At 34.6% G+C, this 57,671-nt stretch carries 50 protein-coding genes and 1 tRNA gene (2 of these 51 cut by a window edge); 33 read left to right on the forward strand and 18 right to left on the reverse strand.

Annotation, left to right across the window (positions count from 1 at the left end; genetic code table 11):
* Together odhB and QO182_RS11220 are read right to left on the reverse strand one after the other, a co-directional pair.
* A protein-coding gene (odhB, locus tag QO182_RS11215) for a 2-oxoglutarate dehydrogenase complex dihydrolipoyllysine-residue succinyltransferase (protein ID WP_371540884.1) crosses the window boundary here: on the reverse strand, positions 1-47 show its beginning. Its footprint begins 1,165 nt before the window's first position; 47 of the gene's 1,212 nt are visible here — the first part of the coding sequence; it begins with the start codon at positions 45-47; its stop codon lies off the left edge, out of view.
* Between the two features lie 183 nt (positions 48-230).
* The gene (locus tag QO182_RS11220) at positions 231-3,008 is read right to left on the reverse strand and encodes a 2-oxoglutarate dehydrogenase E1 component (RefSeq protein WP_371540883.1); all 2,778 of its coding nucleotides are present in this window, start codon (positions 3,006-3,008) and stop codon (positions 231-233) included.
* A 106-nt stretch (positions 3,009-3,114) separates the two neighbouring features.
* Between QO182_RS11220 and QO182_RS11225 the strand changes: the two genes are divergently transcribed.
* A complete protein-coding gene (locus QO182_RS11225; RefSeq protein WP_371540882.1) occupies positions 3,115-3,657 on the forward strand; it encodes a hypothetical protein in 543 nt (180 codons plus the stop codon).
* Positions 3,658-3,729: 72 nt separating this feature from the next.
* Here the strand turns inward: QO182_RS11225 and QO182_RS11230 are convergent, their stop codons facing one another.
* Together QO182_RS11230 and QO182_RS11235 are read right to left on the reverse strand one after the other, a co-directional pair.
* Positions 3,730-4,083: a hypothetical protein gene (locus QO182_RS11230; protein ID WP_371561670.1), complete on the reverse strand. Its 354-nt coding sequence runs from the start codon at positions 4,081-4,083 to the stop codon at positions 3,730-3,732.
* Between the two features lie 62 nt (positions 4,084-4,145).
* A complete protein-coding gene (locus tag QO182_RS11235) occupies positions 4,146-5,120 on the reverse strand; it encodes a polyprenyl synthetase family protein (protein ID WP_371561672.1) in 975 nt (324 codons plus the stop codon).
* 163 nt (positions 5,121-5,283) lie between these two features.
* On the opposite strand from QO182_RS11235, the gene QO182_RS11240 reads away from it, so the two are divergent.
* The 5 genes from QO182_RS11240 to QO182_RS11260 all read left to right on the forward strand — a co-directional run bounded on the left by QO182_RS11240 (position 5,284) and on the right by QO182_RS11260 (position 12,221).
* A complete protein-coding gene (locus tag QO182_RS11240) occupies positions 5,284-5,826 on the forward strand; it encodes a YceI family protein (protein ID WP_371561674.1) in 543 nt (180 codons plus the stop codon).
* Positions 5,827-5,972: 146 nt separating this feature from the next.
* Positions 5,973-6,572 (forward strand): TetR/AcrR family transcriptional regulator, encoded by a 600-nt coding sequence (locus QO182_RS11245; RefSeq protein ID WP_371540878.1) that lies wholly within the window; start codon positions 5,973-5,975, stop codon positions 6,570-6,572.
* Positions 6,572-7,912 carry a TolC family protein gene (locus QO182_RS11250; protein WP_371561676.1) on the forward strand — a complete coding sequence of 447 codons (1,341 nt, stop codon included), beginning with the start codon at positions 6,572-6,574 and terminating at the stop codon, positions 7,910-7,912. Before QO182_RS11245 ends, QO182_RS11250 begins: the two co-directional genes overlap by 1 nt.
* Before the next feature lies 1 nt (position 7,913).
* Positions 7,914-8,978, forward strand: a complete 1,065-nt coding sequence (locus tag QO182_RS11255; RefSeq protein ID WP_371561678.1) for an efflux RND transporter periplasmic adaptor subunit — start codon at positions 7,914-7,916, stop codon at positions 8,976-8,978.
* A gap of 66 nt (positions 8,979-9,044) precedes the next feature.
* Positions 9,045-12,221 carry an efflux RND transporter permease subunit gene (locus QO182_RS11260; RefSeq protein WP_371540875.1) on the forward strand — a complete coding sequence of 1,059 codons (3,177 nt, stop codon included), beginning with the start codon at positions 9,045-9,047 and terminating at the stop codon, positions 12,219-12,221.
* A 158-nt stretch (positions 12,222-12,379) separates the two neighbouring features.
* On the opposite strand, the gene QO182_RS11265 is transcribed toward QO182_RS11260, so the two are convergent.
* Together QO182_RS11265 and QO182_RS11270 are read right to left on the reverse strand one after the other, a co-directional pair.
* The gene (locus QO182_RS11265; RefSeq protein ID WP_371561680.1) at positions 12,380-12,727 is read right to left on the reverse strand and encodes a toxin-antitoxin system YwqK family antitoxin; all 348 of its coding nucleotides are present in this window, start codon (positions 12,725-12,727) and stop codon (positions 12,380-12,382) included.
* Positions 12,728-13,080: 353 nt separating this feature from the next.
* Complete coding sequence (locus QO182_RS11270) at positions 13,081-14,085, reverse strand: TlpA family protein disulfide reductase (RefSeq protein WP_371561681.1); 1,005 nt, start codon at positions 14,083-14,085, stop codon at positions 13,081-13,083.
* A gap of 250 nt (positions 14,086-14,335) precedes the next feature.
* Here QO182_RS11270 and aspS point away from each other — a divergent pair, with 250 nt between their 5' ends.
* From aspS to QO182_RS11350, 16 genes are all read left to right on the forward strand, one after another.
* Entirely contained in the window at positions 14,336-16,087 is a 1,752-nt protein-coding gene (aspS, locus tag QO182_RS11275; protein ID WP_371561683.1) for an aspartate--tRNA ligase, read from the forward strand.
* Positions 16,088-16,213: 126 nt separating this feature from the next.
* Positions 16,214-16,408 (forward strand): cold-shock protein, encoded by a 195-nt coding sequence (locus QO182_RS11280; RefSeq protein ID WP_007137066.1) that lies wholly within the window; start codon positions 16,214-16,216, stop codon positions 16,406-16,408.
* A 242-nt stretch (positions 16,409-16,650) separates the two neighbouring features.
* Positions 16,651-17,016 (forward strand): NADH-quinone oxidoreductase subunit A, encoded by a 366-nt coding sequence (locus QO182_RS11285; protein ID WP_091085077.1) that lies wholly within the window; start codon positions 16,651-16,653, stop codon positions 17,014-17,016.
* Between the two features lie 72 nt (positions 17,017-17,088).
* Entirely contained in the window at positions 17,089-17,637 is a 549-nt protein-coding gene (locus QO182_RS11290; protein ID WP_371540871.1) for an NADH-quinone oxidoreductase subunit B, read from the forward strand.
* A gap of 4 nt (positions 17,638-17,641) precedes the next feature.
* The gene (locus QO182_RS11295; RefSeq protein ID WP_371561685.1) at positions 17,642-18,163 is read left to right on the forward strand and encodes an NADH-quinone oxidoreductase subunit C; all 522 of its coding nucleotides are present in this window, start codon (positions 17,642-17,644) and stop codon (positions 18,161-18,163) included.
* Positions 18,164-18,195: 32 nt separating this feature from the next.
* On the forward strand, positions 18,196-19,434 hold the full coding sequence (locus QO182_RS11300) for an NADH-quinone oxidoreductase subunit D (RefSeq protein WP_371540869.1): 1,239 nt from the start codon (positions 18,196-18,198) through the stop codon (positions 19,432-19,434).
* 4 nt (positions 19,435-19,438) lie between these two features.
* Positions 19,439-19,969, forward strand: coding sequence for an NADH-quinone oxidoreductase subunit NuoE (nuoE, locus tag QO182_RS11305; RefSeq protein WP_371540868.1), 531 nt, complete (start codon positions 19,439-19,441; stop codon positions 19,967-19,969).
* A 1-nt stretch (position 19,970) separates the two neighbouring features.
* Positions 19,971-21,338, forward strand: a complete 1,368-nt coding sequence (gene nuoF / locus QO182_RS11310; protein ID WP_371540867.1) for an NADH-quinone oxidoreductase subunit NuoF — start codon at positions 19,971-19,973, stop codon at positions 21,336-21,338.
* 82 nt (positions 21,339-21,420) lie between these two features.
* On the forward strand, positions 21,421-22,470 hold the full coding sequence (locus QO182_RS11315) for a 2Fe-2S iron-sulfur cluster-binding protein (protein ID WP_371540866.1): 1,050 nt from the start codon (positions 21,421-21,423) through the stop codon (positions 22,468-22,470).
* A gap of 3 nt (positions 22,471-22,473) precedes the next feature.
* Positions 22,474-23,526 (forward strand): NADH-quinone oxidoreductase subunit NuoH, encoded by a 1,053-nt coding sequence (nuoH, locus tag QO182_RS11320; protein WP_371540865.1) that lies wholly within the window; start codon positions 22,474-22,476, stop codon positions 23,524-23,526.
* Positions 23,527-23,624: 98 nt separating this feature from the next.
* Positions 23,625-24,170: an NADH-quinone oxidoreductase subunit I gene (locus QO182_RS11325; protein ID WP_074723987.1), complete on the forward strand. Its 546-nt coding sequence runs from the start codon at positions 23,625-23,627 to the stop codon at positions 24,168-24,170.
* Positions 24,170-24,682 carry an NADH-quinone oxidoreductase subunit J gene (locus QO182_RS11330; RefSeq protein WP_091085098.1) on the forward strand — a complete coding sequence of 171 codons (513 nt, stop codon included), beginning with the start codon at positions 24,170-24,172 and terminating at the stop codon, positions 24,680-24,682. The genes QO182_RS11325 and QO182_RS11330 overlap by 1 nt, the downstream gene beginning before the upstream one ends.
* 1 nt (position 24,683) lies before the next feature.
* Positions 24,684-25,004: an NADH-quinone oxidoreductase subunit NuoK gene (gene nuoK, locus QO182_RS11335; protein ID WP_074723985.1), complete on the forward strand. Its 321-nt coding sequence runs from the start codon at positions 24,684-24,686 to the stop codon at positions 25,002-25,004.
* A 6-nt stretch (positions 25,005-25,010) separates the two neighbouring features.
* The gene (nuoL, locus tag QO182_RS11340) at positions 25,011-26,894 is read left to right on the forward strand and encodes an NADH-quinone oxidoreductase subunit L (RefSeq protein ID WP_371561687.1); all 1,884 of its coding nucleotides are present in this window, start codon (positions 25,011-25,013) and stop codon (positions 26,892-26,894) included.
* Between the two features lie 9 nt (positions 26,895-26,903).
* Positions 26,904-28,346, forward strand: coding sequence for a NuoM family protein (locus QO182_RS11345; RefSeq protein WP_371540861.1), 1,443 nt, complete (start codon positions 26,904-26,906; stop codon positions 28,344-28,346).
* Positions 28,347-28,359: 13 nt separating this feature from the next.
* Positions 28,360-29,730 carry an NADH-quinone oxidoreductase subunit N gene (locus QO182_RS11350; RefSeq protein ID WP_371540859.1) on the forward strand — a complete coding sequence of 457 codons (1,371 nt, stop codon included), beginning with the start codon at positions 28,360-28,362 and terminating at the stop codon, positions 29,728-29,730.
* A 185-nt stretch (positions 29,731-29,915) separates the two neighbouring features.
* Here the strand turns inward: QO182_RS11350 and QO182_RS11355 are convergent, their stop codons facing one another.
* Complete coding sequence (locus QO182_RS11355) at positions 29,916-30,563, reverse strand: hypothetical protein (protein WP_371540857.1); 648 nt, start codon at positions 30,561-30,563, stop codon at positions 29,916-29,918.
* Positions 30,564-31,113: 550 nt separating this feature from the next.
* On the reverse strand, positions 31,114-31,875 hold the full coding sequence (locus QO182_RS11360; protein ID WP_371540855.1) for an NUDIX hydrolase: 762 nt from the start codon (positions 31,873-31,875) through the stop codon (positions 31,114-31,116).
* A gap of 326 nt (positions 31,876-32,201) precedes the next feature.
* Here QO182_RS11360 and QO182_RS11365 point away from each other — a divergent pair, with 326 nt between their 5' ends.
* On the forward strand, positions 32,202-33,686 hold the full coding sequence (locus QO182_RS11365; protein WP_371540853.1) for a mannitol dehydrogenase family protein: 1,485 nt from the start codon (positions 32,202-32,204) through the stop codon (positions 33,684-33,686).
* A gap of 114 nt (positions 33,687-33,800) precedes the next feature.
* Here QO182_RS11365 and QO182_RS11370 read toward each other — a convergent pair whose 3' ends face one another.
* Genes QO182_RS11370 through QO182_RS11395 form a run of 6 tightly spaced genes read right to left on the reverse strand, consistent with a single transcriptional unit; the run spans position 33,801 to position 40,715 of the window.
* Positions 33,801-34,691, reverse strand: coding sequence for a carbohydrate kinase (locus QO182_RS11370; RefSeq protein WP_371540851.1), 891 nt, complete (start codon positions 34,689-34,691; stop codon positions 33,801-33,803).
* A complete protein-coding gene (locus QO182_RS11375; protein ID WP_371540849.1) occupies positions 34,691-36,187 on the reverse strand; it encodes a mannitol dehydrogenase family protein in 1,497 nt (498 codons plus the stop codon). The genes QO182_RS11370 and QO182_RS11375 overlap by 1 nt, the downstream gene beginning before the upstream one ends.
* 3 nt (positions 36,188-36,190) lie before the next feature.
* Positions 36,191-37,165 carry an ABC transporter permease gene (locus QO182_RS11380; RefSeq protein WP_371540848.1) on the reverse strand — a complete coding sequence of 325 codons (975 nt, stop codon included), beginning with the start codon at positions 37,163-37,165 and terminating at the stop codon, positions 36,191-36,193.
* 17 nt (positions 37,166-37,182) lie between these two features.
* The gene (locus QO182_RS11385; RefSeq protein ID WP_371561689.1) at positions 37,183-38,700 is read right to left on the reverse strand and encodes a sugar ABC transporter ATP-binding protein; all 1,518 of its coding nucleotides are present in this window, start codon (positions 38,698-38,700) and stop codon (positions 37,183-37,185) included.
* A gap of 19 nt (positions 38,701-38,719) precedes the next feature.
* Entirely contained in the window at positions 38,720-39,769 is a 1,050-nt protein-coding gene (locus QO182_RS11390; protein WP_371540844.1) for a substrate-binding domain-containing protein, read from the reverse strand.
* Between the two features lie 49 nt (positions 39,770-39,818).
* The gene (locus QO182_RS11395) at positions 39,819-40,715 is read right to left on the reverse strand and encodes a hypothetical protein (RefSeq protein ID WP_371540843.1); all 897 of its coding nucleotides are present in this window, start codon (positions 40,713-40,715) and stop codon (positions 39,819-39,821) included.
* A gap of 504 nt (positions 40,716-41,219) precedes the next feature.
* Here QO182_RS11395 and QO182_RS11400 point away from each other — a divergent pair.
* Both QO182_RS11400 and QO182_RS11405 read left to right on the forward strand, forming a co-directional pair.
* Positions 41,220-41,936: a DsbA family protein gene (locus QO182_RS11400; RefSeq protein WP_371561691.1), complete on the forward strand. Its 717-nt coding sequence runs from the start codon at positions 41,220-41,222 to the stop codon at positions 41,934-41,936.
* Between the two features lie 393 nt (positions 41,937-42,329).
* Positions 42,330-43,322: a Gfo/Idh/MocA family protein gene (locus QO182_RS11405; protein WP_371561693.1), complete on the forward strand. Its 993-nt coding sequence runs from the start codon at positions 42,330-42,332 to the stop codon at positions 43,320-43,322.
* Positions 43,323-43,377: 55 nt separating this feature from the next.
* On the opposite strand, the gene QO182_RS11410 is transcribed toward QO182_RS11405, so the two are convergent.
* Positions 43,378-43,881: a hypothetical protein gene (locus tag QO182_RS11410; protein WP_371561695.1), complete on the reverse strand. Its 504-nt coding sequence runs from the start codon at positions 43,879-43,881 to the stop codon at positions 43,378-43,380.
* A gap of 724 nt (positions 43,882-44,605) precedes the next feature.
* Between QO182_RS11410 and QO182_RS11415 the strand changes: the two genes are divergently transcribed.
* Positions 44,606-45,478, forward strand: a complete 873-nt coding sequence (locus tag QO182_RS11415) for an AraC family transcriptional regulator (RefSeq protein WP_371561697.1) — start codon at positions 44,606-44,608, stop codon at positions 45,476-45,478.
* Positions 45,479-45,604: 126 nt separating this feature from the next.
* Here the strand turns inward: QO182_RS11415 and QO182_RS11420 are convergent.
* Positions 45,605-45,684 (reverse strand) — tRNA-Leu (locus tag QO182_RS11420).
* Between the two features lie 216 nt (positions 45,685-45,900).
* Here QO182_RS11420 and QO182_RS11425 point away from each other — a divergent pair.
* From QO182_RS11425 to pth, 3 genes are all read left to right on the forward strand, one after another.
* A complete protein-coding gene (locus QO182_RS11425) occupies positions 45,901-46,842 on the forward strand; it encodes a ribose-phosphate pyrophosphokinase (protein WP_371540021.1) in 942 nt (313 codons plus the stop codon).
* 42 nt (positions 46,843-46,884) lie between these two features.
* Entirely contained in the window at positions 46,885-47,499 is a 615-nt protein-coding gene (locus QO182_RS11430) for a 50S ribosomal protein L25/general stress protein Ctc (RefSeq protein WP_371540014.1), read from the forward strand.
* Between the two features lie 354 nt (positions 47,500-47,853).
* Complete coding sequence (gene pth, locus QO182_RS11435; RefSeq protein ID WP_371561699.1) at positions 47,854-48,528, forward strand: aminoacyl-tRNA hydrolase; 675 nt, start codon at positions 47,854-47,856, stop codon at positions 48,526-48,528.
* A 45-nt stretch (positions 48,529-48,573) separates the two neighbouring features.
* On the opposite strand, the gene QO182_RS11440 is transcribed toward pth, so the two are convergent.
* Positions 48,574-51,261 (reverse strand): reprolysin-like metallopeptidase, encoded by a 2,688-nt coding sequence (locus tag QO182_RS11440; RefSeq protein WP_371561701.1) that lies wholly within the window; start codon positions 51,259-51,261, stop codon positions 48,574-48,576.
* A 151-nt stretch (positions 51,262-51,412) separates the two neighbouring features.
* Here QO182_RS11440 and QO182_RS11445 point away from each other — a divergent pair, with 151 nt between their 5' ends.
* The 4 genes from QO182_RS11445 (at position 51,413) to bioB (ending at position 54,751) form a co-directional block, all read left to right on the forward strand.
* Positions 51,413-52,345, forward strand: a complete 933-nt coding sequence (locus tag QO182_RS11445) for a bifunctional riboflavin kinase/FAD synthetase (RefSeq protein ID WP_371561704.1) — start codon at positions 51,413-51,415, stop codon at positions 52,343-52,345.
* Between the two features lie 115 nt (positions 52,346-52,460).
* Positions 52,461-52,898 (forward strand): hypothetical protein, encoded by a 438-nt coding sequence (locus tag QO182_RS11450; RefSeq protein ID WP_371539993.1) that lies wholly within the window; start codon positions 52,461-52,463, stop codon positions 52,896-52,898.
* 231 nt (positions 52,899-53,129) lie between these two features.
* The gene (locus QO182_RS11455) at positions 53,130-53,567 is read left to right on the forward strand and encodes a hypothetical protein (RefSeq protein WP_371539988.1); all 438 of its coding nucleotides are present in this window, start codon (positions 53,130-53,132) and stop codon (positions 53,565-53,567) included.
* Positions 53,568-53,665: 98 nt separating this feature from the next.
* Positions 53,666-54,751 carry a biotin synthase BioB gene (bioB, locus tag QO182_RS11460; RefSeq protein ID WP_371561706.1) on the forward strand — a complete coding sequence of 362 codons (1,086 nt, stop codon included), beginning with the start codon at positions 53,666-53,668 and terminating at the stop codon, positions 54,749-54,751.
* 70 nt (positions 54,752-54,821) lie between these two features.
* Here the strand turns inward: bioB and QO182_RS11465 are convergent, their stop codons facing one another.
* On the reverse strand, positions 54,822-57,671 hold the 3' portion of the coding sequence (locus tag QO182_RS11465) for a T9SS sorting signal type C domain-containing protein (RefSeq protein ID WP_371561708.1). 1,011 nt of this gene lie beyond the right edge of the window; the window shows 2,850 of its 3,861 coding nt (coding positions 1,012-3,861); the start codon falls outside the window, past its right edge; the stop codon is at positions 54,822-54,824.

A 57,671-nucleotide genomic window follows, 5' to 3' on the forward strand; every position in this document is an offset into this window, starting at 1 on the left:
TCTTTTATAGACTCCCCTGGTGATGGGACTTTCATTTCTAAAATCATCTTGTATAATTTTTAAATTATGAATTTTATTGTTTGAATTGTTATAACAACAATTACTGTTTATTTTATGTTTGTATTTTTTAGCCCTGATGATAGCGGCATCCTTTCTTGTCCTGAATTTAGTTCAGGATCCAGAAACAAGTTCTGGACAAGAAAGATACAGCGAACAGCAGGAAATAGCTTCTAAGAATTAAATAAATCTTTATCAAAAACCATTCTTATTGCATCTGCCTGACGACGTTTTGCTCTTGTAGAACTTCCAGCAGCTGATGCAGAATAGGCTTTTAATGACGCTAATCTCCATTTAACTAAATTGAAGTTCATCAACATAAAGCTGTATGCCCCCATGTTTTTTGGCTCTTCTTGTGCCCAAACGTAATCATCTACATTTGGATATTTTGCTATGATTGCTTTTAATTGTTCTACCGGTAATGGGAATAATTGTTCTATTCTTACTACTGCGACATCTTTACGACCGTTTTTCTCTCTTTCGGCTGTAATGTCGTAATAGAATTTACCTGTACAGAACACTAGTGATTTCACTTCTTCTTTGTTTACTGAATCGTCATCAATCGTTTCTTGGAAAAATCCATTTTCGAATTCTTCGATAGTAGACACACATCTTGGATCACGCAACAAACTCTTAGGTGTAAACACAATTAATGGCTTACGGAAATTTGTTTTCATTTGTCTTCTCAACAAGTGGAAAAAGTTAGCTGGCGTTGTACAATCTGCTACATACATATTTTGTCTTGCACAAAGTTGTAAGTAACGTTCCATTCTTCCTGATGAATGCTCTGCTCCTTGTCCTTCATATCCGTGAGGTAACAATAGTACAATTCCGTTTTGGTTGTTCCATTTATCCTCACCACATGAAATATATTGGTCAATCATGATTTGGGCTCCATTACTGAAATCTCCAAATTGTGCTTCCCATATTGTCAAAGTATTTGGGTTTGCTAAGGCATATCCATAATCAAATCCAAGAACACCGTATTCAGACAATAACGAATTAAAGATATTAAAATTACCTTTTTTCCCCTCTAGTCTATTAATTAATGTCACTTCTTCTTCGGAGTCTTCTACTTTTACTACCGCATGACGGTGAGAAAAAGTTCCACGCTCAACATCTTGCCCAGAAATACGTACATCAAAACCTTCTTGTAACAATGACCCATAAGCTAAATGCTCAGCCATTCCCCAATCAAGCTTGTTTGTTTCGAAAAACATTGTTTTTCTGTCGTTGATCAACTTTTGGATTTTGTTGATAAACTTTTTATCTGTTGGTAAATTACAAACAACATCCGCAACCTGAGTCAGTCCTGCTTTTGGGTAAGAAGTGTCTACTTTTTTAAGCATTTGTACATCTGTAACCTGCTCAAATCCTAACCATTCATTTTTCATAAAAGGAGTAATGACTGTCAAGGCTTTCTTACGAGAGGCTTCCAAATTCATTTCCATATCAGATTTGTATTCTTTTTCAAGTCCTTTTACATAAGTGGCGTCAATTACCCCTTCTGCTATTAATTTTTCAGCATAAAGATCTCTAGGATTTTTATGTTTTGCTATAATTTTATATAATACTGGTTGTGTAAAACGAGGCTCATCACCTTCATTGTGCCCGTATTTTCTATATCCTAGCAAGTCAATAAACACATCGCGTCCAAACTGCATTCTGAAATCCAATGCAAAAGACATGGCGTGTACTACTGCTTCAGGATCATCTGCATTTACGTGTAATACTGGTGACAATGTAACTTTAGCTACATCCGTACAATAGGTAGAAGAACGTGCGTCTAAATAATTAGTAGTAAAACCAACTTGGTTATTAATTACAATATGAATCGTTCCGCCTGTTTTGTATCCTTCAAGTTGTGCCATTTGGATAATTTCATACAATATCCCTTGTCCTGCAATCGCAGCATCACCGTGAACGGCGATAGGTAATACTTTTGAAAAATCATCTGGGAAATACTTATCTTGTTTTGCTCTTGTAATTCCTTCAATTACCGCACCTACTGTCTCAAGGTGTGAAGGATTTGGAGCTAAATTGATATTGATTTTCTTCCCTGTGCTTGTTATTTTGTCAGCAGTTAAACCAAGGTGGTACTTAACATCTCCGTCAAAATACTCTTTATCATAATCTTTACCGTCAAATTCTCCGAAAATATCTTGAGTTGATTTCCCGAATATGTTTGCCAATATGTTCAAACGACCACGGTGTGCCATCCCCATCACAAATTGTTCCACTCCCATTTCGGCAGCTTTTTCAATTAAAGTGTCAAGAGCTGGAATTATCGATTCTCCACCTTCTAGTGAAAAACGTTTTTGACCAACATACTTAGTATGTAAGAAATTCTCAAAAGAGACTGCTTCGTTTAATTTATTCAGGATTGATTTCTTTTGATCAATTGAAAAATTAGGTTGGTTGTCATTAACCCCTAATTTATCTTGTATCCAAGCAACAATCTCTGGCTTTCTGATATACATATACTCAACACCAATATGTTGACAATATATAGTATCCAAATGTTTTATAATTTCAGTAAGTGTAGAAGGTACTTTTCCAACTATTTTACCTGCATCAAAAACAATGTTTAAATCCGCTGATGAAAGTCCGAAATTAGTGATGTCAAGCGATGGCTCAAAAATCCTTCTGTCTCTTACGGGATTTGTTTTTGTAAACAAATGCCCCCGAGTACGGTATCCTTCAATCAGTTTTAATACATTAAATTCTTTGTGAAGTTTTTGCGAAATTTGCTCATAGTCCAGATTTCCAGAAGAAGTGGTAGCTGGGCTCTGTGTTGGAATTTCCCCATTGTAAGATTCCATACCAAAGTCGAAACCTTGAAAGAAACTTCTCCAACTTGGCTCTACGCTATCTGGATTCTCTAGGTACTGGTCGTATAATTGTGCAAAAAACTCTGTATGTGCTGCGTTTAGAAATGAAAACCTATCCATAATATTAGTGAATATACTTTTTGTTAAAATAGTTCTGCAAAAGTACAATAATCCGCTAAATTTATATTTACTTTTATATATTAAAATGTTAAAATATTAGATACTTATGAGAAAAAGCAACTATAAGACCTATTTGAAGTCAATTTTGATTGTCATTATCGCATTAATTTCAAATGCCTTGTTAGCACAACAACAAACAATTACATCAAATTCAAGCAGTGATTTTTGGAAAAACGTACAGTTTGGAGGCGGAATCGGCTTAGGTTTTAGTTCTGGCTACACGAACATCTCTTTAGCACCGAGCGTCATTTATAATTTTAATGAATATGTATCTCTGGGTCTTGGTGCGCAATATACTTATGCAAAGCAAAAAGATTATTATGCTTCTCATCTATACGGTGGTAGTATTATAGGATTGTTTAATCCCACACTACAAGTACAGCTTTCTGCTGAATTAGAAGAGCTACGCGTAAATGTTAATTTAGATGGATCTAATAGCAATTCTCATGATTACTGGAATACTGGTTTATTTTTAGGAGCAGGATACCGCAGCGGAAACGTAACAATGGGAGCTCGCTATAATGTGCTCAACGACAACAACAATATTTACGGAAGCGCTTTCATGCCGTTTGTCAGGGTTTATTTTTAAGAAATAAATATAAAATAGATTAAAAAGAAAGAAAATAGAACCGACGTTAGTCTTTGCTCAACCTTGTACCTTCTAACGATATTTATTCCTAAACCAAACTTTTTGCCATTCTCTTTTCAATATTAAAAAAGAGACTTGCTCCGCTAATACAACTAAATCAGAACCATCCATTTTTTTGACTTCATCTTCAGAGACGTCGACGATGTAAAGCAGATTAAGATACTCGGCAAATTTGTATTGAATCAACCTATAAATTTTTTCATGCAATTGAATTTTCAATTCATGAGGAGAAACACTCATAGGAAAATCGATTCCTTCATTTGCAAGATTAAAGTCCTTATTAATTTGTTCAATTAACTTAAGATATAAGGTTTCATTCTCTGCTTCAGCAAGTAATAAGTCAGAATTTTTTGGAGCTATAAACATGGCCATTATGATTGTGTGCTATTGATTTGTAGAATATACATTTTGCTATACAAACTGCAAAATTACACTTTTCGTCCCATTAAACTTTCACCAAAAGCTCTTAAAACCTCTTTTTTATCGTCCTCAATATTCATTTTGTCCAAAGTTTCAAAAGCCTTGAAAGTATAATCGTGTATTGCTTCTTGAGTCACTTTTGACGCGCCTGATTTATTGAAAATTTCTTTTACAGCTTCAATTTTAGCTGCATTATCGTCGAGCTGCATCGAGAACAATTGCAACAATTGCGACGCTTCTTCTTTGGCAGAAAAAGCCATTGCTTTTAAATATAAATAGGTTTTTTTGTTTACAATAATATCTCCACCTACTTGCTTTCCAAAAGTTTTTGGATTGCCAAAAGCATCAAGATAATCATCCTGCAATTGAAAAGCCAAACCTAAGTTTAACCCGAACTCATAAATCAAATCAGCATTTTCCTCAGAAGTTTCAGCAACTATCGCACCCATTTTCATGGCAGCAGCAACAAGAACCGCTGTTTTATATTCGATCATTTTAAGGTATTCTGGAATGGTAACGTCGTCGCGAGTTTCAAAATCAACATCCCATTGTTGTCCTTCGCAAACTTCAAGTGCCGTTTTACTAAATAATTTTGCCAATCGCATAAAAATAACGGGCTCATATTTTTCAAAATATTGATAGGCCAAAATAAGCATAGCATCACCTGATAAAATTCCGGTGTTAATATCCCATTTTTCATGAACTGTTGTGTTTCCACGACGCAAAGGAGCATCATCCATAATATCATCATGGACTAAAGAAAAATTATGAAAAACCTCAACCGCCATCGCAGCCGGAAGTGCTTTCTTATAATCTCCGTTAAAAACCTCTGTAGTCATCAATGTTAGGACTGGTCGAATTCGCTTTCCCCCTAAACCTAATATATAAGCAATGGGGTCATAAAGATTTTCAGGTTCTTTAGTGATAGTCTGCTTTTCTAAATAAGTAATGAAAAAATCCTGGAACTGGTCAATGGCGTGCATAAAACTAATTTTTGGGGCTAATTTACTGCATTCATTCTTGATTACAAACTCCGTTTTTAAATGAAATGAAAAATAAACAAAAATACATCGGAAACTATTTTGGTATCCAAAGTTTCCGTATTACATTTGCACTCAAAATTTAACTTATTGTAATTTATAAATCATGAATGCAACTTTGCCTCTTACAGCTACAAAATGGGCTATTGACCCAAACCAATCAGATGTTCAAATTAAAGCAAGACACTCTATCATTGCCTACATAGCTGGATCTCTTAATAAATTCAAAGGTCATTTAGACATTCATGACGACGAGATCGAAGATGCATCAGTTGAATTTCAACTAGACGTTAAAAGTAAAGACACTAACATAGATCATGTTGACACTCATTTAATGTTAAACGATTATTTAGACATTGATTCGTTTCCTTTTATCAATTTCAAATCAACATCTTTTCAAAAAATAAGTAAGAACATTAATTTCTTAAAAGGAAACCTAACTGTCAAAAACATTACAAAAGTAGTTGAACTTGATGCTGCATTAGTAGGCATAACCACTTATGAAGGAAGAAGAAAAGCATTGTTTGAAATTACGGGGCAAATAAATCGTAAAGATTTTGGTTTGACAACAAATTCTTATAATCATACTGCTGGAATTGCTCTAGGTCAAGAGATTGAACTAATTGCCAACTTAGAATTCACAATTTAAATCTTACAATTTTAAGTTTACGTAACCTTTAAGGAAACTATTTTAACCCTCAAAGTTCCGTATTACTTTTGCATTCAAATTACATTACCAATCGCTTATTGGATTGGAAATAAATCAATACAACAAAATCAATTTCAAAATAAATAATGAAAGAGAAAATAATTAGCAAAGCAAGCGAGATGTTCATAAAGCTGGGCTTTAAAAGCATTACGATGGACGACATTGCAGGAGAAATGTGTATTTCAAAAAAAACAATTTATAAATATTTCTGCAATAAGGAATTACTGGTTGAAGAGAGCACAGCGTTATTACACAAAGAAATACACGAAACGATTGACTCTATTATTCAGATGAATTATAATGCCATTGAAGAGAATTTCAAGATAAGAAAAATGTTTAGCGAAATGTTTCAGTCATCAGCTGACACTTCACCCATATTTCAATTAAAAAAGCATTATCCAGAAATATACGAGAAAGTTATGCTTAAAGAAATTAATGAGTGCTCCATGTGGTTTCAGCAAAATATACAAAAAGGAATTCAAAATGAATTATATAGAGCAGACCTAAGTATTAACACCTATGTTAAATTTTACTACACGTTGATATTTAACATAAATGAAAATACAAAATCCGAAAAAGAAGCCCGAATATTAGAACTGGAAGCATTAGAATATCACACCAGAGCAATGGCAACTCCTAAAGGAATTGAAGAACTAGAAAAAAACTTACTAAACCCAGACATCTAATGAAAAAACTAATTTTATTAACGTTCTTAACATTGGCGGTAACGGCCCACTCACAAGAGGTAAAATCGTTAACCTTGAAAGAAGCAATTAATTATGCACTTGAAAACAAAGCCGATGCAAAAAAAGCAAAACTAAAAGTAGAGAATAGCGAATACCAAATTCAGGAGGTTCGCTCTAGAGCTTTACCACATATTTCAGCAAATGGTAGCTTAACATACAACCCAATACTTCAAACTACAGTTATAGACGGGGCCAGTTTTGGTTCACCAGGAACAAGTATCCAAGCTGTTTTTGGTCAAAAATGGGGTTCCACAGCAGGAATTTCGCTCACACAAAATTTATTTGACCAGTCCGTTTTTACAGGTTTAAAAGCCGCAAAAACAACCCGAGAGTTTTATTTAATAAACGAACAACTTACTGAAGAGCAAGTAATAGAAAGAGTAGCGAATAACTATTATGCCGTGTATGTTCAAAGACAAAATTTAACCGTTTTAGATAGTACTTTCAACAATACTACAAAAGTTAAAAACATTATCAAAGGACAATATGACAATGGATTAGCTAAAAAGATAGATTTAGATCGAATTTTAGTAAAAATATCAAATATCGACACACAACGTCAGCAAGTTTTAAATGCGGTGCAACTGCAAGAGAATGCTTTAAAATTTTATATGGGAATGCCTATTGCAACAGTAATTGAGATTCCGCAAGCTGAGTTTGAAGTAACTCCTCAAGCATTTGCCGAAGCTCCAAATACGGAGATAAGAACGGAATATTTGTTAATGAAAAAACAAGAACAATTATTAGAATTTCAAAAACAATCAATAATGGCAGCATACTACCCTACCCTATCATTGTCTGCTGGATACAATTATATTGGGCAAGGTCCTAAAATGCCTTGGGGAGCAAAACCGTCTGATGGTGTATACTGGTCTGATTACTCTGCCATAGGATTAAACCTAAGCGTACCTATCTTCTCAGGATTTTCTACTCGTTCAAAAATTAGACAAGCAGATGTTGACTTGCGTTCTATCAAGGAAGATTTGGTTGATACTAAGCTTTCTCTTGATTTGGCTTTCGCCAATGCTAAAACGCAAATTGACAACAGCGTTATTACTATCAAAAATCAAAAAAGCAACGTCCAACTTGCTCAAGAAGTACTAGACAATACTAAAAACAATTACATACAAGGATTAACTTCTTTAACTGACTTACTAGATGCTGAAAATGCATTTACAGAAGCGCAAAACAATTATACTGCTGCGGTATTAGACTATAAATTAGCAGAAATTCAATTAATCAAATCTAAAGGAGAACTAAAAACACTTATAAATAACTAATATGAAAAAGAATATTACAATAGTACTGGTAATTGTTGCTGTCTTAGCAGTAATCGGTTATGTTTTAACAAAAAACAAAGAAGAAAACAAAGCTAAAACAGATATTGTTGCCACAAAAAATGCTGCTGTATCCGTTAAAACGACACAAGTAAAAACTGAAGAAATTTCTTTAGACTTTTTAGCTAATGGTAACTTTGAACCAATACAAGAATTGACTTTTTCTGCAGAGAAATCTGGAAAAGTAATCAGTGTTTTAGTAAAAGAAGGTGATTATGTAAACGTAGGACAAACATTAGTAATCGTAAGAAGTGATATTATAAATGTGAATGCACAAACGGCAAAAGCATCTTATGACAATGCAAAAGCGGATTACGCTAGATACGAAAATGCTTTTAAAACAGGTGGTGTTACTAAACAACAATTAGACCAAGCAAAATTAGCGTTGACTAATGCAGGAGCTAATCTAAAACAAGCTAACATTAATGTAGGCGACACTAGAGTAAAAGCACCTATTAAAGGATTTATTAATAAAAAATACATCGAGCCAGGTTCTATATTGACTGGAATGCCAGCCAGCGCAATGTTTGACATCGTGAATTTTTCTAAACTTAAATTAAAAGTTACTGTTAATGAAAGCCAAGTAGCAAGTTTAAAAAAAGGAACTCCTGTTAATGTAACTGCAAGCGTTTTCCCAGACAAAGTGTTTACTGGTAAAATAACTTTTATCGCTGCAAAAGCAGACGAAAGCTTAAATTTTGCTATTGAAATTGAAATCGCAAACAATTCAGATAACAACCTAAAAGCAGGAATGTACGGTACCGCTAATTTTGCCGCTAAACAAAAACAAGAGTTAAAAGTAGTACCTAGAAATGCTTTTATAGGAAGTGTGAACGGCAATCAAGTATTTGTTGTAGAAAATGGAAAAGCTAAACTAAAAAAAGTAGTTGCAGGTAGAATATTAGGGGAACAAGTAGAAATAGTTGACGGATTATCTGATGGAGAAGCTGTAATTACTACAGGACAAATAAACCTTCAAGACGGTAGCTTAGTAGAAATTATCAAATAGTTTTTAGTTATAAAAAAAACTATCCTAATTCTTTATAACCTCTGGGGTTAAACTAAATAAAAACATATGAAATTAGCAGAAATATCCATAAAGCGTCCGTCGTTAGTAATTGTATTGTTTACAATTCTAATACTTGGTGGACTATTCAGTTATAGCCAGCTGGGCTACGAATTGATTCCTAAATTCGAGCAGAATGTAATTACGATATCAACTGTTTATCCAGGAGCGTCTCCTAGTGAAATAGAAAATACTGTTACAAAAAAGATTGAAGACGGAATTGCATCCTTAGAAAATATCAAAAAAATCGATTCTAAGTCTTACGAAAGTCTATCTGTTGTATCGATTACATTGACATCAAATGCAAAAATTGATGTTTCGATGAATGATGCACAACGAAAAATCAATCAACTAATTAGTGATTTACCTGATGATGCCGAAACGCCATCACTTACTAAATTCTCCTTAAGTGATTTACCAATTATGACCATTGGTGCAAACGGAAAAATGGATGAAGCAGAATTTTTTGATTTAATTGATAAAAAAATCACTCCTGTATTATCTCGTGTTGAAGGGGTTGCTCAAGTAAATATAATTGGAGGGCAAGAACGTGAAATTCAGGTAAACCTGGACGCCGATAAAATGCAAGGCTACAACCTTTCTATTCCTGCTGTACAGCAAGTTATTTTAACATCAAACTTGGATTTCCCTACAGGAAACATTCAAACTCGTGATCAAAAAATATTAATTCGTTTAGCCGGTAAGTATAAAAGTATTGACGAATTAAGAAACTTAGTTGTTTCTTCAAAAGATGGAATCGAAATCCGTTTAAAAGATATTGCTGACGTACAAGATACTCAAAAAATAGCCGAAAAAATCTCCCGTGTAGATCAAAAAAGCGCCATCATTTTGCAAATAATCAAACAATCTGATGCAAATGCTGTTGCGGTAAGTGAGGAGCTAGTAAAAAGTATTAAAGCATTAGAAACTGATTACAAAAGCAGTGATTTAAAATTACAAATAGCAAAAGACAGCACCGTTTATACCTTAGAAGCTGCGGACTCAGTATTACACGATTTATTAATTGCAGTAATATTAGTAGCACTTGTAATGTTGTTTTTCTTACACAGTATTCGTAACTCCTTAATTGTAATGGTTTCGATTCCTGCATCCTTGATTTCTACATTCATCGGAATTTATCTTTTAGGATACACTTTGAACTTAATGAGTTTATTAGGACTATCACTCGTGGTGGGTATTCTGGTCGATGATGCCATTGTAGTACTGGAAAATATTTACAGGCATATGGAAATGGGTAAAAACCGTGTACGTGCTGCCTATGAAGGAACTGCCGAAATTGGCGGAACAGTAACTTCGATTACCTTAGTAATTGTGGTAGTCTTTTTACCTATTGCAATGAGTTCAGGATTAGTTTCTAATATCATCACACAGTTTTGTGTTACTGTTATTATTTCGACATTATTTTCCCTTTTAGCGTCCTTTACAATTATACCATGGTTGTCTTCACGTTATGGAAAACTAGAACATATTGAAGGTAAAAATGCATTTGGAAGAATTATTTTAGGATTCGAAAGTTACTTAACACGTTTTACAAACTGGGTTTCAGAACTGTTAGTATGGTGTTTAAACCATTACTTCAAGACTATTGCTGTGGTATTGGTTTTATTCTTCGGATCTACAATAGGATTACTTGGAGGAGGTTTCATCGGTGGAGAATTCTTTGCTGCTTCTGATAGTGGTGAATTTTTAGTTCAAATTGAAATGCCAAAAGACGCCTCTTTAGAGCAAACGAATTTCATGACTCAAAAAGCAGAAGCTTTCTTACAAACCGAAGAATACGTTCACAGTCAGATAACAACTGTAGGACAAACCAGTGAAGGTTTTGGTGCTTCTCAAGCAACTGCTTACAAAGCAGAGATTGATGTAAAAATGATTGAACAAAGTGAACGTAGCGACGGTGCATCAGTATATGCTGCAAAAATCAAACGTAAACTAGAAAAAGTTTTAGTAGGTGCCAAAGTAAAAACAGTTCCCGTAGGTATTTTAGGAACTGCCGAAAATGCAACATTGGGATTAATCGTAACAGGACCTTCTGTAGAAAGTGCGATGAAATTTGCTAAACTAGCAGAAGCCGAATTACGAACTATTCCCGGAACTACTGAAATTAAATTGACCGTTGAAGATGGAAATCCAGAAATCAATGTTCAAGTAGACCGTGATAAAATGGCCGCATTAGGTTTAACACTCCAAACAGTAGGTATGACTATGCAAACAGCTTATAGCGGTAACACTGACGGAAAATTTAGAGCCGGTGAATATGAATATGACATCAACATTAAATACAATGCTTTTGACAGAAAAAGCATCACTGATGTAGGTAATTTAATTTTCATAAATAACTTAGGTCAACAAATTAAGCTAACTCAATTTGCTGCTATCACTGAAGGTTCAGGACCTAGCCAATTAGAGCGTAGAGATAAAACAGCATCGGTAACCGTACAAGGACAAAATGTAGGGGTTGCTTCTGGAACGATTGTAACACAATGGCAAGAGAAACTGGACAAACTTGAAAAACCTGTAGGTGTAAACTACATTTGGGGTGGAGATCAAGAAAACCAAAGTGAAGGTTTTGGTACTTTAGGAATAGCCTTATTAGCTGCAATTGTTTTAGTATATTTAGTAATGGTAGGACTTTACGATAGTTTTGTTCACCCATTTGTAGTACTGTTCTCAATTCCACTTTCATTTATTGGAGCATTATTAGCGTTAGCATTAACAAACAATACTTTAAATATATTTACAATTTTAGGTATCATTATGTTAATTGGTCTGGTGTGTAAGAATGCCATCATGCTTGTTGATTATACAAATCAAAGAAGAGCTGCTGGTGAAAGTATCAGAACAGCATTAATCCAAGCCAATCATGCAAGATTACGTCCTATTTTGATGACTACTATTGCGATGGTTTTTGGGATGTTCCCAATTGCATTGGCTTCTGGAGCTGGAGCAGAATGGAAAAATGGTTTAGCGTGGGTAATTATCGGAGGATTAATTAGTTCATTGTTCTTGACTTTAGTTATTGTTCCTGTAATTTATGAAATCATGGAAAAACTAATTAGCAAGTTTACTAAAGGAGACAAAGTAGATTATGAAGCAGAAATGGTTGCTGATTATGACCATAAAGCATTAAGCGAAGATGGTTTTAATCCAGAGCATACAATTTAAGTATACTTTTAAATAAATCTAAAAGGCCTATTCATTAATTTGAATAGGCCTTTTACTTTAAAATAACATCTTCACTAGAAAAATATCCAAGCTTTTCGATAATTAAAAAAGGCTTTCGTAAATTACGAAAGCCTTTTTTAATTTTATGAATTTTTTACTTATTCAGCACTAACTAAAGGATCATGTTTCCAGTTTTTAACAGAAGCCACTTGATTATTTGAGTAATCCACTTCGCTTAATACTGAATCGTTCCAGAAAAACCACTTCCCTGTTTTTTGTCCTTTATCATATGTTGCTATAGCTGTTTTAGCACCATTAGTATCGTAAGAAGTCCATTCTCCCTGTAGTTTACCGTTTTTATAGAAACCTTCTTGTTGTACCTTACCATTATCGTGAAAATAGGTTGCTTTAACTAATTTCCCAACAGCTTCCAACTTTGGTTTTGTGTTTTGCGCGAAAATCATTCCTGAAATCAACACTGCAGCTATAGTTATATATTTTTTCATGACGTACTATTTTAATTGTTTCTTTAACAAATATAAAATATTATTTACATTTAAAATACAATTTGATAACAATTTAGTAACATTAGACGAAAGCTTAACATTGGAAAACACAAAGCAACCCACTCTAATTACAAAAAAGCTTCCTGTATTGGATTATTTTTCGCTAAAGTAATTAAATGAAATAGTGGGGAGTTAAATTTGAACATCAAATCACACTAACACAGCTAGAAACAATTTAAAAAATAATGAGCCCGATACAATATCGAGCTCATTATGATCAAATTAATTATTAGTCTATTTAAACTATTGCGTTCAATCTATGTCCAACACTTTTCTCCAACCAATAAAAATCCTTAATTCAAAAGCACATCTAGTTCTTTCTCAAGATCAGGAGACGACGGTCTTGCTGCATCGGCTTTCACGATTTTTCCATTGGGATCTACAAGGATAAATCTTGGAATCCCTATAATATTCAAATCTTTAACAAACTGGGAATTCCAGTCATTATCAGCGAAAACCTGAACTCCGCCCAGTTCTTTGCTTTTTACCATCGATTTCCATTTTTCGATATCCTTTAATTTATCAATGGAGATACTCACAAAAGCAATGTTTTTACCAGAGTATTTTTCTTCTACCTTTTTTAAAGACGGAATTTCACCAAGACAAGGCCCACACCAGGTTGCCCAAACATCGATATAAACATATTTTCCCTTAAAATCTTCGAGCTTCGTTTTCCCTCCAGCATAGTTTTCATAATTAAAAGACGGAGCGATTGAACTATTTAACTTATTCGTTTCTAGTACTTTATTGTGATATTCCGTCCCCCTTTCCAAAACTATTTCTATGTTTTTCTTTTGCAGCGATACAAAAACAGGATCTAATTTCCCATTATCCAATTTCAAAAAATCGGCCGTCCTTTTCTCCTTAACCATCTTCGTAAAGACTTCTTCGCTAGAAGCTGTAAGCGTATTATAATCGTATTTTGCTTCCTCTACTGCATACTGTGCCAAAAAGTTATTCTCGCCAGCTCCTATTCCTGAATACATTATTGACTCGTCAAAATCTTGAGCATTCATTTTAAGATTCAAATCGTATCCATTTTTTAGAAAAAGTTCGGTATATTCCTTTCCGTCAAACAGCATATAAAAACCTTCTTCAACAGCAAAAGCACCCTTAAAAATTCCATCTGCACCAACGAACATCTTTTTAATTTCCTTTCCATCATTCCTATTTCGAAAAATAATCGAATCCGTATTTCTGTTCGCAATCTCGGCTTTAAAAGAAACTGTTGCTTTCTTCTGCCCAATACCATTAAAAGAGCAAACTAGTGCCAATGTAATAAAAATTAATTTTTTCATAAAATGTAGTTTTTTTACTGTTAATAAAATCTAATTTAATATTCTTAAGCTAAATAGCAAATTAACAAAAAATTTATTTATTGAAGTTTCTTCGTTTTCGGTGTTAATTTGATTTTTGTCGTTACTTTTGTATCCTAAAATTTTGATAATGTATACAAGTCATAATTGTGGCATTTGAAATTAAAAGGAGGAAGCCCAGCGGGCTTCAGGTATTTTGCATTAGTAAAAACAGCATATAAAAATAAATAAAATGTATAGAAGTCATAACTGTGGCGAACTCAACGCCTCACATATAAACACTGAAGTTACTCTTGCCGGTTGGGTTCAAAAATCTAGAGACAAAGGATTCATGAATTGGATTGATTTGCGTGACCGTTATGGAATAACACAATTGATTTTTGACGAAGGTCGTACCGAAAAAACAGTTTTTGAATTGGCAAAAACATTGGGTCGTGAATTCGTAATCCAGGTTAAAGGAACCGTTATCGAACGTGAAGCTAAAAACAAAAACATCCCAACAGGTGAAATCGAAATTTTAGTTACTGAACTAACTATTTTAAATGCCGCTTTGACGCCTCCTTTCACTATTGAAGATGAAACAGATGGTGGAGAAGACATTCGAATGAAATACCGTTACCTTGACATCAGGAGAAATCCAGTAAAAAACAGTTTACTATTTCGTCACAAAGTAGCGATGGAAGTGCGCAAGTACCTTTCTGATTTAGATTTTTGCGAAGTAGAAACACCATACCTAATCAAATCAACTCCCGAAGGAGCCCGAGATTTTGTTGTTCCTTCTCGAATGAATGAAGGGCAATTTTATGCATTACCGCAATCTCCGCAAACCTTCAAACAATTATTGATGGTAGGGGGAATGGACAAATATTTCCAAATCGTAAAATGTTTCCGTGACGAAGATTTACGCGCAGACAGACAACCGGAATTCACGCAAATTGATTGCGAAATGGCCTTTGTGGAACAAGAGGATATTTTAAATGTATTTGAAGGATTGACAAGACATCTTTTAAAAGAAATAAAAGGCATCGAAGTGGATAAATTCCCTCGTATGACCTACGAACACGCAATGAAAACATACGGAAATGACAAACCGGACATCCGTTTCGGAATGGAATTTGGCGAATTAAACGAAGTGGCACAAAACAAAGAATTCCCTGTTTTCAATGCAGCGGAATTAGTGGTAGCTATTGCAGTTCCCGGTGTTGGAAACTACACCAGAAAAGAAATCGATGCATTAATCGAATGGGTAAAGCGTCCCCAAGTGGGTGCTTCGGGAATGGTTTATGTAAAATGCAACGAAGACGAAACATTCAAATCATCTGTAGATAAATTTTACGACCAAGAAGATCTAGCAAATTGGGCTAAAACTACAGGAGCAAAACCGGGAGACATGATTTTTGTACTTTCTGGTCCTGCGGATAAAACAAGAACACAGTTAAGCGCATTGCGTATGGAACTAGCAACTCGTTTGGGATTAAGAATACCAACAGAATTTGCACCGCTTTGGGTAGTTGATTTCCCATTATTGGAGTTTGACGAAGAAAGTGGTCGTTACCACGCCATGCACCATCCGTTTACCTCTCCTAAACCGGAAGATATGCATTTATTAGAAACAGACCCAGGAAAAGTACGTGCCAACGCCTATGATATGGTATTGAACGGAAACGAAATTGGAGGTGGATCTATTCGTATTCATGATAAAGCAACGCAACAACTAATGTTCAAATACTTAGGCTTCACAGAAGACCAAGCCAAAGAGCAGTTTGGGTTCTTGATGGACGCATTTCAGTTTGGAGCTCCACCGCACGGAGGACTAGCTTTTGGATTGGATCGATTAGTTGCTATTCTTGGAGGACAAGAAACCATACGTGACTTTATCGCTTTTCCTAAGAATAATTCAGGAAGAGATGTTATGATTGATGCACCATCGGCAATTGATGAATCCCAGTTAAAAGAGCTACATATAAAATTAAATATTCAGTAGTTAATCGGTAAAAATTGCCGGAAAACGTTGAATATCAATTATTTTCAAAAAAAAAGAATATTTATTAACAATCATATGATATTAAATATTACATTTGCTTCATTATAAATTATTATTACTATTACAATGCGTACAGGTACAGTTAAATTTTTCAATGAGTCAAAAGGTTACGGATTCATTACAGACGAAGAAACAGGAAAAGACATTTTTGTTCACGCTTCAGGAATCAACGCGGAAGAATTACGCGAAGGTGACAGAGTTAGCTATGAAGAAGAAGAAGGAAGAAAAGGAAAAGTTGCTGCGAAAGTAGCAGTTATCTAAGCAAAAAAATATTTTTTTTGCCTACGAATGTTTAAAACGTTTCGATTTATATCGGAACGTTTTTTTTTGCTTAAATCTTAAAAACAGACTTGCAAAAAAGAGAATTCAAATTATTATTTATAATCATTAAAAATTACGAAGTACTTTGATTTTCAATGTAACTAAATCTTGTATTACACTTGTGTTTTAATTCCTTGAAACCTATCTTTGCTGCTTATTTTAGCACATAAAAATCATTAATTATGCAATCTGATCAGTTAAGTTATATACCGATTTTAATACAGTTTTTATTAGCTGCCGGTTTTGTAGTGGGAACTATTATCGTTTCTGGGAAATTAGGACCTAAGAGAAAGTCAGAAATCAAAGACAAAAACTTTGAATGTGGAGTTGAATCCATAGGAAATGCACGTATTCCGTTCTCTGTAAAATACTTTCTTGTCGCGATTTTGTTTGTTCTGTTTGATGTAGAAGTTATCTTTCTTTATCCGTGGGCAATCAACTTCAAAGAATTAGGAATGGAAGGAATGGTTAAAATGGTCATATTCATGCTTTTACTATTGGTTGGTTTTTTCTATATCATCAAAAAGAAAGCGTTAGAGTGGGAATAAAAATTATTTAAAGATTGAATTTAAATTCTAGACAATTTATAATTCAAAATTTATAATTCAAAATAATAAAAAATGAGTAATTCAAGTATAAAAATGGTTGAGCCGCCAGAAGGTGTTGTTGGAGAAGGATTTTTCGCCACAAAACTGAATGATGTTGTAGGTATGGCTCGTGCCAATTCGCTTTGGCCATTACCCTTTGCAACTTCTTGTTGTGGTATTGAATTCATGGCTACCATGGCTTCGCATTATGATTTAGCACGATTTGGCTCTGAACGTGTGAGTTTTTCTCCTCGTCAAGCAGATATGCTAATGGTTATGGGAACTATTTCTAAAAAAATGGCTCCTATTTTACGTCAGGTATACGAACAAATGTCAGAACCAAGATGGGTTATTGCCGTTGGTGCTTGTGCTTCCTCAGGAGGTATTTTTGACACCTACTCAGTTCTTCAAGGAATTGATAAAGTAATACCAGTTGACGTTTACGTACCAGGTTGCCCTCCTAGACCAGAGCAAATTGTAGATGGCGTAATGAAATTACAAGAATTGGTTAGAACAGAATCCGTAAGAAGAAGAAGTTCTCCGGAGTACCAAGAATTATTGGCCTCTTATAATATCAAATAACGATATGGCATTAGAAAATATAGATATTCAAGATAAATTAACGGAAACGTTTGGTGATCATGTCTTTCATTTTAATCAAGAAAAAGACATCTTTTCATTTGAAGCAGCTGCAGACAAAATCACAGCTATTATCCTTTTTTTGAAAAACGATCCTTTATTGCGTTTTAACTTTTTAACTGACTTATGTGGAATACATTATCCAGATAATGAAGTTGACAGACAATTTACAATCGTGTATCACATGCACAATTGGTACGATAACAAGCGTATCAAAATCAAAACTTTTATTAATGGTGAAAAACCGGAGATAAAAACCATCTCTAACATTTTCCTAAGTGCAAACTGGATGGAAAGAGAAACCTACGATTTTTACGGAGTAGACTTCATCGGTCACCCCCAATTGAAACGTATTTTGAACATGGATGAAATGATTTCATTTCCTATGCGTAAAGAGTTTCCATTGGAAGATGGCGGACGAACAGACAAAGACGACCGTTTTTTCGGTAGAACAATAGACAATTGCTAAAAAAACAATCTATAATTTTTCACATTCTATAAATGTCAGAACTATTATTACCACCAGAGCATCGATATGCTAAAATCATAAAAGAGAAGCTAAATGAGGATGGAAGCGAACTTTCAATCCTAAATTTAGGTCCTACTCACCCCGCTACGCACGGAATCTTTCAAAACATTTTGTTGATGGATGGGGAACGTATTTTAGAAGCGGAACCTACTATTGGTTACATACACCGCGCTTTTGAAAAAATTGCAGAAAATCGTCCTTTTTACCAAATTACTCCCCTTACAGACCGAATGAACTATTGCTCCTCTCCTATTAATAATATGGGATGGTGGATGACTTTAGAAAAACTACTAGATATTGAAGTACCAAAACGTGCTCAGTATTTAAGGGTTATTGTAATGGAATTAGCGAGAATTACAGATCACCTTATTTGTAATTCCATTTTAGGAGTTGACACCGGTGCTTACACTGGGTTCCTTTACGTTTTTCAATTTAGAGAAAAAGTATATGAGATTTACGAGGAAATTTGTGGTGCTCGATTAACAACTAATATGGGAAGAATTGGTGGTTTTGAAAGAGACTGGTCGCCAGAAGCTTTCAGAAAATTAGATGTGTTTTTAGAAGAATTCCCAGTTGCTTGGAAAGAATTCGAAAATCTATTTGAAAGAAATAGAATTTTTATGGATCGTACCATAAATGTAGGGGCCATATCTGCTGAGAAAGCAATTTCCTACGGATTTACAGGGCCTAATTTACGTGCTGCAGGTGTTGATTACGACGTTCGTGTCGCACAACCATATAGCTCTTATGAAGATTTTGACTTTATAATTCCTGTTGGAAAATCTGGAGATACCTATGATCGTTTTTGCGTTCGTAATGCTGAAGTTTGGGAAAGCTTAAGTATCATTCGTCAAGCACTAGCAAAAATGCCAGAAGGAAACGATTTTCATGCTGAAGTTCCAGATTATTATCTTCCTCCAAAAGAAGATGTTTACACTAGCATGGAGTCCCTAATATACCACTTTAAAATTGTAATGGGAGAAGTTCCTGTTCCAGTTGCAGAAATATACCACCCTGTAGAGGGAGGAAACGGAGAATTAGGTTTTTATTTAGTAACTGACGGAAGTCGCACACCGTATAGACTTCATTTTAGAAGACCTTGCTTTATATATTATCAAGCTTATCCAGAAATGATAAAAGGTGCATTACTATCTGATGCGATTGTTATTTTATCAAGTTTAAATGTAATTGCTGGAGAATTAGACGCATAAAATTATGGAACGTAAACATTACAAACAAGAAATAAATATGACTGAAGCATTGATGACTCGCATCAATGAATTAATTAGTCATTACCCTGAAGACAAAAGAAAATCAGCTTTATTACCCGTTTTACATGAAGTTCAAGATGCTCACGACAATTGGTTGAGTATTGAATTAATGGATAAAGTAGCTGAAATCATCCAAATATTACCAATTGAGGTATATGAGGTTGTTTCTTTTTATTCGATGTACAATCAAAAACCTGTTGGAAAATTCCTATTTGAATTTTGTCAAACTTCGCCATGTTGCTTAAACGGAACAGAAGATTTGATGGACTACACTTGTGAAAAACTAGGTGTGAAAATGGGAGAAACTACTGCAGACGGACTTTTTGAAGTAAAAGGAGTAGAGTGTTTAGGAGCATGTGGTTATGCACCAATGATGCAATTAGGCGATTTTTACAAAGAGCATCTTACACAAGAAAAAATCGATCAATTAATCATTGATTGCCGAGATAATAAAATAATACTACACGATAAATAATATGTCAAAAAAGATATTATTAGACAAAATCAAGATTCCAGGAATCAAAACCTATGAAGTATATCGCCAGAACGGTGGTTATGCCTCAGTGGAAAAAGCAATGAAAGCGATGACTCCTGACGAAGTTGTTGAGCAAGTTAAAGCATCAGGACTTCGTGGTCGTGGTGGTGCTGGATTCCCCGCTGGATTGAAATGGAGTTTTATTGATAAAAAATCAGGAAAACCAAGACATTTAGTTTGTAATGCGGATGAATCTGAGCCAGGAACTTTCAAAGATCGCTACTTGATGGAATTTATTCCTCATTTATTGATCGAAGGAATGATTACTTCCAGTTTTGCTTTGGGTGCAAACCTATCGTACATCTACATACGTGGAGAATACATGTGGGTTTATAAAATTTTAGAAAGAGCCATTGCCGAAGCGAAAGCCGCAGGTTGGTTAGGTAAAAACATACTAGGAACAGGATACGACTTAGAACTATACGTTCATTGTGGTGCTGGTGCCTACATTTGTGGTGAAGAAACCGCTCTTATTGAATCATTGGAAGGAAAAAGAGGTAATCCTCGTATTAAGCCACCATTCCCAGCAGTATCTGGATTGTGGGCTAACCCTACAGTGGTAAATAATGTTGAAACTATTGCATCAGTGCCATGGATTGTAAATAATTCAGGTGATGATTATGCTAAAATTGGAATCGGAAGATCTACGGGAACCAAATTAATTTCGGCTTCAGGACACGTAAAAAATCCTGGTGTTTATGAAATTGAGTTGGGACTAAGCGTTTACGAATTCATGAATTCAGATGAATATTTAGGAGGAATGAGTTCTGACAGACCCTTGAAAGCATTAGTGCCAGGAGGTTCATCAGTGCCCATTTTACCTGCTGATTTAATATACAAAACAGCTAACGGTGAAGACCGTTTGATGTCTTACGAATCACTAAGTGATGGTGGATTTGCAACAGGATCGATGTTAGGTTCTGGAGGGTTCATTGTATATAATGACACTTCTTGTATCGTGCGTAACACTTGGAATTTTGCTCGTTTTTATCATCATGAAAGTTGCGGACAATGTTCGCCATGTCGTGAAGGTACGGGCTGGTTAGAAAAAGTGCTATGGCGTATTGAAAATGGTCAGGGACGTGAAGAGGATATCGATTTGCTATGGAGTATTCAAAGTAAAATTGAAGGAAACACGATTTGTCCACTAGGTGATGCGGCTTCATGGCCAGTAGCAGCAGCTATTCGTCACTTTAGAGATGAGTTTGAATATCACGTTCGTTTCCCAGAAAAAATAAAAAACAGAAATCATTTTGTTGAAGAACCATTTGCTCAAGTAAAGCACTTAGTAACAAAACAAATAGTTTAAAATAGTATCTAAATTTTCATATTTAAAGTTTTGCGTCCAACAACTTGAAACTTTAAACCTGAAACTTTAAACAAAAAGATAAATGAAAGTAACAATAGACGGTCAAGCAATTGAAGTAGAACCAGGAACAACTATTCTGCAAGCAGCGCGTATGATAGGTGGAGAATCTGTGCCACCAGCAATGTGCTATTACTCTAAATTAAAAGGAAGTGGTGGAAAATGCCGTTGTTGCTTAGTTGAAGTAGCTAAAGGTAGTGAAGCAGACCCTAGACCTATGCCAAAACTAATGGCTTCCTGTGTTACAGGATGCATGGACGGTATGGAAATTAACAGTAAATCTTCTGACAGAGTAAAAGAAGCCAGAGAATCAGTAACAGAATTCTTATTGATCAATCACCCACTAGACTGTCCTGTTTGTGACCAAGCGGGAGAATGTGATTTACAAGATCTAAGTTTTGAACACGGTAAAGCTAAAAGTAGATTTATAGAGGAGAAAAGAACATTTGAGCCAGAAAACATTGGTCCAAATATTCAATTACATATGAATCGTTGTATTCTTTGCTACCGTTGTGTGATGGTTGCTGATCAATTGACAGACAATCGTGTACACGGTGTGATGGATAGAGGAGATCATTCGAATATTTCGACTTGTATTTCTAAAGCTATCGACAATGAGTTTTCAGGAAATATGATTGATGTATGTCCAGTAGGTGCATTAACTGATAAAACTTTTAGGTTTAAATCTAGAGTTTGGTTCAACAAGCCTTACAATGCTCATAGAGAGTGTACAACCCCTGGATGTTGTGGAAAAACAACCCTATGGATGTTTGGAGACGAAATTCAAAGAGTTACGGGCCGTAAAGATGTTTATCATGAAGTAGAAGAATTCATTTGCAACGAATGCCGTTTTGACCACAAAACACCTGCTGACTGGGTTATTGAAGGGCCAAGAGCATTTGACAAAGATTCTGTTATCAATCAAAATAATTACACGCAAGAATTAAAAACAGTTGTAATCGATACCGAAGATTTTATATTAAGAGGTAGAGAACAAGACCGTTTAAAAATAAGCATGCCAGCTATCCCTTTGGATAAAGAAGAAGAGGAAGATTTTAAACATGGTAACATTTAGAAAATGGATAGTACTATAATTATAGAGAAAAGCGTTATTATTTTAGTTGTTTTTGGAATTACAATGCTAATGGCAATGTATTCTACTTTGGCTGAAAGAAAAGTAGCCGCTTGGCTTCAAGATCGTATCGGTCCAAATAGAGCTGGAAAAGGTGGACTATTACAACCGCTGGCAGATGGATTAAAATTATTTTCGAAAGAAGAATTTGAACCAGATACACCAAACCGTTTATTGTTTTTTGCAGGACCTGCCATCGCGATGACTACTGCTTTAATGACAAGTGCCGTTATTCCTTGGGGTGATCATTTTCACCTTTTTGGTAGAGATATCATCTTACAGGCAACTGACATAGATGTTGCCTTGCTTTACCTTATTGGAGTAATGTCAATAGGTGTATACGGAATCATGATTGGTGGATGGGCTTCTAATAACAAATTTTCATTAATTGGTGCTGTTCGTGCGGCTTCCCAAATGATCTCTTATGAGGTTGCCATGGGACTTTCGTTGATCGCTCTATTAATGATGACCGGAACGTTGAGTTTGAGAGAAATCTCGTTGCAACAATCTGGAATGAACTGGAATGTTTTTTACCAACCGTTGTCGTTCTTGATCTTCTTAATCTGTGCTTTTGCAGAAACAAATAGAACTCCATTTGATTTAGCAGAATGTGAAACAGAATTAATTGGTGGGTACCATACAGAGTATTCCTCTATGAAAATGGGTTTCTACTTATTTGCTGAATATGCTAATATGTTTATCTCTTCTACTATCCTTGCTGTTTTATTCTTTGGAGGATATAATTATCCGGGAATGAGTTGGGCAGTTGAAAATTGGGGTGTAAACCTTGCCAATGTAATAGGAATCGTCGCTTTATTTATCAAAATATGTGGTTTCATTTTCCTTTACATGTGGGTACGATGGACTATTCCAAGATTTAGATACGATCAACTGATGCATTTGGGATGGAGAATATTAATACCCCTTTCCATCGTCAATATTATTATTACTGGAATTGTAATTTTGAGAGCAGAAATAGCAATTTATTTAGGATTTTAAATAGAAGTGAAAAATGTCTAGCCCTGATAGAAGTGAAAATCCCACGCCTTTTGCGTGGATTGTAACGGATAGCAGGAATAGCTTCAAAAAAATAAAAAATGTCAATAGAAACCATATCCTTATCTGGAAGAAAAAAAGTAGTCTCTAACAAAGAGATGTCTTTTTTGGAAAAAATGTATCTACTTGCGATTGTCAAAGGAATGATAATCACGATTAAGCATTTATTTACAAGAAAAGTCACCATTCAATATCCTGAACAGGTACGTGAAATGAGTCCGGTTTACCGTGGTCAGCACCAATTGAAACGTGACGAACAAGGTAGAGAAAATTGTACTGCTTGTGGATTATGTGCTTTGTCATGTCCTGCAGAAGCGATAACAATGAAAGCGGAAGAACGCAAGCCAGAGGAAAAACATTTGTATAGAGAAGAGAAATATGCTTCGATATATGAAATCAATATGTTGCGTTGTATTTTTTGTGGATTGTGTGAAGAAGCGTGTCCAAAAGACGCCATCTACTTGACAACCTCAAAAACACTAGTTGCTTCTAGTTATGACAGAGAAGATTTCATTTATGGAAAAGATAAATTAGTCATGCCTTTAGATATCGCAATGCAAAATGCACAACTTAAAAACGCTAACTAATGTCAACTATACTAATTATCTTTTGTGTTTTAGCAGCTGTCTCTATTGCTACAGCTTTTTTGGCAATCTTTAGCAGAAATCCTATTCACAGTGCTTTATGGCTTGTAATTTGTTTTTTCTCAATTGCAGGACATTATCTATTACTTAACTCTCAATTTCTAGCCATTGTTCACATCATTGTCTACTCTGGAGCGATTATGATTCTATTCTTATTCACCATCATGTTGATGAACCTGAATAAAGAAAATGAAGTTCATAAACCTAGAATTACACGATTAGGAGCAATTGTTTCTTTTTGCTTAATCTGTATCGTTTTGATTTTGGTTTTCATCAACTCTAAACCTATCGTTGGAGAATACATCACTACTGGAGAGGATTACCAATCTATCAAAGTATTGGGTAAAGTCTTATTGAATGAGTATATGGTTCCGTTTGAATTTGCATCTATATTGCTTTTAGTAGCAATGATTGGAACGGTTTTATTGTCTAAAAAAGAAAAAACAGAGAAATAACATGAACAATATTTTAAATGAAATAGGCATCGAAAACTACATTTTCCTTTCTACGATACTTTTTTGTATTGGGGTATTTGGAGTTTTATACAGACGTAATGCAATTATCGTATTTATGTCTATCGAAATTATGCTGAATGCAGTCAATCTTTTGTTTGTTGCATTTTCTACGTATCACCAAGATGCACAGGGACAAATTTTCGTCTTTTTCTCTATGGCTGTAGCTGCTGCCGAAGTTGCTGTAGGTTTAGCTATTCTAGTTTCTATATTTAGGAATTTAGGCTCAATTGACATCAATAATTTAAAAAACTTAAAAGGATAAATTATAATGAATACGAATTTAGCTTTACTCTTATTATTAGCTCCTTTTTTAGGATTTTTATTTAATGTTTTCTTTGGAAAAAGTATCGGAAAAACAGCTTCTGGAGTTATTGGAACCCTTGCTGTTTTTACTTCCTTTTTGGCTTCAGCTTATTTCTTCGGAGTAATTGTTGCAAATCCTGAGGGGATTCAAATTTCGCTTTTCGATTGGATTCAAATCAGCAACTTTAAAGTAGATTTTGGTTTTCTATTAGACCAATTATCGATCTTATGGCTGCTTTTTGTTACTGGAATTGGTGCACTGATACATATGTACTCTATCAGCTATATGCATGATGACGAGAACATGCATAAGTACTTTGCTTATCTGAACCTATTTATCTTCTTCATGATTACTTTGGTAATAGGAAGTAACTTATTAGTGTTATTCATCGGTTGGGAAGGCGTTGGTCTTTGTTCTTACCTACTAATCGGATTTTGGCATAAAAATCAAGAGTTCAATGATGCAGCTAAGAAAGCGTTCATCATGAACAGAATTGGAGATTTAGGTTTACTAATTGGAATCTTCATCATAGGATCATTATTCTCTACTTTAGATTACGCTACTTTAAAAACAGCAATAACTGGTGCTACAGATTTGAATATGTATTGGATCTCTGCTGCTGCTTTTGCTTTATTTATTGGAGCTTGTGGAAAATCAGCACAAATTCCATTATACACTTGGTTACCTGATGCGATGGCAGGTCCAACACCGGTTTCAGCTTTAATACATGCTGCAACGATGGTAACTGCGGGTATCTTTATGATTACGAGATTAAATTACATATTTGATCTAGCTCCAGATGTACAAAATATAATCGCCATTGTAGGTGCTGTTACTTCTCTTGTAGCTGCAACGATCGCTTTGGTTCAAACCGACATTAAAAAAGTGCTCGCTTACTCTACCGTTTCTCAATTAGGATTGATGTTCTTGGCTTTAGGACTTGGTGCTTATGAAGTAGCCGTTTTCCACGTAATTACACATGCTTTTTTCAAAGCTTCTTTGTTCCTAGGTTCTGGATCAGTTATTCATGCTTTACACGGAGAACAAGACATGCGTAAAATGGGTGGATTGAAAAAAGTAATGAAAATCACATTTATTACCTTCTTAATATCTTCATTAGCAATATCAGGAATACCTCCTTTTTCTGGGTTCTTCTCTAAAGATGAAATCTTGATGGTGGCTTTTGAGCACAACAAAATACTTTGGTTCATCGCTTCATTAGCATCTTTAATGACCGCTTTCTATATGTTTAGATTGTTATACCTTACTTTCTTCAAAGAATTCAGAGGTACCGCAGAACAAAAAAGTCATTTACATGAAAGTCCAGCTTTGATTACATTCCCTTTAATTGTTTTGGCAATTTTAGCAACAATAGGTGGATTGATTAGTTTACCAACTAATAGCTGGCTGAACGAATACTTAGCGCCTCTATTTACAAAAGTAGCAACAGAAGAACACCACTTTGGAACTTCAGAATATATGTTGATGCTAGTTGCTGTTATTGGTGGACTAGTAGGTATTGGAATTGCTTATGCCAAATACATCAAACAAAATCAAGTTCCTGCTGAAGATGCAGCTATTACAGGTTTTACAAAAGTGTTATACAATAAATATTATGTAGATGAAATCTATGACTTTTTATTCGTGAAATCAATCAATGGCTTGTCAAGATTCTTTAGAGATAATGTGGAAACCACCTTGACCTCTCTAGTTTTTGGATTAGGAAAAGTAACCAATGAAATAGGGTTTCAAGGAAAAAAATTACAAAGCGGAAGTATTGGTTTTTATCTTTTTGCTTTTGTTTTAGGCATGTGTGCCATTGTAACCTATTTATTTTTAGTTCAATAATTTTATACTATGAATGTATCTATACTGTTAATTATACTTTTTGTTGGCGCCTTTGCAACGTATTTGGCTGGTGACAAACTGGCTTCAAAAGTAGCATTGTTCTTTTCCCTAGCATCTCTAGGATGTGCAATTGTATTGTTAAATCAATTTAATGCTGGCGAAAACATTAGTGTTATCCACCAATGGATCAACCAACCTAACATTTCATTTGCACTTCAAGCAGATGGTTTATCAATCGCAATGCTTCTATTGACATTAGCATTGACACCTATCATTATATTTTCTTCTTTTGAGAATGAATATAAAAATGCAAAAGCATTTTATGCTCTGATTCTTTTTATGGCTTTTGCCATGGTAGGAACGTTCTTAGCTTCTGATGGTCTTTTATATTACATCTTCTGGGAACTATCTTTAATCCCTATTTATTTCATTGCCTTAATTTGGGGTAACGGTGATGCTGAAGAACGTAAAAAAGCGGTAATAAAATTCTTCATCTACACACTAGCTGGGTCTTTATTTATGCTAATTGCATTTGTTTATTTATACCAACAAGCGGGAAGCTTTTTACTAGAAGATTTATACAAATTAAATTTATCAGCAACAGAACAATTGTGGATATTCTTGGCCTTTTTCTTAGCTTACGCTATTAAAATCCCACTTATTCCTTTCCATACTTGGCAAGCAAGCGTATATCAAAAAGCACCTGCAGTAGGAACGATGTTGCTTTCAGGGATTATGCTGAAAATGGGATTGTACAGTATTATTCGCTGGCAATTACCTATTGCTCCACTTGCCGCAAAAGAATACATGTATATCTTCATAAGCCTTGGAATTGCTGGAGTAATCTATGGTTCAATTGTTGCTTTGAGACAAAAAGACTTAAAGAAATTACTAGCTTACTCTTCATTAGCTCACGTTGGACTAATTGCAGCAGGTACTTATACATTGACAATTGACGGATTACGCGGTGCAGTTTTACAAATGATTGCTCACGGATTTGTAGTAGTTGGATTATTTTTTATCTCTGAAATCATATTTAGGAGATATGAAACTCGAAACATCTCTGAAATGGGTGGTATTCGTTCGCAATCACCAAAATTTGCTTCGATGTTCTTACTTCTGGTATTAGCGTCTGTTGCGCTTCCTACTACTTTCAACTTTGTTGGGGAATTCACGGTATTATACAGTCTTTCACAAATAAATGTATGGTTTGCCTTTTTAGGAGGAACAACTATCATCTTGGGAGCTTACTACATGTTGAAAATGTACCAACAAGTGATGCTTGGAGAAACAAATACAAAAGTATTTGCCGATGTTACTTTTAAAGAAGGATTTGCTTTGGTTGCTATCATAGCAGTTTTATTCTTTTTTGGGATGTATCCAAAACCAATTACAGACTTAATCACACCAAGTTTGGAAAATATTTTAACTCATATTAATAGAATTAACTAGTCAAATAAAAAAAATGAATACATTAATAGCTATAATAGGATTAGGTGTTTTATGCCTTTTATTTGAAATTTTCGATCTAAGAAAAGCCATTGTTCCCATAACAATTATTGGGTTACTTGCCATTCTAGGCCTTGATATCTCAGAATTTAATTCTCCTGAAGCCTACTACAACAACATGATTATTGTGAGTAAATTTTCTACTGCATTCAGTGGTCTGTTTATCATCCTAACCATTTTCTTAGTGGCCTTGAGTCATAAATTCTATGAGCATCACCAAACTAAAATCTCAGATTTTATTGCCATAAAAGTATTTTTATTGGCAGGAACAGTTGCCATGGTTTCTTTTGGAAACTTAGCGATGTTCTTTTTAGGAATCGAAGTATTATCTATTGCCCTATACATTTTGGCGGCAAGCAATAGATTAAGTATAAAAAGTAATGAGGCGGGTTTAAAGTATTTCTTAATGGGATCTTTTGCTTCGGGAATTATCCTTTTTGGTATCTGTCTAATATACGGAGCGATGGGAAGTTTTGATGTTATTGAAATTAGCGAATTATCGCAATCTGCCGAATTGCCTGTTTGGTTCCCAATTGGAATTGTACTGGTTACTATCGGAATGTTTTTCAAAATTGCAGCTGTACCATTTCATTTTTGGGCACCTGATGTTTATGAAGGATCTCCTACCTTGACCACTGCTTTAATGAGCACATTGGCAAAAGTTGTGGCTATCGCCACATTATTTAAATTGCTAACGATTATGCATGCGGACATTTCGCCTTCATTCCAATTAGTTATTGTTATCATATCTATGGCTTCCATGACCGTAGGAAACATAATGGCATTAAGACAAGTAAACGTAAAACGAATACTAGCATTTTCTGGGATATCCCACGCTGGTTTTATGTTAATGACTTTACTAAGTACTACAAATGCTGCTGGGACATTATTGTATTACACCTCAGCTTATGCATTGGCAGGAATCGCAGCCTTTAGTGTAATTATATATGTTTGTAAAAACAACGAAAACGAAGACATCGTTAACTTCCACGGATTAGGAAAAACCAACCCTTTATTAGCGGCTATCTTAACTGCTTCACTATTATCTATGGCGGGAATTCCAATTTTTGCAGGTTTCTTTGCCAAATTGTTTTTATTCAATAACATGCTGCAAGCAGGTTTTCTTGCTTTAGTTATAGTTGCTGTAATCAATTCAATTATAAGCGTAGGATACTACTTTAAAGTGATCATAGCGATGTATACAAAAGAGCCTAATCAAGAAAGAACAGGAACTCCTTTTGTTATTTACGCAGTCGCGGTTATAGCGATTGTCTTGAATATAGCGCTAGGTTTGTATCCATCATTCGTTTTAGATCTACTAGCATAAACTTTATTTAAAATTATACAAGAAACCGTCAAGAATAATTTTGACGGTTTTTTTGTGTCTAAACTTTACGACCATAATCAATTCGCTAGCTTCTAATATCCATTTGACATCTCAGTCTATACAAAACAAAAATCCCGCTGATACAAATACCAGCGGGACTTTTTAAACCAATAATGTACAACAAACTAATTTCTTTTTACGATTCTAACATCTACAGTAGTTGCTACTCTATTATCACGTTGTACAACTTTCGTATCATTAGCTCTATAATCACGGTCGTTTGAGTTCCTGTCACTTCCATATTCATAATCATTATCTTGGTTATGTGCATACCCTCTACCGCCTTTTACAGACCCATAAGTGTCAACAACTTGACCTCTTCGGTTATAGATAATCTCTAAGCCTCCTACTCGTTCCAAAGCAAAACGATTGTATGACATCTGAACAGAACCTATTCGTCTTATTCTATCATTTGAATCAAAATTGATTGAAACATTTCCGATTCGTGTCACATTCCCCCTTCTATCGTATTCCACTTTTACACCGTAATTATCTCTATGAGAAGAAGCAACGTTACCATAGTTTTTATTTCCATTTCCTCTCTTATATGGTTTAAAAGATTTATCTCGGGCTGAAGAACGGGTATTAAAATCAAATTGACCATCGGCAAATACATAGAACTCAATTCCACCTTCTGTGAAAACAACCGGTTCCGCATTTCTAAAATCTACAGCAACTCTTCTCTCACTAGACAAGTTATTTTTTTCTGTTGCATTTGCTACACCACCTCCCATTAAAAGGATACTAGCTACTAAAAAGGTAATTTTTTTCATGATAATTATATTTTGTGTTTTGCCTACTCTTGAGCTTTTCGGCTTACGCTATCTCATTGTTATTTGAAATGAGATATTCAAGTAGTGTGCCAAAATTTAGAATTACCATTTTACAGTTATAGCACAGATCTAGTTTTTTAATTTGTAAAACACTTAAATACAATAATATAAACCACCGTTTACTTGCCGAAAAATAATTTACAGCTAGCCAATATTAACTTTGTTTTAATATAATTACTCTTCGACAAATTCTGTTTTCTTCTGCTTTTGACGACCATTAACTGAAAAAGAAGAGTCGTTTTCTACTAGTTTCATACTTCCCGCAACTACAAATCCACCAAAACAAAACTTCGGTCTCTTATCTAATTTCGATAAAACAAGGCCCGTTAAATTTGCAAATACAAACAACTATTTACTAAAAAGAGTATATTAGAAATAACCAAAAATTATAAGACAATTAGAAAATGTACCAAAAATGTAAAAGCTCCGTAAATTATCCTTAAGAAAATAGATTTATCCAAAAAAAAGCTGCGATTGGGGTTTAGCGTGCTTAAATAAAAAGTTTAACGATCAAGACTAATATCGTACTTACTATATAATCTTTCTCAACAACTTTGTCATATACATCTTTACTAAACATGTATAATTTAGAAGGTTTTTTAGAAATGCCTACTTTTCGTTTGTCTTCTAAAGGAACGATGTAGGGTTTACTGATTGTTTTTTTTCTGAAATTTCGATTATCTAACTCGATATTAAGCAAAATCTCAAAGGCTATTTGAAGTTCATTTAACGTAAATTTTACTGGAACCAAATCAAACATGATAGGTTCTGTCATAATTTTACTTTTTAAATCTTCATATGCATCATTAATAATCAATTGGTGATCAAAACCAACTTCAGGAAGCGATTTAACAGGAAACCATTTAAAATCACTATCCGCACCAATTAGAATATTCTCTTTGGGCAACGTCAAATAATACACTACTGTAATAGTTCTAGCCTCTCCGCCTTGGCTCCTAACCCACAATAAATCTTTGTCTGATTGAACACGTTTCTGATTACCGTAGGTTCTAAACTGTTTTTTGTTAGTGAAACTTTTCTGTGTAACATCCTTTAAAACCCGATCTGCAGACTGCCCTAAATTATTACTCTTAAAAACGTTTTCACCTGGCAAGATCCAATCATCGATTACCGGGTAGTTTTTGTTGTATAAGTTTAAACTACGTTTTTGGAGTAATACACTAAGACTATCTGACCCTAAACCAAAAATTACACAATCGACCGATAAGTTACTTATTTTTCTAAAGTCCATAATTTGATATTGGATTTGCCATCTATTCGCACATTACACAAATATAGCTGTTTTATTTTTTTTATTGGATAATAAATCATTAATCAAGAGTAAAAATCACTCTCTTTTTGAATACTCAATACCTATTAGTAACAAGAAATACACTTCACATTTTCGCAGCCTTATCACCCAATATCCATATGTAATAATGCACATTTAGTATTAACAGTTATTCCCTTGCACTGTATTAAATATCAGACGAAGACATCAACTTAGAATGCCTAATTTCAAATATAATTACGTATTTTTAACGTTTTTAAATTCACTTTTATAGCGTACCAAATACTATGGCAAAATCTTATTATCTTAATGCAGAAAACTTAAGTTCGTTGCCTAAAGATGTTTCCATTCCTTCGTATGATAGGACTCAAATTAAAACTAGTATTTTACACATAGGAGTGAGTAATTTTCATCGCTCACATCAAGCGTATTATATTCACGAGCTAATTGACAAATACAAGGAACTTAACTATGGTATTTGCGGCGTCGACCTATTAGATTCCGACCGTAAAATTTATAATATTTTAAAAGATCAAGACGGACTTTATACTCTTTACACCAAAGAACTTAATGGAAGTCATAAAGCCAAAATAATTGGTTCAATAGTGGAATATTTTTTTGGTCCCGAAAACCCATTAGCTGTTATTGAAAAAATGGCAAATCCAGACATCAAAATAATATCCTTGACTATTGCAGAAGATGGATATCACCTAAATGAGATAACGGGAGAATTTGACATCAATCATCCCGCAGTAATGGAGGATATTAAAAATCCTTTTAGTCCAAAAACAGTTTTTGGTTATCTAACTCAAGCTTTCAAATTAAGAAAACTAAGAAACCTACCGGGTTGTACCGTGCTTTCCTGTGACAATATTAAGTCTAATGGAGATTCCATAAAACAATCACTCTTTAATTATGTGAATAAAACAGAACCTGATCTAGTAGATTGGATTTCAAAAAACACTAGTTTTCCAAATACCATGGTGGACAGAATTACACCAATTACCAATTCTACAGACGTCCAAACGCTTAAAGAAGACTTCTTTATCGATGACCAATGGCCAGTTGTTTGCGAATCTTTTTCGCAATGGGTGATTGAAGATAAATTCATACATGAAAAGCCTACATGGGATAAAGTGGGCGTACAATATACGGATAACATTGGACCATTTGAAAATCTAAAACTTCGATTACTGAATGCCAGCCATACCATACTAGGGATTCTAGGCACTTTACATGGCTATAAGACAGTGCATGAAGCTGCTAACGACTCAGATTTTATGTTTTTTCTAAAAACATTTTTGGATAATGAAGTGACGCCAACACTGACCGATTCAAACAAAGAAAACATAGAGAACTATAAAAACAATTTGTTTTCCCGTTTCCAAAATCCCCATATCAATGACCAATTGTTCCGTATTTGCCAGCAAAGTTCGGCTAAGATTCCCTTATTCATTCTGCCGACAGTCAAATACCAATTACAAAACGGAAAGAACGTTAAAGAAGCTGCTTTTATCATTGCAGCATGGGCAAAATACAATGACGGCGTAGATGATAACGATATGCCTTATGACATTATCGACTCCATGAGTGGCAGACTTATTAGAACGGCGGCACTTTCTATCCAAAACCCACTTAAATTTCTTGAAATCAAATCCGTTTTTGATGACCTGATTGAAAATGAAACTTTCACTTCTTATTACTTAGACGCATTTACTCAACTACGAGAAAATAAAGTAAAGGAATGCATCCAAAATTGGAATGCTAACTAATTTTCAAAAGTAATATCTCATAACAAACGGTGGTAAATAAAAAAGCTTCATGACTCACATCATGAAGCTCTAGTACAAATAAAATCCAGTTCAAGTTAAAAAAAATATATTCCTTTACGAATGTGTTTTACCCATCAAGTCATTAATTGCCGTTTCCTCAATCTTTGGGTTAGCACCTTGGTGACTGGCTACTAATGCACCCATCGCACAAGCATAATCTATAGACTCTTGCGGGTCTGATTTTTTTACTAATTTATTGATAAGAGTTGCTAAAAAAGAATCCCCAGCCCCTACTGTATCTGCAACAGTAATCTTGTATCCCGGATTAGAATAAAAATCACCTTCAAAATACAAAATAGCACCTTCACTTCCTCTAGTCACACAAATGCAATCTGTATTGGTTTTTTGAGCAATAAACAAAATGGTTTCTTCTAATGTTTTATCTTCTGTTCCTAATAATCCAGCGATCTCAATAATTTCGTCGTCATTAAACTTTACAAAATTTGCTTCATTCATTAAGTGCGATAAAACATCAATCGTATAGTAAGGCGCACGTAAATTCACATCAAAAATTTTATATTTTGCTAATTTCAATAGCTCATATAATGTCTCCTTAGATGTTGTCTCTCTGCATGCTAAACTTCCATAAATAAAAATATCAGCGGCTTTGGTAACTTCTATTGCAACATCAGTCATTTCGATTTTGTCCCAAGCGCGCGGTTGCATTATCTCATAAGAAGCAGACCCTTTATCATCTAAGGTCACATTGACTTCACCTGTTTTAAATTTAGAGTCAATTTGGATTCCTTTAGTCTCCACATTATTCTCTTTTAAAAAGGCTATTACTTGGTCTCCTATTTTATCAGTTCCAATTCTACTGATAACAGCCACCTCATTTTGCATAGATTCTAATCTAACAGCAACATTGAGCGGTGCTCCGCCAATCTTTTTATGAGTAGGAAATACATCCCACAATACTTCACCAAAACAGCTTGCTTTTATCATTATTTCTTAATTGAAAAATTACTATTCATCTCCAATATACATTTCTCTACACCAAAAGTTACGATATTTTGATAGGCTTTCGCGAAAGCGTCACTAAAAATCTCCGATTGACTTAAGTTTCCAAAAACAGCTTCCACTTCTAAAAATACTTTTGGATCTTCTTTTGCTAATTTGGCTTTTGCCAAAAGTGTTTCCTGCAAAGCATCTTTAATATTAATCGCTTCATTTTTTTCATTGAAACCTAAACTATAAATTGCCCATGCAGCCACAACAAAAGCAGCATGTTCAATTGCTTTATTCGCTTTTAATTGCTCTTGTACAGTTGGCAAGATGAATTTTGGAATCTTTGCTGAAGTCTCAGAACAGATTCTGTCAATTTGATCCTTGATATAAATATTACTGAAACGGTTTATAAGTGTTTGTTTGTATGCCGTTAAATCCATTCCATCTAAATCACGAAGAATAGGCGTTACCTCAACATCTAAATAGTCAGCTAAGAAAGTTCCAATCGCTGGATCACTAATAGCCTCGTCAATTGTTGAATAACCCATTAAACTACCGAGAATGCCCACAACGGAATGTCCTGCGTTTAGTAAACCCAATTTCATCTTTTCAAATGGAGCTACATTTTTTACAAATTGAACGCCGACAGCCTCCAAATTTGGTCTTCCTGCTATAAACTTATCCTCGATTACCCATTGTTGAAAAGATTCACAAACCACAGGCCATTGGTCTTCTATTCCTGAAACTTCACTAAGTTCAGCAATATCAGCAGGCATTGTAGCAGGCGTAATACGGTCAACCATACTGTTAGGAAAAGATACATTTGCAGCAATCCATTCTAATAAATCAGGTTGCGCAAATTCTACATAAGACAAAAGCATTTTCTTTGCCACGTCTCCATTTCCTTCAATATTATCACAAGATAAAATGGTAACAGCACCACTATTACTTTCTTTACGAAGTTTTAAAGCTTGGGTCAAATATCCAAAAATAGTTATTGGAGCATCGGCATTTTTACTATCGTGTATAATTTGAGGATTGCCAAAATTGAAGGCACCAGTCGCTTCGTTCAAATTATAACCGCCTTCAGTAATGGTAAGGCTTATAATTTTAACTTCAGGATTTGCCATTTTTTCAATCACCGCTTTTGGACTATCCGGAGCAAATAAATATTCAGTAATAGACCCAATAACTCTTTTAGTTAAAGTTCCATCAAGCTCTTTAACTACTAGTGTATATAGACCATCCTGATCTTTAAGCGTATTATATATTTTTTGATCGTAAGACAACAAAGCCACTCCGCAAATACCCCAATTTGCATTAGACTCATCGTGTAACAATTGGTCTAAATACATGGCCTCATGCGCTCTATGAAACCCACCAACACCTACGTGCACGAAGCCTGTCTTAATATTTTCTCGGTTGTAATTGGGTACAGCGACCCTATCAGCAAGTTCTTTTAAACTCCTGTTGTTTAATTTAATATGTTTCATGATTTATTGTTTTTTGCCTTCGAATTTTTGAAATAATACTGCTAGAATGATAATACCTCCCTTAACCACTTGCTGTGGATAAGATGGCACATTTAATAAGTTTAAGATATTCCCTATTAATCCTAAGATAAGCACACCCATTAACGTATTGATTGCTGTTCCTTTACCTCCATTTAAGCTAGCACCACCAATAACTACTGCAGCAATAGCATCTAATTCCCAAGAAACTCCCATGTTAGGAGATCCTAAATTTGTTCTCGAAGCAGTAATAATCGCCGCAATTGCAGCCAAAGAACCTGATATGGCATATACTAAAAATTTGTATTTATTGACTTTAATCCCTGATAAACGAGAAGCTTCTTCGTTGCTTCCCATCGCGATAACTAACCTTCCAAAAACATTGTACTTTAACATTACAGATGTGATTGCCACGATAATAAAAAATACGATGGCAATATTTGGAACCCCAAGTGTTGATTTATTTGCAAAGTCAGACATGAATGTCCCTCCAGCTGAATTAAATGTAACAGGTGAACCTTTAGAATAAATAAATCCTAAACCTCTAGCGATTGTCATTAAAGCTAAAGTGGCTATAAACGGAGCAATTTTTTGATAAGCGACTAAATAACCCGAGAAACTACCTAGAGCAAAACCAAGTAGAACAGTTAATAGTATTGCAAAAGGCAATAAAACTGTATTAACCAAGATAGCAAAGGTAACCGCCAGTAAAGCTACTAACGAACCTACAGAAAGGTCAATTCCGCCTGTTAAGATTACGATTAACATCCCAATACTAATAATTCCTATTCCAGCAACTTGTTTTAATAAATTAGAAAGATTGGTTTCTGTAAAAAACACATCTGAAATTAATGCTGAAAAAATCATTAATAACACAAATATTACAATCGTGTTGTGCTTGATCAAAAACTTTAATATTCCACCAGGAGTACTAAGTTGCTCTTTTATAGTCGTATTCATTGTTTTATATTTAAAATTTAATTTTTTAATTCTTCACCAATAGAATATCTTAAAATATTTTCTTCTGAGAATTTATCTTTAGGTAATTCACCAAATATTCTTCCTTTGTGCATCACTAAAATTCGGTCTGCGATTCCCATAATTTCTGGCATATCTGAAGAAATTACGATAACAGCTACCCCTTTTTTTGCCACTTCATTTATAAGGTTATAAATTTCAACTTTGGCACCAACATCAACTCCTCTAGTAGGTTCGTCAATAATAATCAATTTACTATCGATACTTAACCACTTTGCAAGTGCTACTTTTTGTTGATTACCTCCAGATAAATTTTTAACATCAACCTCAGAACTTGGAGTTTTTATATTTAGTTTTTCTATTAAACCAAGAACATTATTATATTCCTTTTCATTATTTATAAAACCTAGTTTACTTGAAATAGGACTAAAACTAGTAATACTTATATTTTTTCTAATTGAAAGCGGTAAAAACACCCCTTCTTCTTTTCGGTCTTCAGACACAAATCCTATTTCGTGTTTTACAGCTTCAACAGGCGTTTTTGTAGTAATCACTTTTCCGTTTAAGATAAGTGTTCCCGATCTCTTTTTATCGGCACCAAAGATTAGCTTCGCCATCTCGGTTCTTCCACTTCCTCCTAAACCGGCAACACCTAATACTTCTCCCGCTCGTACTGAAAAAGACACATCTTTTACAAAGCCATCAATCCCAGTAAGATTTTTTACTTCAAAAATGGGATCCTCACTTATTGTAGAAGTTCTTGCAGGAAACAAATCGTCTAATTCTCTACCAATCATTAAACGAATAACACCGTCTTTATCAATGTCTTTAGTTGCCATGCTACCAGTATCAATACCATCTTTAAGGACAGTAATAGTATCGGCTATTTTAAATATTTCTTCTAAATGATGCGAAATATAAATGATAGACATACCTCCTTTTTTTAATCGGATAAGGTTTTCAAATAATTTCTTCGCATCATTTGGGTCAAAAACGGTAGTAGGTTCGTCCAAGATCAATACTTTAGTATCTTCTGATAAAGCTTTAGCAATTTCCACTACTTGCTTTTGAACAATACTTAAATCTCTCACCTTGGCCGAAGCATCGATAACAAAACCCAAAGAATCAATTAATTCCTGAGCATCTTTGGTTATTTTTTTCCAATTCATCCAAAACTTACTTGCCCCTAATTTGTGCAAGTAGATATTTTCGGCTACTGATAAATCATTAACTAAAGATAATTCCTGGTATACAACACTAATTCCTAATACCTGACCTTCATGCGTATTTTTAGGATTTATTTCTTTACCATTAAGCAATACCGTACCACTATCTTTTTGATGTACGCCGCTAAGAATTTTAACTAATGTTGATTTTCCCGCGCCATTTTCGCCAAGTAAAGCATGAATTTCCCCATGCTTTACTTTTAAATCAACACCTTCAAGAACAGAAACAACACCAAAACTTTTGGTTATTCCGCTGACTTCAAGTCGGTATTCACTTTCTGAATTTCCCATTTAATTTAGTTTTATAATATTAAAACAATGCTTTTGGATTGTAATATTGTGCAGCATTTTCTTTAGTAATCAATAATGGCGCTGTATAAGATTTTTTAGCAAAATCTCTTTTACCATTAATATATTGAATTGCAGCTTCAACCGCATTTTTTCCAATTTGAACAGGACTATTCATAGCAGTACAACCGTAGAAATCAGTATCCATAATGTATTTGATTGCTTCTTTTTGACCATCGGCACCTGCAACAATTAAGATGTCGTTTGTTTTTCCAGCCTGAGCAATCGCTTTAATAGCACCCAATACGCAAACATCAGATTCTGTAATTACAACATTCACATCTGGATGAGCAACTAATATATCTTCCATAGCTTTCAAACCACCAGCATATGTCCACTCTGTGTACATTTGTGTTACCACATTAAGATCAATATATCCTAAACTTCTTAATTGCTCCTCAGTAATACCCTGTAAAAGTCCTTGTTTACGAGTTAGTCCAACAGGATTTCCTGCATTCCCACTCAATAAAGCAATTTTCATTTTTTTAGAACCAAACTTTTTAGCAACCCATTCTCCAGCTAATTGTCCGTTAGCTAAGTTATCAGATTGAATTGTAGTCACAAATTCAGCTGAAGGATCTATAGAACTATCGATGATGAATACTGGAATATTAGCAGCTTTAGCCACTTTAGTAACCGCAACTAATGCCATAGGATCTTTTGGGTTCAATAATAAAGCGTCAACACCTTTAGTGATCAAATCTTCGACAGCAGCAATTTGCTTATTGATATCTCCTTGACCGTCAGCAGATAAAAACTCCATTCCGTTACCCTCGGTATTTTCTTTGATACTTGTTAAAAGTGCTTGATAATAAGGAGCGTCTAGTGATGGAGTACAATATCCTATTTTCATCCCTTTTAAATCCTTTGCACTTTCAATTTTAGTAATCTCTGCATTACTGGATTTAATTTCCTTTGTTGCATCTTTACCTTTATCGATACAGCTAGCTAAACTAACCGTTATGGCCATTACTAATAATGGTTTAATTGATTTCTTTAAAAAATTTTTCATGGTTTTTTTGTTTTTGTAATCGTTAATAAATTTAAAAAAATAAGTGCTGTTAAAATATTCTTAGATCAACCTGCAAAACTGCTTTTTCCTTTTCGGGATTCCACATTGCAGTAACCTCAACTGGTAATACAAAACCAGCCGCTTTTATTTTTCTTGAATAAACCGCACCTACATTAATGATATTTCCTTTGCCTTCAGTATAGAATGTTTTATCAGTGATAAAAGACCAAGCACCACCAGCAAATAAACTCAGGCTATTGTTATCCTGCTCCCATACTTTACTTTTTACTTCAAAATAATGTGTGTAGGAATCCTTCAATGTCCCGTTTGCTTGCACCTCATAATCACCAGATCTTCCAGCAATTATAGTCGCTAAATACAATGAAGTACTCTTAGTAACCTGATAACCAAAGTTTAAATCTACAAAATTATATCCTTGTGTTTTATCGTAACTCCAATAATGTAATTTATCCCCTCTTTCCTCAACACCAGTATAGTTGTTATGAGAAACCGCTTCAATGAAAAATTTATCAGTAATATGGTAAGAAGTATAAATAGACAACTCTTTGTAACTCGCATTGATTTGCTCTCCATTGTAATTTGTTGTAGTAGTCGCCGAAAAACCAGCTCCACCCCAAAGACCAAAAGTGAATTTCTTATTTCTAGAATTGTATTCTAAATTAGTAGCAAGCATAGGGGCTGGCGTTACTACAAATCCATGCCATGTATGCATGTTCTTTAAATGCAGTCCTATATTGAATGATTTGTATTCATCCTCAACCATAGAAGTTTTTTGAGTGTCCTCTTTTTTCCCCTCCTGCGCTTGAACAGCACTATGCGAGAGAAATAAACCTACAGTTAAAAGTTTAAAAATTAATTTGCCATTAGGTTTAAATTGCCCCGCTAAAAAAGTAGCGCTTTTCGATTTTAACATTAATAATTTCATATTTGATATTTTTGGCTCGGCTTGTTTTTATAAAACGTATTATTTACGTTTATTTAAAACAAAGATATAATTATATTTGACATATCTAAAAATATTTTACTTTATAAAAACAGTAAATGCAATTAAATAGACTCTTTTATATTATTTTACCACGTAATATATGGTATTAACAAGAATACTTTATTACGTAAAAAATACGTCTTATAAATTATAAAAGTAAGAAAAATCAACTATTACGATATCGCTACACGTAAAAAAAAAGATTTTTTTTATGTTAAAAAAAGCTCCAACAGCTAATAAAACCATAGTACAACTAGACCAATTATTATCGATTTTAACCTCAATAATCGAACTCTCCCCCTATTCATTTTCCAAAAATCTATAACGAGATGAATCCCCTATTCCGCAAACGCTATTCAGAAATACAAATCCCAATAAAATCATAAACCCAATTACAAATCATTTATTTATTACTACATTTGTATATACAAATATTAAATAAAGATGGAAAATAAATTAAAAGTACAAATCTGGTCGGATATTATGTGTCCTTATTGTTATATAGGAAAAAGAAGAATTGAAGGAGCTTTAGCAGAGTTTCCTCATGCAGCTAATGTAGAAATTGAATGGAAAAGTTTCCAACTCGATGCTAGCTTTGTTGCATCTGAAGATGATAATATGGTCGAGCATCTAGCCGAAAAATACCGCAAAGACAAAGAATGGGCTCAAGAAATGATGGATAGCATGACTCAAAATGCTAAAAACGCAGGATTGGACTTTCATTTTGAAAAAGCTATTATGGCTAATTCTTTCAATGCACACCGACTTTTACACTTGGCAAAAAAATACCACAAGTCAAATGAATTAGAAGAATTATTGTTTAAAGCCTACCTTACAGATGGCGAGAATGTAGACGACATTAAGACTTTGACTAATCTAGGTACCCTTGTTGGACTTGATGCAACAGAAATCAACACCGTATTACATTCAGATGAGTACGGAACTGCAGTAAAAGAAGATATCGAAATGGCACAGAAAATAGGAGTTCAAGGGGTTCCTTTCTTTGTTTTCGACAATAAATATGCAGTTTCTGGCGCTCAGCATGTTGAAACATTCGTAAAAACACTGGAAAAAGTGTGGGAAGAAGGTGATTTCGATTCAAAAGTGACCTTAATAGAGACAAATGACGGAAACAGCTGCGGCATTGATGGTTGCGACTAAACATTCGATACAAATCAAAACTCAAATTCTTAAACATCGCTAAAAGTGGGTATTGCACAACCTCATTCTTCTTTGTTTCTTTATTAGAATACAGTTCATTATCAATAATTCAGTGTTTTAAAGATCATTTACGAAACGAAAAAGAGACTCAAAAAGGATAAGAAGCTGCAACAAAATACAACACAAACAAAGCGGCACACTTTTACATCGGTGGTTTTTTCTTAATTACCACTAGCCTATCAGTATTAGCATTGTTGTTAAAGCTGTATGTAGAATAAGTTGAAAAGAATATAGATCAAAAATAAAAGAGACTGTTTCAAAATAAACTTGAAACAGTCTCTTTTTCTTATTTTAGCCTTTATATAAACGCTATTAGAAACAAAAAAGAACTGAATGTCAAATTCAAATAAAGAAACAACTATTGTTCGCTGGGGAATACTAGGCTGTGGTAATGTAACCGAAAAGAAAAGTGGACCCGCATACCAGAAAACAGCCGGCTTTGAGATAGCAGCAGTAATGAGAAGAGACAAGGACAAAGCGGCCGATTACGCCAAAAGACATGGTATAAAAAAATATTATACTGACGCCGATAAGCTAATTAACGACCCTGAAATTGATGCCATTTATATCGCTACTCCCCCAGACAGCCACAAACTATACGGTCTAAAAGTAGCCGAAGCAGGTAAAATATGCTGTATCGAAAAGCCATTATCACCAAGTTACGAAGATAGCAATGCGATATACGAAGCCTTTCGAGAAAAAGACCTTCCGTTATTTGTTGCTTATTATAGAAGAACTTTACCTCGTTTTGAGCAAGTAAAAAACTGGCTAGAAACTAACAGTATCGGTGAAGTCAGACATATCAGCTGGCATTTTAGCAGACCAGCCTCTGAGCAGGATTTATCAAGAATCTACAATTGGCGCACTGATGCGAAAGTAGCAACCGCAGGCTATTTTGATGATTTAGCAAGTCATGGCCTTGACCTATTCAATCACCTACTAGGAGACATTCAAGAAGTTTCAGGGAATAGTCTTAATCAACAAGGACTGTATTCAGCTAACGATGCGACTACAGCATGCTGGATTCACGAGAAGGGAATAACAGGAACAGGAAGCTGGAACTTTGGCTGTTTCACGAGAGAGGACAAGGTTTCCATCTACGGAAGTAAAGGTAAAATTAAATTTTCCATTTTTAACGACGAAAATATAATCCTTTCAAATGAAGATGGAAAAACATCACTCTTTATCGCACACCCAGAAAACGTACAATTCTACCATGTAAAAGCAATGAAAGAACAACTATCAGAAAACACTATGCATCCTTCAAATGGAAAAACAGCAACACATACCAGCTGGGTAATGGATCAAATTACAAATAATAGATAACAAAAAAAAACAGCTCAAAAAATTGAGCTGTTTACTACTTAAAAAAACAAACTATTTATAATTTAGCCGAAACCGTTTTAACCATGATACCATCAGCATAAGAGACAACAAACGTATACTTGTCACGCGGAAACATTTGAATGTCAAAAAACTTACCTACATATTGCTCGTTAGTGGTCATACTGTACATTTCAGCTCCACCCTCATTGTAGATTTTAACAGTAACAGGCTCTTCCTTAGAATTTAAAACACTTAACGAAACCACACCATTATTGTTCACAAGCATAGGTTTATAAACTACTGATTCTGCCGTTTGTTCCAAAGTAGCCGTTTCTCCAACAACAGCTATTTTATACCTAGCTATTTTTATATCAGATTCTGCTTCTAAGAAATAAGTCCCTTCAGGTAAATTGTTCAGATCATATGTTCTGTTAATACTTCCTTTTGACTTAATACTTTCTGAATGAATCAGTTCTTTATTTGCATCATAAATAGACAATTCAACATTATCCATTTTATCTAAAGCAAAAATTACCGTCTTTCCTTCTCCTTTTTTCACATTTAGTTAAAAGTCTACCTCTGCAGCTTGTACATTCATAGCTGTTAATACTACTAACAATACCAAACCAAATTTTAAGATCTTTTTCATAATTAAAGTTTTTAGATTTATAATCCTTTTAACTATTACAAATCTACAGCATCCATTTCGTTGAATATAATGCAGGTTTTTCACGATTATACGGTATTTTACCTTTTACGAAAACGATAAAGCACACTATTTTTGAATATTTCGCAATAATCTTATTTTTGCAAAATCGGATAAAAAATGAAGATTCCTATTTTTAACCTGCTTTTTAAACACATTTGACAATTAATACGGAATTGCTTTTTCAATCTGAAAAATTAAACTAAATAACACAATTTTACCTTACCAAGAACCGCAACCAAAACCACTAACGCTAGGAAATGCAACATTTGATAAAAACGCTTTTTATTTCTTAAAAAAAAAATGCAGCGTTATTACAGACAGTTATATACTATTTAAACAAACATTTTACCTCCATTATAAGGACAAGTACAAAACAGTTATGATTTGCTGTACCGCTAATACCTCAAAAGAGCAACGTTTGTATTATAACTCATAAACTACAGCAAGCGCATTACGCATTATGCATCATTTTTACACTTTACCGTTATTTTATCACTAACGAAATCGATAAAGGTTAAATACATTAACAAATTCGCAATGTTTCTTATCTTTGCATAAAAATAAATCAAAACAAATGAGACCTATAATACCTAACCTAAAAATTATAGTTCCTTCCTTTGGGAGTTCATTTTCTATATCAAATCACGAAAAAAGCAATAACGACCATAACAATCAGTGGCACTACCATCCAGAAATTGAATTAGTATACCTTAGTACTGGCTCAGGTAAGCGACAAGTAGGCAATCACCTTTCTTATTTTCATGATGGTGACCTTATATTAATAGGTAGCAATTTACCACACTGCGGTTTTAATAGTGAAGAGACCGATCATTCAAGAGAAACAGTTATCCAAATGAAGCCCGACTTTTTGGGCGACCACTTTTTTGATGTTGCAGAAATGGCTAACATCAAAAACCTCTTTAACAAAGCAAAACAAGGGATTCTATTTGGAGACCGTATTAAAAAAACTGTTGGACCTCAGATCGAAGCACTATCCACTTTGGATCCTTTAGCACGTTTGCTTGGTATACTCACTATTCTTAATGAGCCAGAACTATCTAATGACAGCACCATCTTAAATGCAGAAGAGTTTACAATTGAAACACAAATGAAAGACAATGACCGAATGAGTCTAGTTTACAATTATGTTAAAGATCATTTTCAGGAAAATATTGCACTTGAAGAAGTAGCCTCTTTAGTATCGATGACTGTACCCTCTTTTTGTAGGTACTTTAAAAAAACCAGTAACAAAACGTTTACAAAGTTTGTAAATGACTATCGTTTGGTCCACGCCTCTAAATTACTGGCCGAAAAACAAATTAACATCGCCGAGATATCCCATGAAAGTGGCTTTAATAATTTAGGACACTTTAATAAATCATTCAAAGATTTCACTGGGAAAAGTGCCTCGCAATACAGACAGGAATTACGACTGGTAATGAGATAACAAAAAAAAACATGTCTTTCTTTTTAAAGACAACATTACTATAAAGTGTAAATCATAAATAAAGACTTCGCAATACCAGAATAGTATAAAACTAAAAAAACCGCTTCTTTCGAAGCGGTTTTTAAGTACCCGGAGCCGGAGTCGAACCGGCACGGTTTCCCACAGGTGTTTGAGACCAGCGCGTCTACCAATTCCGCCATCCGGGCTTAGCAGACAGAAGTAACAACAGTTACTTCACGCAATAAAGAGATATTTAGTGGTAGCCAAACATCTTTTTCCTTTAACACGCTGCAAATGTAAAAAATAATATTAAAAGTTCTACTAAAAAATCTTAATTTTTTCCTTTCACAGTTGAATAAATTTCATAAATTTGCAGCTCGTTAAAAACGAGACACACAACTAACTACAAAACAACAAATTAAATGTCACACCTAGAACCAGAAGCTAAAATTTTTGCTTGTTCAAAAAGTGTATACCTAGCTGAAAAGATCTCCGCAGAATACGGAATCCCACTAGGTAAGGTTACAATGTCAACCTACAGTGATGGTGAGTTCCAACCTTCTTATGAAGAGTCTATCAGGGGGTTACGTGTATTTATTGTTTGTTCCACTTTTCCAAATTCAGACAATCTGATGGAATTGCTACTTATGATTGATGCAGCAAAACGTGCTTCAGCAAGACACATTACTGCTGTAATACCTTACTTCGGTTGGGCAAGACAAGATAGAAAAGACAAACCTAGAGTTCCGATAGGAGCAAAACTAACAGCAAAATTATTAGAAACAGCCGGAGCAACTAGAGTAATGACAATGGATTTGCACGCAGATCAAATTCAAGGTTTTTTTGAAAAACCAGTGGATCACCTTTTTGCCTCGACTATCTTTTTACCTTATGTAAAAAGTTTAGGATTAGACAATTTGACGATCGCTTCTCCAGATATGGGAGGTTCAAAAAGAGCATACGCTTATTCTAAATTTTTAGAATCAGATGTTGTAATCTGTTACAAACAGAGAAAAGCGGCAAACGTTATCGGCACCATGGAATTGATTGGTGAAGTTAAAGGTAAAAATGTAATCTTAGTAGATGACATGATTGATACCGGAGGAACTTTGGCGAAAGCCGCTGATTTAATGATGGAAAAAGGAGCATTGAGCGTAAGAGCAATTTGTACTCATGCCATCTTATCAGGAGACGCCTACGAAAAAATAGAAAATTCTAAATTATTAGAATTGATTGTTACTGATTCTATTCCTTTAAAGAAAGAATCAAAAAAAATAAGAGTGTTGAGTTGTGCGCCACTTTTTGCCGAAGTTATGCACATGGTACATCATAATAATTCCATCAGTGGGAAGTTTATCATGTAATCACAAACAAGTAGAATATTTAATAACTATATAATTTTTACAATGAAATCGATTACAATTAAAGGATCAGAAAGAGAAAGCGTGGGAAAAGTTGCGACTAAAGCCTTACGTAATGCTGGAGCGGTTCCTTGCGTGTTATACGGAGGAGATCAACCAGTACATTTTTCAGCAGAAGAAAAAGCATTCAAAAGCTTGGTTTACACTCCAAACGCTCACACAGTTGTGATTGACTTGGAAGATGGAAAATCATTCAATGCAATTCTAAAAGACATCCAGGTTCACCCTGTGTCTGACAAAATTTTACATATTGACTTCTTTCAATTATTTGATGACAAAGAAATCACTATGGAAGTTCCTGTGAAAGTTGTAGGTACATCTAAAGGTGTTCTTGCAGGTGGTGTTTTACGTTTGAACACTCGTAAACTGAAAGTAAAAGCTTTACCAAAAAATCTTCCTGATTTTATTGAAGCTGACATTACTCCACTTATGATGGGGAACAAATTGTACGTTACGAAACTTGTTTCTGATAACTACAAATTGATTCACCAAGACAACACAGTTGTTGCTCAAGTAAGAATTTCTCGTGCAGCGATGAAAGCAGCTCAAGAAGCAGCAAAAGCAGCAAAAGGAGCTCCTGCAAAAGGAAAGAAAAAATAATATTTTTTCACTCATATTTAAAAGCATCAGTTGTAAAACTGGTGCTTTTTTTATTTAGTCTATATCCTATAAAGCCTTCCGGATGGTTTCTCACTCTTAAATACACCTCCCCTTCCAGAACTCATTTTCCCTCTTAATTATTAGGAGCACATACCTTTCTTTTTACCACAACAGCAGTCCCGCTTTCCATTACAATCTTTTTGCCCGCCAAAAATGGCAAGCAAAAAGGATTTTTATTACAATCGGGGCTATTTTACAACGTTTTTCCATCCTTAGAAAACACCTTCAGCCTACCCCTCCAAATTAACTAATTATCTCATTGACAAATTATCTAATTAAGTTTACTTTTGCAGTATGCTTAAATGGATATCAGATATATTTTCATCAAAACAAAAAGAAGACCAGACCGATTGTATGAAACCGGAGGTTCACGAACACCAAAAAAATAATATAGAAAGCGTGAGTAAGAAATTTTTAATAGTAGGACTAGGAAACATAGGCGCTGAATATGTCAATACACGCCACAACATTGGATTCAAAATATTGGACCATTTTGCCAAAAAAGAACAGCTCTCCTTCCAGACCGTGAAACTAGGAGCGCTAGCTGAGTACAAATTTAAAGGAAGAACCTTTTTTCTTTTAAAGCCAAACACTTACATGAATTTAAGCGGAAAAGCGGTACAATACTGGATGGATAAAGAAAATATTGCTCTTGAAAACATTATGGTCATTACTGATGATTTGAATCTGTCTTTTGGAACGATTCGTATCAAACCAAAAGGAAGCGATGGAGGACATAACGGCTTAAAAAACATTAATCTGATTTTGAACACCAATCAATATACAAGATTCCGTTTTGGCATTAGCGACGAATTCAAAAAAGGAAAGCAAATCGATTATGTTCTCGGGGATTGGGACGACACAGAGAAAACAGCATTACCAGAACGATTAGAAATGGCATCCGAAATTATCAAGTCATTTGGAACCGCTGGCCTGGAAAACACCATGACCACGTTTAACGGAAAATAAAAAAAAGGGAAACATGATTACACGTTTCCCTTTTTTTATTTAAATTTATTTGATTATAAGCTTTTTAACTTCTTTTCTATCACCGTCAATAACAGTTAATAAATAAACACCCGCTTGAATATCTTGCAACTGAATATTTTTATTGAAGTTGCTATTATTTTCATATTCCTTATCAAACAATTTTCTTCCTAACAAATCGTGAATCAAGACCTTTACTTCACTATTAGATTGACTTGTAAATTGAATATTAAAATTCCCCTTGTTCGGATTTGGGTATAGCACAAAATCATCAATATTAAAATCTTCAGCTGATAATACCGTGTATGAATTTGTACAAATAGCAATAGAAGCAGAATTTAGTTTCCCCTTATCATTCAAATAGGCATCTCGAATTCTAAATGTCCAGTTCCCCGATGGATTTTCCCCGTTAAAAGCTGCTAATGCTTGAAAAGGAGCGACATTTTGCAAGGTAGTTGTACCGCAAACAATATCTCCCCCCAAATCATCGTATTTCAATAACAACGTACCATTTGTACTTCCACAGCTTCTATCAAACAGCTTTACCGTTGTACCTTGTGGACTAACGATTTCCATCTCGACATCTGATAAATAAGTATGGGTAAAACTTACGTTAAAATCTACATCACTCACAGTAGCAGTAGTAGAAGGAACATTAATAACTCTTGTTGTATAAGCTGCTTGCTCTGGAATATCAAAGGGAGCTGTAAATGTATAGGTATTACAGCTAGATACAACTGAATACCCGATAGCAAAAGCAGTACTATTTACTGCGTAATAAATATTACCCACCGGCTCTATTAAAATCCTGCAATTCTTGGCATTAACATTTGGAACAGTGATAGCCTCAGAACCATCGTTTAGCGTATTTGAAGCCAATGTAGTAGGAAAGGTTAATCCACCATCAATTGACAATTTTATATTAACATTAGCCGACCCCGTTAAGGTATTGGACCCGTTTACACTCCATGTTATCGTTTGTGAACCTCCTCGAACCCAGCTAATGTTAACGCTATTTTGCGACGTTACCGCAAAAGGTCCAACTTTTCCGCTCACATTTACAATCATTTCATCAGAATTGGTTTGGGCAGTTCCCTGAGCAGCATTATCCCTTCCTGTCAATACAAAATGAAGGGTTCTAGCCACAGTTGCTACAGATTCCCATTTACTAGTCAATTTATTAGCCAGTACATTACTATATGATGGCATGTACCTTATAGAATAAGCACTAGGATATAAAGATCGAAACAAAGGACCATCAGGTTTTGTAGAAACAGCCAAACTATTATCTGCAGTGGACACCACCGCAGCATCATTCTGCTCCCAAGTATAGGTAACTACATCTCCTTCAGCATCTAACCCTGTTCCTTTTAAAATAAATGCGGTTCCATTAGGAATAGTATAATCTACTCCAGCATTTATTATAGGAGGATTATTAATAATTGCCGTACTCACAGGACAAGTTTTTGTCGCAAGGTTAGTTTGAATTTGTAAAATACTAACATATGCAAAATAATCATCAGAACTAGCCTGAACATCATAATCATTTGTAATACCCGCATATCCCATAATGGTCGAACCACTTCCCGGTTCAACATTTACATTTACAGACGTATTTTCTAGCTCATGTGAAAACGTATGATTTGCCCCCAACTGATGCCCAATTTCATGGACAACAAAATCAATATCAAAATTATCGCCTTGTGGAATCCCATCTGCAGGCGAAGTATAAGCACTTCCTTTTCCCAATGGAACACTAATTGACGGCGACTCACACACACAACCAATGCATCCTGCATTTCCACCTCCGCCGCTAGCCCCAAATAAATGACCAATGTCATACTTGCTATCCCCAATCACATTCGTTAATGTTGTTTGAAGCTCTTGGCTCCAAGCACCATTACCTCCTGCAGCTGCCTCTGAATAAGGATCAGTAGCCGCATCAATATATACGACAACGTCATTATTAGCAACAAGAATCAATTTAATCGCTAAGTCCCTATTCAATATACCATTTACTCGAGACATCGTAGCATTCATTGCCGCAAGTGCATTCGCCTTATTCCCACCGTGATAAGCTGCGTATTCCCCTGTACAAGACAATGCCAATCGTAAAGTTTTAAAAACCTTATTGTTTGCTGCTATCTTAGCAGTTTTGCTTAACAATTGTTTATTTAAAGTCACATCATCCGTTTTACACACAAATGGTAAAACCCCACTGTCACTTTCCTTAGAAGAAAAAAGGACGTATAAAGATGGATCCTCCTGAGAAGTTTCAATAAATTCTGATCCACTATCGGCGCGCAGAATCATCGTTTGCAATCCTTTTGGCGACAAGCTAAAGTTAAGTAACGCTTTTGGATCCGTAACCCCTACTCCTGCATAACCTTTAATATCAGGATACTTAGCCTGTAGTTCTGGCTCGAAATTAGAAGACTCATAAACCAAAAATTTTTCTAAAACCCCATTTAAATTTGGAATCAAGATTTCGACACCACTTCTTTTTGATGTCCTATCTTGGGCCGAAATCAACGTTTTTTTTAATCTATTCTCGTCTAATTGAAAAAACAATTGTTGATCTGAGCTAGGATTACCTAAGATTTTACCACTATTTGATACTATTCCTTGACCTACCTTTTTCCAGGGCGATTCATTTTGAGCATGGATTGGCAAATACCATACAAAAAGAAATAGGATAAGAGCAGTATTTTTCATGGTTACAACATATTAATTTTTCAAAATTAAAGTATTTAATTTTAAATTTTAAAAAATTTATTTAATTTTAGAATTTCTGTAAAAATCAATTCTTGATGCTGTCCCATTTAAAATAGATAGTATAAATTTGCGTAACCATAAAATAATTCAATTGAAGATTTTTAACTCTATAAAAGATTTCAGCACCACAAAAAAAACGATTCTTACATTGGGTACTTTTGACGGTGTCCATATAGGACATCAAAAAATCCTAGAAAGAGTTATTGATAATACTGCAGCCGACAAATACGAAAGCCTTGTTCTTACTTTCTTCCCTCATCCTCGAATGGTTTTACAGGAGCAATCTGATATAAAATTGCTAAACACCATTGACGAAAAAATTCAATTATTACAGAAGTTAGGAATTCATAATCTTGTTATACATCCTTTTGATGAAGTTTTCTCTAAATTAACTGCCGAAGATTTTGTACGAACGGTTCTAGTCGATCAATTTGACATCCGTAAAATAATCATTGGTCATGACCATAGATTTGGGAGAAATCGTACAGCAAATATCGATGACCTTATTGGTTTTGGACAAAAATATGGGTTTGAGGTTGAACAAATATCTGTACAAGAAATAAATGATCTTTCGGTAAGCTCTACAAAAATCAGGAAAGCTTTATTAGAAGGAGATATGGTTTTGGCTAATTCCTACTTAGGTTATGAATACTTTTTGTCTGGAACTGTTTTTAAAGGAAAACAATTGGGAAGAACTATTGGGTTCCCCACCGCAAACATAGAAATAAAAGAAGACTATAAGCTTATTCCGCTTAATGGGGTTTATATCGTTAAAAGCATCATCAATCAAAAAATTGTTTTCGGAATGATGAACATCGGATTCAACCCCACGGTATCTGGAGAAAAATTATCAATTGAAATTCATTTTTTAGATTTCGATACTGATTTGTATGACCAAAAATTAACGGTTTCAGTACTTAAATACCTTCGTCCTGAACAAAAATTTGAATCCATTGATTTATTGACTAAACAATTGGAGAAAGATAAAAACGCCACGATAGCTTACGTAAGTGAACTTGGATAATTAATAAAAAATTTATTAGTACTTTTCATAAAATATATCAAGTTTTTACGTAAATTTGATATATAACACCCTGTTTATCAAAGAAGTATTTTTTAAACTTTTTAAAACCAAGGATATGAAACTACCAAAAGAATTATACAACGGAATTATTATTTTTATCGGAATAGGCCTTTATTTCTTATTAATGGAGGTATTAAATCTCTCTAATTTATTTTATTTAAGATTCCTCAATATTGTTTTTGTTTATTACGGAGCAAATAAAACTTTAAAATCAAATTACCTAGAAGGAAAAACCGTTTTATCACACAATGCCATTTCTGCATTTCTAACCTCATTGATAGGTATTTTTTTAAGCATCGCCGCACTACTATCATATATCTATGCAAAAGGAGGTGACAGTTATATTACACAATTATCAGACACCTTTCTATTTGTAGGAACGCCAACTGCAGTCACCTATACTATAACGCTTCTGATCGAAGGAATTGTCTCTGCCTTGACCGTAACTTTTATATTAATGTTGTATTGGAAAAATCGTTATCCCTCAGATTAACTATGTTATCCAACCGAAATCAAAACTAACGACTTAAAGTCTTAATTTCGCCACATTAAAATAAAAAAGATTTCATAAGCTTCAATATTTAAAAAAAAACCTACGTGATTAAAAAAAAAGACAGCCATCGCAATAGGAGCTAAATTTTTTATTAGCATCTTAAACGTTCAATGTCTTTTACAATTCAAAAAAAAATAGTCACTGAACGAATTTTAACTTTTAAAAAAAACTATGAAACTACCTAAAGAATTATTAAATGGATTACTTATTTTTATTGGAATTAGTGCTTATTATTTATTAATGGGCGCATTGGGTTTTTCTGAATTATTTTACTTGCGTTTCCTGAGTGTGTTTTTTATTTTTTATGGAATAAACAGGACAATAAAAATGAATATCGCCGAAGGAAAAAGAAACATAGCAACAGATTCAGCATCTGCACTAATTACAGGAATTATAGGTGTGTTTCTGAGTATTATTGGAATAATTATTTTTGCTTATATGAATGGAGGAGACACCTATGTAAATTCGCTGCCAAAAACCTTCTCACTAGGAGGCGACCCCTCTTTAACTAAGTATTCTATTTCTTTGCTTATTGAAGGAATCTCTTTTTCTGTGATTGTTACCATGTTGTTATTATTCTACTGGAACAACAAACTAACATCTGATTAAATATGAAAGAAGTAAAATAAGGTCGATCCACTTTTTAAAACTATTGCGATGATTCTTTAGAACAAATTAGCTAATTTTGAGGTATCAAAAAAAGCACAATGAGCATCACAAAGCACAACTGGTCGAAAGAAGAAATTATTACAATATACAATAAACCTATGATGGATTTGCTTTTCGAAGCAGCTTCAATTCATAGAGAACATCACGATCCAAACGTAGTTCAAGTGTCTACTTTACTATCTATTAAAACAGGTGGATGTCCAGAAGATTGTGGCTATTGTCCGCAAGCAGCAAGATACCATACTTCGGTAGAAGGAAATGATTTAATGACAGTAAGCCAAGTAAAAGCGCAAGCTTTGCGAGCAAAATCAAGCGGATCATCAAGAGTATGCATGGGAGCTGCTTGGAGAAATGTAAAAGACGGCCCTGAGTTTGATCAAGTTTTGGAAATGGTTCGTACCATTAACAAACTGGATATGGAAGTGTGCTGCACACTTGGAATGATAACTGAGAATCAAGCCCATCGTTTAGCCGAAGCTGGTTTATATGCCTACAATCACAACCTAGACACATCTGAAGAGTATTATAAAGAAGTTATTTCTACTCGCGGATTTGAAGACCGTTTACAAACGATAGAAAACGTACGTAAAACGAATGTTACAGTTTGTAGTGGGGGAATTATAGGTATGGGAGAAAGTGTTGAAGACAGAGCAGGAATGCTTGTTGCGCTTTCTACTTTAAACCCACAACCAGAATCTGTACCTATCAATGCTTTAGTAGCGGTTGAAGGAACACCAATGGAAGAAGAAAAGCCAGTTGAAATCTGGGAAATGATACGTATGGTTGCAACAACACGTATTATTATGCCAGAAACACAAGTTCGTTTATCTGCAGGTAGAATGAATATGAGCCGTGAAGGACAAGCAATCTGCTTTTTTGCAGGTGCTAATTCAATTTTTGCAGGAGATAAATTACTAACAACACCAAATCCAGACGTTAATGAAGACATGAAAATGTTTGAATTACTAGGGCTGAACCCACAAAAACCATTTACTAAAGTTTCTCAACCAGCAACAGTTGAAGCCGAAAATTCTCAGTTTGCGCCATTAGGCGAAAAACCAAAATGGTCAAGACCAGGACATGTAATTGAAAAAAATCTTGAAGCTTCGGCCAAAGGAAAATAAAAAATTGAACTATATAAAACCATCTTATTTCTATAAGATGGTTTTTTTATGCAAAATAGATTTTAAATAATTAATAGACTACCTTTTTCAATAAGGTGCGGCCATTTTGTAAAATAATACTAAGAAATAATAGTTGGCGACCTGATTGTAAATTAGAAACAAGTAAATGAGTGCTGTTTACATTGTTCTTCTGATAGAGTTGTTTGCCTGAAACATCGTAAACTATAACTCTATCTATGTATTCAATAGAAGAGTTAATTTTTAACTGTCTGTTCTTTGAAAAAACAAAGACATCGTCGTCAATCACATCAACGTTATTTGTTTTTAATGTTTTATCAGTATAGCGTAAGACAAAGCGATCATTAAAAGTCCCCTTTACAGTAGAAAAATTATAAGACGACTCTTTTAGATTATGGGTCGAATTGTTCAGTTTATCAACAATATAGATTTGCTGCTCCTTTAACGCACCATCAACTTCATCTATCTCAATGGTATAATTTCCATCCACAGTTGTTTTAAACCCTAAAGCTACCTCATCTTGATCATTAAAAGGCAAACCTTTAGCTTGTATAACTAAGTTTTTCCCTTCACAAATACTATAAAAATCTATATACTGATTAGCCGTAAAAGTGGTTCCATCTAAAAAAGTGTCATAACCATCAGTTGCGTCAGTCATATATCCTACTAACATTTGCTTGAATGCTCCGCTCGCATTAGACATATTTAACCAAGCCCTATGCTTTTCAACTGACGCAAACTCTTTCTGTTTTTGAGAGGAAGTCATCTTAAAGAAATTAGAATTCTGCCCCACAACACGCATCTTATTACTAAATTTCACCGTTCCTCCTGCACTTAGCGCTGCTATGAAAAAAGATTGGCCTGAAGCCAATTTCCCATCTGGTCTAAAATTATTAACCCCCACATTTTTTGACGGGTTAGTACCAACACCTCCTAATAAATTATAAACAGCATAATCATCAGAGGTATAAACATTATTAGTAATAGGCGTATTATGAGACCACAGATAAACTGTTCCTTTCAATACAGCAGCATTCTCTATTAAAAAAACATCTAAATTTACGGCAGATGGATAAGGATTACCTATTAGGTTAAAACTCGATACAGGCCCAAGAGTAATTGTCTTTTCACCATTATTAGGAATACCTTTAAAACTAGCTTCATAAACAGCTCTTGTCACCGTCGAGAAACTTTCCGGTCCTCGAATAATATATCCCTTACCAGTTTCCATTATTTTACTCGGATCTTCTACAAGCCAATTATTAGAACTCGGATTAAATGAAAAGAACTTATTCGAACTTGTTTCAGGAGAGGTGTTGTAAAGCGATTGATTAGCCACGGGAGAAGACCAATAGGTATAATCAGATCTAAAAATGGGTGTTGTTTTCCTCTTTAACAAAATAGTTCCAGTATTGACAATTTCATCATCTGACTGATAGAGTGAGGCATTATTTTCTAAGACTAAGGTCCCTGCACCCGAATAATCAAAGATCAAAGACAACGAATTACCAGCAAGAGTAGTGACCGTCTTAGCTGCCGCAATTACACAAGAACAAGCATTATAAGTATTTAAACCTGAGAAATCATTGTTAAACACAAGCGTTTTGTCTACCGTAGGCAAACCATTGTCCCAGACAGAGCCATTCCAGACTGAACTATTTACACACAATTTTATACGGGCAACACGGTGCTTAGACACACCTGAAACCGAATTAAAACTCCCTCCTATTATTAATTTGTTATCCGCAGTAAAGCAACTACTGAATAAAGTATTATTTAAGTCCACTGAGAAAGTGGTGTCATACACTCCATTCCTCAGCAAACGTGCCATTCTTTTAACTCCTGTTCCATTATAAGTCCCCGAAAAAGTCCCCCCGATTAGAATACGGTTATCTGCTTGTACCAAAAGTGAACGTACTTCGCCACTACTTAATCCTGTCCCCATTGCAAAAGAAGTATCTAAAGACCCATTCGCATTCAATCTTAAAACCCGCTTCGCAGCGCTACCCCTATAATTTAAAAATATACCACCAACAATAAGTTTATTATCAGACTGAACCGCTAACGCATAAACATTTTTATCAAAACCAACCCCAACAGAAAATCCGCTATCTAAACTTCCGTCAGAATTCAAACGAGCAAGTCTATTATAACTACTTCCATTAAAGTTTGAGAAGCGACCACCCACTACAATTTTACCATCTGACTGTACCAAAACGGCCTCTACTATTCCATCTGCACCCGCACCCACATTAAAACTGGTATCAAGAGCGCCGCTTGGCAATAATCGAAGAACTCTATTGGCTACAGCTCCATTAAAAAGAGTAAAATTTCCAACAACAATAATTTTTCCATCTGTTTGCATAGCAAGTGCATATATCAGATTATTTGCAGCTGTTCCAATCGAAAAGGACGGGTCAATGGCACCATTAGACAATACTCTTGCAATCCTATTCACACTTACACCATTATAACTAGTAAAACTTCCTGCTATTACTATTTTACCGTCTTGTTGAATGATGGCACTTCTAATAATATTATTGGCATCTACAGCCGATGAGTTAAATGTGGGGTCCAATGTTCCGTCTTCTTGTAAACGGGCAATTCGCGCAGAACTTACTCCATTAAAAGTAGTAAAGCTTCCAAAAACCATCGTTTTATTATCAGCCAAAGGAAGTACTTTATATACGGTGTTATTAAAACCTACCCCAGGAGTGAGGTAAGCTGTATCTAAGGTCCCGTCAGGTTCTAGTTTAGCAAGTCTTCCCTGATTTTGAGATTCGAAAACAGAAAAAGAACCTCCCACAAACCACGAACCATCGGCTGCATTCTCTATAGCGTAAACTGCAGCACTTGAAGGTCCCGAACCAATATCAAAGCCTGGAACAATCATCCCATTGCT

Source organism: Flavobacterium sp. Arc2, from assembly GCF_041431385.1.
Lineage (GTDB): Bacteria > Bacteroidota > Bacteroidia > Flavobacteriales > Flavobacteriaceae > Flavobacterium.

What these genes read in the sequence shown, in the direction of transcription:
- pth (WP_371561699.1), top strand. Translation starts at nt 47,854, where the DNA reads ATGCTTAAATGGATATCAGATATATTTTCATCAAAACAAAAAGAAGAC.
- QO182_RS11450 (WP_371539993.1), top strand. Translation starts at nt 52,461, where the DNA reads ATGAAACTACCAAAAGAATTATACAACGGAATTATTATTTTTATCGGA.
- QO182_RS11270 (WP_371561681.1), bottom strand. Translation starts at nt 14,085, where the DNA reads ATGAAAAAATTAATTTTTATTACATTGGCACTAGTTTGCTCTTTTAAT.
- QO182_RS11295 (WP_371561685.1), top strand. Translation starts at nt 17,642, where the DNA reads ATGGCATTAGAAAATATAGATATTCAAGATAAATTAACGGAAACGTTT.
- nuoL (WP_371561687.1), top strand. Translation starts at nt 25,011, where the DNA reads ATGAATACGAATTTAGCTTTACTCTTATTATTAGCTCCTTTTTTAGGA.
- QO182_RS11375 (WP_371540849.1), bottom strand. Translation starts at nt 36,187, where the DNA reads ATGAAACATATTAAATTAAACAACAGGAGTTTAAAAGAACTTGCTGAT.
- QO182_RS11360 (WP_371540855.1), bottom strand. Translation starts at nt 31,875, where the DNA reads ATGGACTTTAGAAAAATAAGTAACTTATCGGTCGATTGTGTAATTTTT.
- QO182_RS11235 (WP_371561672.1), bottom strand. Translation starts at nt 5,120, where the DNA reads ATGCACGCCATTGACCAGTTCCAGGATTTTTTCATTACTTATTTAGAA.
- QO182_RS11255 (WP_371561678.1), top strand. Translation starts at nt 7,914, where the DNA reads ATGAAAAAGAATATTACAATAGTACTGGTAATTGTTGCTGTCTTAGCA.
- bioB (WP_371561706.1), top strand. Translation starts at nt 53,666, where the DNA reads ATGAGCATCACAAAGCACAACTGGTCGAAAGAAGAAATTATTACAATA.
- aspS (WP_371561683.1), top strand. Translation starts at nt 14,336, where the DNA reads ATGTATAGAAGTCATAACTGTGGCGAACTCAACGCCTCACATATAAAC.
- QO182_RS11370 (WP_371540851.1), bottom strand. Translation starts at nt 34,691, where the DNA reads ATGATAAAAGCAAGCTGTTTTGGTGAAGTATTGTGGGATGTATTTCCT.
- QO182_RS11415 (WP_371561697.1), top strand. Translation starts at nt 44,606, where the DNA reads ATGAGACCTATAATACCTAACCTAAAAATTATAGTTCCTTCCTTTGGG.
- nuoE (WP_371540868.1), top strand. Translation starts at nt 19,439, where the DNA reads ATGGAACGTAAACATTACAAACAAGAAATAAATATGACTGAAGCATTG.
- QO182_RS11260 (WP_371540875.1), top strand. Translation starts at nt 9,045, where the DNA reads ATGAAATTAGCAGAAATATCCATAAAGCGTCCGTCGTTAGTAATTGTA.
- QO182_RS11405 (WP_371561693.1), top strand. Translation starts at nt 42,330, where the DNA reads ATGTCAAATTCAAATAAAGAAACAACTATTGTTCGCTGGGGAATACTA.
- QO182_RS11220 (WP_371540883.1), bottom strand. Translation starts at nt 3,008, where the DNA reads ATGGATAGGTTTTCATTTCTAAACGCAGCACATACAGAGTTTTTTGCA.
- QO182_RS11440 (WP_371561701.1), bottom strand. Translation starts at nt 51,261, where the DNA reads ATGAAAAATACTGCTCTTATCCTATTTCTTTTTGTATGGTATTTGCCA.
- QO182_RS11315 (WP_371540866.1), top strand. Translation starts at nt 21,421, where the DNA reads ATGAAAGTAACAATAGACGGTCAAGCAATTGAAGTAGAACCAGGAACA.
- QO182_RS11390 (WP_371540844.1), bottom strand. Translation starts at nt 39,769, where the DNA reads ATGAAAAATTTTTTAAAGAAATCAATTAAACCATTATTAGTAATGGCC.
- QO182_RS11425 (WP_371540021.1), top strand. Translation starts at nt 45,901, where the DNA reads ATGTCACACCTAGAACCAGAAGCTAAAATTTTTGCTTGTTCAAAAAGT.
- QO182_RS11245 (WP_371540878.1), top strand. Translation starts at nt 5,973, where the DNA reads ATGAAAGAGAAAATAATTAGCAAAGCAAGCGAGATGTTCATAAAGCTG.
- QO182_RS11225 (WP_371540882.1), top strand. Translation starts at nt 3,115, where the DNA reads ATGAGAAAAAGCAACTATAAGACCTATTTGAAGTCAATTTTGATTGTC.
- QO182_RS11290 (WP_371540871.1), top strand. Translation starts at nt 17,089, where the DNA reads ATGAGTAATTCAAGTATAAAAATGGTTGAGCCGCCAGAAGGTGTTGTT.
- QO182_RS11285 (WP_091085077.1), top strand. Translation starts at nt 16,651, where the DNA reads ATGCAATCTGATCAGTTAAGTTATATACCGATTTTAATACAGTTTTTA.
- QO182_RS11325 (WP_074723987.1), top strand. Translation starts at nt 23,625, where the DNA reads ATGTCAATAGAAACCATATCCTTATCTGGAAGAAAAAAAGTAGTCTCT.
- QO182_RS11280 (WP_007137066.1), top strand. Translation starts at nt 16,214, where the DNA reads ATGCGTACAGGTACAGTTAAATTTTTCAATGAGTCAAAAGGTTACGGA.
- QO182_RS11230 (WP_371561670.1), bottom strand. Translation starts at nt 4,083, where the DNA reads ATGTTTATAGCTCCAAAAAATTCTGACTTATTACTTGCTGAAGCAGAG.
- QO182_RS11455 (WP_371539988.1), top strand. Translation starts at nt 53,130, where the DNA reads ATGAAACTACCTAAAGAATTATTAAATGGATTACTTATTTTTATTGGA.
- nuoH (WP_371540865.1), top strand. Translation starts at nt 22,474, where the DNA reads ATGGATAGTACTATAATTATAGAGAAAAGCGTTATTATTTTAGTTGTT.
- nuoF (WP_371540867.1), top strand. Translation starts at nt 19,971, where the DNA reads ATGTCAAAAAAGATATTATTAGACAAAATCAAGATTCCAGGAATCAAA.
- QO182_RS11400 (WP_371561691.1), top strand. Translation starts at nt 41,220, where the DNA reads ATGGAAAATAAATTAAAAGTACAAATCTGGTCGGATATTATGTGTCCT.
- QO182_RS11355 (WP_371540857.1), bottom strand. Translation starts at nt 30,563, where the DNA reads ATGAAAAAAATTACCTTTTTAGTAGCTAGTATCCTTTTAATGGGAGGT.
- QO182_RS11330 (WP_091085098.1), top strand. Translation starts at nt 24,170, where the DNA reads ATGTCAACTATACTAATTATCTTTTGTGTTTTAGCAGCTGTCTCTATT.
- QO182_RS11345 (WP_371540861.1), top strand. Translation starts at nt 26,904, where the DNA reads ATGAATGTATCTATACTGTTAATTATACTTTTTGTTGGCGCCTTTGCA.
- QO182_RS11365 (WP_371540853.1), top strand. Translation starts at nt 32,202, where the DNA reads ATGGCAAAATCTTATTATCTTAATGCAGAAAACTTAAGTTCGTTGCCT.
- QO182_RS11380 (WP_371540848.1), bottom strand. Translation starts at nt 37,165, where the DNA reads ATGAATACGACTATAAAAGAGCAACTTAGTACTCCTGGTGGAATATTA.
- nuoK (WP_074723985.1), top strand. Translation starts at nt 24,684, where the DNA reads ATGAACAATATTTTAAATGAAATAGGCATCGAAAACTACATTTTCCTT.
- QO182_RS11265 (WP_371561680.1), bottom strand. Translation starts at nt 12,727, where the DNA reads ATGAAAAAATATATAACTATAGCTGCAGTGTTGATTTCAGGAATGATT.
- QO182_RS11240 (WP_371561674.1), top strand. Translation starts at nt 5,284, where the DNA reads ATGAATGCAACTTTGCCTCTTACAGCTACAAAATGGGCTATTGACCCA.
- QO182_RS11395 (WP_371540843.1), bottom strand. Translation starts at nt 40,715, where the DNA reads ATGAAATTATTAATGTTAAAATCGAAAAGCGCTACTTTTTTAGCGGGG.
- QO182_RS11300 (WP_371540869.1), top strand. Translation starts at nt 18,196, where the DNA reads ATGTCAGAACTATTATTACCACCAGAGCATCGATATGCTAAAATCATA.
- QO182_RS11385 (WP_371561689.1), bottom strand. Translation starts at nt 38,700, where the DNA reads ATGGGAAATTCAGAAAGTGAATACCGACTTGAAGTCAGCGGAATAACC.
- QO182_RS11350 (WP_371540859.1), top strand. Translation starts at nt 28,360, where the DNA reads ATGAATACATTAATAGCTATAATAGGATTAGGTGTTTTATGCCTTTTA.
- QO182_RS11430 (WP_371540014.1), top strand. Translation starts at nt 46,885, where the DNA reads ATGAAATCGATTACAATTAAAGGATCAGAAAGAGAAAGCGTGGGAAAA.
- QO182_RS11250 (WP_371561676.1), top strand. Translation starts at nt 6,572, where the DNA reads ATGAAAAAACTAATTTTATTAACGTTCTTAACATTGGCGGTAACGGCC.